The sequence below is a fragment of the Streptodolium elevatio genome, assembly GCF_040649515.1.
GTDB lineage: Bacteria > Actinomycetota > Actinomycetes > Streptomycetales > Streptomycetaceae > Yinghuangia > Yinghuangia elevatio.
In genome coordinates, this window is sequence record NZ_JBEZFP010000013.1 from 57,672 (window position 1) to 108,672 (window position 51,001).

Annotated in this window: 43 protein-coding genes, 1 pseudogene and 2 riboswitches (1 of these 46 running past the window's edge); of the genes and pseudogenes, 20 read left to right on the top strand and 24 right to left on the bottom strand. The window is 71.7% G+C overall.

Features of this window, described 5'->3' with window-relative positions:
• Together AB0C36_RS07640 and pknB are read left to right on the top strand one after the other, a co-directional pair.
• Nucleotides 1-351, top strand: the 3' portion of a protein-coding gene (locus AB0C36_RS07640; RefSeq protein WP_435839001.1) for a thiazole synthase. 450 nt of this gene lie to the left of the window's left edge; 351 of the gene's 801 nt are visible here — the last part of the coding sequence; the start codon falls outside the window, past its left edge; it ends in the stop codon at nt 349-351.
• Between the two features lie 165 nt (nt 352-516).
• Nucleotides 517-2,565, top strand: coding sequence for a Stk1 family PASTA domain-containing Ser/Thr kinase (gene pknB / locus AB0C36_RS07645; RefSeq protein ID WP_358350823.1), 2,049 nt, complete (start codon nt 517-519; stop codon nt 2,563-2,565).
• A 60-nt stretch (nt 2,566-2,625) separates the two neighbouring features.
• Here pknB and AB0C36_RS07650 read toward each other — a convergent pair whose 3' ends face one another.
• Complete coding sequence (locus tag AB0C36_RS07650) at nt 2,626-3,321, bottom strand: sulfite oxidase-like oxidoreductase (protein ID WP_358350721.1); 696 nt, start codon at nt 3,319-3,321, stop codon at nt 2,626-2,628.
• 243 nt (nt 3,322-3,564) lie between these two features.
• On the opposite strand from AB0C36_RS07650, the gene bfr reads away from it, so the two are divergent.
• Nucleotides 3,565-4,044, top strand: coding sequence for a bacterioferritin (gene bfr / locus AB0C36_RS07655; protein ID WP_358350723.1), 480 nt, complete (start codon nt 3,565-3,567; stop codon nt 4,042-4,044).
• 220 nt (nt 4,045-4,264) lie between these two features.
• Nucleotides 4,265-4,630 (top strand): (2Fe-2S)-binding protein, encoded by a 366-nt coding sequence (locus AB0C36_RS07660; RefSeq protein WP_435839002.1) that lies wholly within the window; start codon nt 4,265-4,267, stop codon nt 4,628-4,630.
• Between the two features lie 65 nt (nt 4,631-4,695).
• Here AB0C36_RS07660 and AB0C36_RS07665 read toward each other — a convergent pair whose 3' ends face one another.
• A complete protein-coding gene (locus AB0C36_RS07665; protein WP_358350726.1) occupies nt 4,696-5,715 on the bottom strand; it encodes a threonine aldolase family protein in 1,020 nt (339 codons plus the stop codon).
• Nucleotides 5,716-5,830: 115 nt separating this feature from the next.
• A complete protein-coding gene (locus AB0C36_RS07670) occupies nt 5,831-7,165 on the bottom strand; it encodes a class II 3-deoxy-7-phosphoheptulonate synthase (RefSeq protein WP_358350728.1) in 1,335 nt (444 codons plus the stop codon).
• Nucleotides 7,166-7,622: 457 nt separating this feature from the next.
• Between AB0C36_RS07670 and AB0C36_RS07675 the strand changes: the two genes are divergently transcribed.
• From AB0C36_RS07675 to AB0C36_RS07685, 3 genes are all read left to right on the top strand, one after another.
• Nucleotides 7,623-9,554, top strand: coding sequence for an anthranilate synthase family protein (locus AB0C36_RS07675; RefSeq protein ID WP_435839003.1), 1,932 nt, complete (start codon nt 7,623-7,625; stop codon nt 9,552-9,554).
• Between the two features lie 254 nt (nt 9,555-9,808).
• Nucleotides 9,809-10,546 (top strand): hypothetical protein, encoded by a 738-nt coding sequence (locus tag AB0C36_RS07680; RefSeq protein WP_358350734.1) that lies wholly within the window; start codon nt 9,809-9,811, stop codon nt 10,544-10,546.
• A gap of 179 nt (nt 10,547-10,725) precedes the next feature.
• Nucleotides 10,726-11,169: an SRPBCC family protein gene (locus AB0C36_RS07685; RefSeq protein WP_358350735.1), complete on the top strand. Its 444-nt coding sequence runs from the start codon at nt 10,726-10,728 to the stop codon at nt 11,167-11,169.
• 207 nt (nt 11,170-11,376) lie between these two features.
• Here the strand turns inward: AB0C36_RS07685 and AB0C36_RS07690 are convergent, their stop codons facing one another.
• Nucleotides 11,377-12,402, bottom strand: a complete 1,026-nt coding sequence (locus AB0C36_RS07690) for a 6-phosphofructokinase (protein WP_358350737.1) — start codon at nt 12,400-12,402, stop codon at nt 11,377-11,379.
• 389 nt (nt 12,403-12,791) lie between these two features.
• Here AB0C36_RS07690 and AB0C36_RS07695 point away from each other — a divergent pair, with 389 nt between their 5' ends.
• Together AB0C36_RS07695 and glpK are read left to right on the top strand one after the other, a co-directional pair.
• Complete coding sequence (locus AB0C36_RS07695; protein ID WP_358350740.1) at nt 12,792-14,282, top strand: hypothetical protein; 1,491 nt, start codon at nt 12,792-12,794, stop codon at nt 14,280-14,282.
• A 135-nt stretch (nt 14,283-14,417) separates the two neighbouring features.
• The gene (gene glpK / locus AB0C36_RS07700; RefSeq protein ID WP_358350742.1) at nt 14,418-15,899 is read left to right on the top strand and encodes a glycerol kinase GlpK; all 1,482 of its coding nucleotides are present in this window, start codon (nt 14,418-14,420) and stop codon (nt 15,897-15,899) included.
• A 10-nt stretch (nt 15,900-15,909) separates the two neighbouring features.
• Here glpK and AB0C36_RS07705 read toward each other — a convergent pair whose 3' ends face one another.
• From AB0C36_RS07705 to AB0C36_RS07715, 3 genes are all read right to left on the bottom strand, one after another.
• The gene (locus AB0C36_RS07705; protein ID WP_358350744.1) at nt 15,910-16,590 is read right to left on the bottom strand and encodes a response regulator; all 681 of its coding nucleotides are present in this window, start codon (nt 16,588-16,590) and stop codon (nt 15,910-15,912) included.
• A gap of 141 nt (nt 16,591-16,731) precedes the next feature.
• The gene (gene macS / locus AB0C36_RS07710) at nt 16,732-17,895 is read right to left on the bottom strand and encodes a MacS family sensor histidine kinase (protein ID WP_358350746.1); all 1,164 of its coding nucleotides are present in this window, start codon (nt 17,893-17,895) and stop codon (nt 16,732-16,734) included.
• A 111-nt stretch (nt 17,896-18,006) separates the two neighbouring features.
• A complete protein-coding gene (locus AB0C36_RS07715) occupies nt 18,007-18,831 on the bottom strand; it encodes a lysophospholipid acyltransferase family protein (protein ID WP_358350749.1) in 825 nt (274 codons plus the stop codon).
• A gap of 205 nt (nt 18,832-19,036) precedes the next feature.
• On the opposite strand from AB0C36_RS07715, the gene AB0C36_RS07720 reads away from it, so the two are divergent.
• Nucleotides 19,037-19,822 carry an alpha/beta hydrolase gene (locus tag AB0C36_RS07720; RefSeq protein ID WP_358350752.1) on the top strand — a complete coding sequence of 262 codons (786 nt, stop codon included), beginning with the start codon at nt 19,037-19,039 and terminating at the stop codon, nt 19,820-19,822.
• A 2-nt stretch (nt 19,823-19,824) separates the two neighbouring features.
• Nucleotides 19,825-20,757, top strand: coding sequence for a hypothetical protein (locus AB0C36_RS07725; RefSeq protein ID WP_358350755.1), 933 nt, complete (start codon nt 19,825-19,827; stop codon nt 20,755-20,757).
• 43 nt (nt 20,758-20,800) lie between these two features.
• Here AB0C36_RS07725 and AB0C36_RS07730 read toward each other — a convergent pair whose 3' ends face one another.
• The 7 genes from AB0C36_RS07730 to AB0C36_RS07760 form a co-directional block, all read right to left on the bottom strand.
• On the bottom strand, nt 20,801-21,790 hold the full coding sequence (locus AB0C36_RS07730; RefSeq protein ID WP_358350757.1) for a 2-hydroxyacid dehydrogenase: 990 nt from the start codon (nt 21,788-21,790) through the stop codon (nt 20,801-20,803).
• Nucleotides 21,791-21,919: 129 nt separating this feature from the next.
• Nucleotides 21,920-22,672, bottom strand: coding sequence for an endonuclease/exonuclease/phosphatase family protein (locus AB0C36_RS07735; protein ID WP_358350759.1), 753 nt, complete (start codon nt 22,670-22,672; stop codon nt 21,920-21,922).
• Nucleotides 22,673-22,808: 136 nt separating this feature from the next.
• Entirely contained in the window at nt 22,809-23,747 is a 939-nt protein-coding gene (locus AB0C36_RS07740) for an ROK family glucokinase (RefSeq protein WP_358350762.1), read from the bottom strand.
• Nucleotides 23,748-23,845: 98 nt separating this feature from the next.
• Nucleotides 23,846-24,388 carry a DUF5304 family protein gene (locus AB0C36_RS07745; protein WP_358350764.1) on the bottom strand — a complete coding sequence of 181 codons (543 nt, stop codon included), beginning with the start codon at nt 24,386-24,388 and terminating at the stop codon, nt 23,846-23,848.
• A 111-nt stretch (nt 24,389-24,499) separates the two neighbouring features.
• Nucleotides 24,500-25,810 (bottom strand): ArsA family ATPase, encoded by a 1,311-nt coding sequence (locus tag AB0C36_RS07750; RefSeq protein ID WP_358350767.1) that lies wholly within the window; start codon nt 25,808-25,810, stop codon nt 24,500-24,502.
• 63 nt (nt 25,811-25,873) lie between these two features.
• Nucleotides 25,874-26,335 (bottom strand): SRPBCC family protein, encoded by a 462-nt coding sequence (locus tag AB0C36_RS07755; protein ID WP_358350769.1) that lies wholly within the window; start codon nt 26,333-26,335, stop codon nt 25,874-25,876.
• Between the two features lie 187 nt (nt 26,336-26,522).
• Complete coding sequence (locus tag AB0C36_RS07760; RefSeq protein ID WP_358350772.1) at nt 26,523-27,290, bottom strand: metallophosphoesterase family protein; 768 nt, start codon at nt 27,288-27,290, stop codon at nt 26,523-26,525.
• 199 nt (nt 27,291-27,489) lie between these two features.
• Between AB0C36_RS07760 and AB0C36_RS07765 the strand changes: the two genes are divergently transcribed.
• A complete protein-coding gene (locus tag AB0C36_RS07765; protein WP_358350774.1) occupies nt 27,490-29,319 on the top strand; it encodes an AMP-dependent synthetase/ligase in 1,830 nt (609 codons plus the stop codon).
• 72 nt (nt 29,320-29,391) lie between these two features.
• Here the strand turns inward: AB0C36_RS07765 and AB0C36_RS07770 are convergent, their stop codons facing one another.
• Nucleotides 29,392-30,540, bottom strand: a complete 1,149-nt coding sequence (locus AB0C36_RS07770) for a glycosyltransferase family 4 protein (protein ID WP_358350777.1) — start codon at nt 30,538-30,540, stop codon at nt 29,392-29,394.
• Nucleotides 30,541-30,599: 59 nt separating this feature from the next.
• Here AB0C36_RS07770 and AB0C36_RS43205 point away from each other — a divergent pair, with 59 nt between their 5' ends.
• Nucleotides 30,600-31,883, top strand: coding sequence for a glycosyltransferase 87 family protein (locus tag AB0C36_RS43205; RefSeq protein WP_435839004.1), 1,284 nt, complete (start codon nt 30,600-30,602; stop codon nt 31,881-31,883).
• On the opposite strand, the pseudogene AB0C36_RS07780 reads toward AB0C36_RS43205, so the two are convergent.
• From AB0C36_RS07780 to AB0C36_RS07800, 5 genes and pseudogenes are all read right to left on the bottom strand, one after another.
• A pseudogene (locus tag AB0C36_RS07780) lies at nt 31,864-33,048 on the bottom strand (M48 family metallopeptidase); the annotation flags it as partial. The gene AB0C36_RS43205 and the pseudogene AB0C36_RS07780 overlap by 20 nt on opposite strands.
• Nucleotides 33,049-33,107: 59 nt before the next feature.
• Nucleotides 33,108-34,499, bottom strand: a complete 1,392-nt coding sequence (locus AB0C36_RS07785) for a gluzincin family metallopeptidase (RefSeq protein ID WP_358350782.1) — start codon at nt 34,497-34,499, stop codon at nt 33,108-33,110.
• A 134-nt stretch (nt 34,500-34,633) separates the two neighbouring features.
• Nucleotides 34,634-35,749 carry a C40 family peptidase gene (locus tag AB0C36_RS07790; RefSeq protein WP_358350785.1) on the bottom strand — a complete coding sequence of 372 codons (1,116 nt, stop codon included), beginning with the start codon at nt 35,747-35,749 and terminating at the stop codon, nt 34,634-34,636.
• Nucleotides 35,750-35,759: 10 nt separating this feature from the next.
• Nucleotides 35,760-35,914, bottom strand: a riboswitch (cyclic di-AMP (ydaO/yuaA leader).
• A gap of 713 nt (nt 35,915-36,627) precedes the next feature.
• Complete coding sequence (locus tag AB0C36_RS07795) at nt 36,628-38,061, bottom strand: NYN domain-containing protein (RefSeq protein ID WP_435839005.1); 1,434 nt, start codon at nt 38,059-38,061, stop codon at nt 36,628-36,630.
• A gap of 1,759 nt (nt 38,062-39,820) precedes the next feature.
• A complete protein-coding gene (locus tag AB0C36_RS07800; protein WP_358350788.1) occupies nt 39,821-40,078 on the bottom strand; it encodes a hypothetical protein in 258 nt (85 codons plus the stop codon).
• A 240-nt stretch (nt 40,079-40,318) separates the two neighbouring features.
• Between AB0C36_RS07800 and AB0C36_RS07805 the strand changes: the two genes are divergently transcribed.
• The 3 genes from AB0C36_RS07805 to AB0C36_RS07815 are packed head-to-tail and all read left to right on the top strand — an operon-like array spanning nt 40,319 to nt 42,235.
• The gene (locus tag AB0C36_RS07805; protein ID WP_358350791.1) at nt 40,319-40,945 is read left to right on the top strand and encodes an exonuclease domain-containing protein; all 627 of its coding nucleotides are present in this window, start codon (nt 40,319-40,321) and stop codon (nt 40,943-40,945) included.
• Nucleotides 40,946-40,994: 49 nt separating this feature from the next.
• Nucleotides 40,995-41,894, top strand: coding sequence for a rhomboid family intramembrane serine protease (locus AB0C36_RS07810; RefSeq protein ID WP_358350794.1), 900 nt, complete (start codon nt 40,995-40,997; stop codon nt 41,892-41,894).
• A gap of 53 nt (nt 41,895-41,947) precedes the next feature.
• A complete protein-coding gene (locus tag AB0C36_RS07815) occupies nt 41,948-42,235 on the top strand; it encodes an Lrp/AsnC family transcriptional regulator (RefSeq protein WP_358350797.1) in 288 nt (95 codons plus the stop codon).
• Nucleotides 42,236-42,305: 70 nt separating this feature from the next.
• On the opposite strand, the gene AB0C36_RS07820 is transcribed toward AB0C36_RS07815, so the two are convergent.
• The 4 genes from AB0C36_RS07820 to AB0C36_RS07835 all read right to left on the bottom strand — a co-directional run bounded on the left by AB0C36_RS07820 (nt 42,306) and on the right by AB0C36_RS07835 (nt 46,494).
• Nucleotides 42,306-43,706: an aminotransferase class V-fold PLP-dependent enzyme gene (locus AB0C36_RS07820; RefSeq protein ID WP_358350798.1), complete on the bottom strand. Its 1,401-nt coding sequence runs from the start codon at nt 43,704-43,706 to the stop codon at nt 42,306-42,308.
• Between the two features lie 46 nt (nt 43,707-43,752).
• Nucleotides 43,753-43,867, bottom strand: a riboswitch (SAM riboswitch).
• A gap of 300 nt (nt 43,868-44,167) precedes the next feature.
• The gene (gene trpD, locus AB0C36_RS07825; RefSeq protein ID WP_358350800.1) at nt 44,168-45,247 is read right to left on the bottom strand and encodes an anthranilate phosphoribosyltransferase; all 1,080 of its coding nucleotides are present in this window, start codon (nt 45,245-45,247) and stop codon (nt 44,168-44,170) included.
• 230 nt (nt 45,248-45,477) lie between these two features.
• Complete coding sequence (locus AB0C36_RS07830) at nt 45,478-45,873, bottom strand: response regulator (RefSeq protein ID WP_358350803.1); 396 nt, start codon at nt 45,871-45,873, stop codon at nt 45,478-45,480.
• A 213-nt stretch (nt 45,874-46,086) separates the two neighbouring features.
• Complete coding sequence (locus AB0C36_RS07835; protein ID WP_358350806.1) at nt 46,087-46,494, bottom strand: hypothetical protein; 408 nt, start codon at nt 46,492-46,494, stop codon at nt 46,087-46,089.
• A 235-nt stretch (nt 46,495-46,729) separates the two neighbouring features.
• Between AB0C36_RS07835 and ctaE the strand changes: the two genes are divergently transcribed.
• The 4 genes from ctaE to qcrB are packed head-to-tail and all read left to right on the top strand — an operon-like array spanning nt 46,730 to nt 50,940.
• On the top strand, nt 46,730-47,347 hold the full coding sequence (ctaE, locus tag AB0C36_RS07840) for an aa3-type cytochrome oxidase subunit III (protein ID WP_358350831.1): 618 nt from the start codon (nt 46,730-46,732) through the stop codon (nt 47,345-47,347).
• Between the two features lie 55 nt (nt 47,348-47,402).
• On the top strand, nt 47,403-48,209 hold the full coding sequence (gene qcrC, locus AB0C36_RS07845; RefSeq protein ID WP_358350809.1) for a cytochrome bc1 complex diheme cytochrome c subunit: 807 nt from the start codon (nt 47,403-47,405) through the stop codon (nt 48,207-48,209).
• Between the two features lie 14 nt (nt 48,210-48,223).
• A complete protein-coding gene (gene qcrA / locus AB0C36_RS07850) occupies nt 48,224-49,300 on the top strand; it encodes a cytochrome bc1 complex Rieske iron-sulfur subunit (RefSeq protein WP_358350812.1) in 1,077 nt (358 codons plus the stop codon).
• Complete coding sequence (gene qcrB, locus AB0C36_RS07855) at nt 49,300-50,940, top strand: cytochrome bc1 complex cytochrome b subunit (protein WP_358350814.1); 1,641 nt, start codon at nt 49,300-49,302, stop codon at nt 50,938-50,940. Before qcrA ends, qcrB begins: the two co-directional genes overlap by 1 nt.
• Nucleotides 50,941-51,001 lie beyond the last annotated feature (61 nt).

The window sequence follows — 51,001 nt, forward strand, 5'->3', positions numbered from 1 at the left end:
CAGGTCGGCTGCGCCGCGGTGATGCCGCTGGGCTCGCCGATCGGCTCGGGCCTGGGCATCCGCAACCCGCACAACATCCGGCTGATCACCGAGCAGGCCGGAGTCCCGGTGATCCTGGACGCGGGCCTCGGCACCGCGTCGGACGCCGCGCTCGCGATGGAGCTGGGGTGCGCGGCGGTCATGCTGGCGTCCGCGGTGACACGGGCCCAGGAGCCCGCGCTCATGGCGGCTGCGATGCGGCACGCGGTGGACGCGGGGCGCCTGGCGTACCGGGCCGGCCGCATCCCGCGGCGGCACTATGCGGAGGCGTCCTCACCCGCCGACGGACTCGCCGAGATCCCCGCCTTCTGAGGTCTTCCGGGCGATTGTCACGGAACCCCTGGAGAACCACGCGTAGCTTTCCCACCAGCGGGAACCAGGGGAGAAGGTATATGACTGACAGGTCATCAGTTGCCGGAACCGACCGATGGTGTGACCCGTCCCTGACAGGGTGACCGTAAAATCCCAACCGTGGACATGACTATGGACGACCCCCTCGTCGGGCGACTGCTCGACGGCCGTTACCGGGTGGAGTCCCGGATCGCGGCGGGCGGCATGGCCACCGTCTACCGGGCCCTGGACACCCGTCTGGACCGCACGGTCGCGGTCAAGGTGATGCACCCGGCGATGGCCGCGGACGCCTCCTTCACCGACCGCTTCATCCGTGAGGCCAAGTCGGCGGCACGGCTCTCGCACCCGAACGTCGTCGGCGTCTTCGACCAGGGGCACGACGGCGACGTGGTGTTCCTGGCGATGGAGTACGTCGAGGGCCGCACGCTGCGCGAACTGCTGCAGGACCTCGGCACCCTGACGCCGCGTGAGGCGTTCGGCGTGCTGGAGCCGACACTCGCCGCCCTCGGCGCCGCGCACCGCGCCGGCTTCGTGCACCGCGACGTGAAGCCGGAGAACGTCCTGATCTCGGACGACGGCGGCATCAAGGTCGCCGACTTCGGCCTCGCCCGGGCGACCGCCACGGCGGCCTCCGCGGCCACCGGCAAGGTGCTCGTCGGCACGGTGGCGTATCTGTCGCCCGAGCAGATCGAGCGCGGCGCGGCCTCGCCGATCTCGGACGTGTACGCGGCCGGGATCCTGCTGTACGAGATGCTGACCGGCCGTCAGCCCTACCAGGGCCGCTCCGCCGTCGAGATCATCTACAAGCACGTGCACGAGGATGTGCCGCCGCCGTCGCGCGTCGTGCCGGGGCTGTCCCCCGCGCTCGACCGCCTCGTCGCCCAGGCGACCACGCGCGACCCGGAGCAGCGGCCGGCCGACGCCGAGCAGCTGCTGTCGCTGGTGCGGCAGACCCGGCAGCACGAGATGTCGGACGCGGAGCTGGACTTCGGCGCGGCCGAGCGCGTATTGCCGCCGCCGGCCCCGGCGTACGAGGAGTTCCCGGAGTACGCCTCCGAGTACGCCTCGGAGTATGCGGGCGCCTCCGCGTACCCGCCGCCCCCCTACGGCAGTTACCCCGAGGACGGCGCGAACCTCACCCGCCAGGTCGAAGTTCCCCTCGACCTCGGCCCGTTGGGGCTCGGCACCGAATCGATCCTGGACGAGCACCCGCACGGCGCGTACGCGCACCAGCACCTCGGCCCCGACGACCCGGACGACCCGTACCCCGGCAAGGGTGCGGCCCGCCGGCGCCGCGGCCCGTCGCGCGGCATGCTCGCGTTCATCGCGGTCGTCGTGGCGGCCGCGGTGATCGGCGTGGTGGCGTGGCGGCTGGGCGCCAACAGCTCGGCGAAGGTCCCGGCCGTGCTGAACCTGGCGAAGGTCGACGCGGAGAAGCGGGTCAAGGACACCGGCCTGGAGGTGCGGATCACCGAGGCGTTCAGCGAGACGGTCCCGCGCGACCTGGTCATCGGGACCGACCCGATCCCGGGGCGCAACGTCGACAAGGGCACGGTCGTCACGCTCACGGTCTCGCTGGGGCCGGAGCGGCTCGCGGTGCCCGATCTCACCGGTCAGACGACCGACCAGGCCAAGCTGGCGCTGGAGGGGGCCGGCCTGGTGCTGGGCGACACGCGGCAGGAGGACAGCACGCTGGAGCCCGGCCAGATCGTCCGCACCGACCCGGCGACGGGCACCCTGCTGTCCCGCGACACGACGGTCGACATCGTGGTGAGCAAGGGCCGGCCGGTGGAGGTGCCGAGTCTGATCGGCCTGACCGAGGGCGCGGCGCGCGACGCGCTGGAGGACCGCAAGCTCAACCTCGTCGTCGACCCGACGCCGGTCTTCTCCAACGACGCCCCCGCGGGGATGGTCGCCGCTCAGTCGCCGACGGGCGGCACGCTCTACCCGGGGTCGACGGTGTTCGTGGCGATCTCGAAGGGCCCGGACTTGGTCGAGGTGCCGAAGGTCGACGGCAAGAGCGAGGGCGAGGCCAAGAGCATCCTCGAGGCCGCGGGCTTCAAGGTCGACGTGCAGAAGCTGTTCCCGATCGGACCGGGCAACGTGACCAGCATGAACCCGGGTGGCGGCAACATGGCGCCGCGCGGGTCGAAGGTGACCATCAACGTGTTCTGACCGGGGCTCCGGACGACGGGGGCCGGGGCTACCGGAGGTCCCGGCTACCGGAGGTCCGGGCTACTGGAGGTCCGGGCCCTCCCCCTCGCGCTCCTGATACGAGTAGCGCTGCTCCTGCCAGGGGTCGCCGATGTTGTGGTAGCCGCGCTCCTCCCAGAACCCGCGCTTGTCGGCGACCATGTACTCGATGCCGCGGACCCACTTGGGGCCCTTCCAGGCGTACAGGTGCGGCACGATCAGCCGGACCGGGAACCCGTGTTCCGCGGTGAGCGGCTCGCCGTCGTGGTGGGCCGCGAAGAGCGTGCGCTCGGTGGCGAAGTCCAGGATCCGCAGGTTGGAGCTGAAGCCGTACTCGGCCCACACCATCACGTGGGTGACTTCGGGGGCCGGCGGCGCTATCGCGAGGATGGTCTCGGCCGACACGCCGCCCCACTCGTTGTTCAGCATGCTGAACTTCGTGACGCAGTGGAAGTCGGCGACGACCGTGGTCCGCGGCAGCGCCGAGAACTCCTCGTGGTTCCACGCGTGCTTGTCGCCCGACGCGGTGGCGCCGAAGACCCGGAAGTCCCAGGTGTCGGGCTTGAAGCGCGGCACCGGACCGTAGTGCAGGACCGGCCAACCGCGCTGCAGACGCTGCCCCGGGGGCAGTCGGGGGTCGGGACCACCGGTGGCCGCCGCACCGGCAGACCCACCCGCCGTGGCGGCCCTGCCGCCCGCCGGATCGCTGCCCCCCTGCCCCGCTCCGGTATGACCCATGTCCTCTATGGTCCCAGACCCCCGGGGCAGGTCACGACCGCCCCCGGCGCCGCCCGAGGCCTCCGAATACCTCGTCGGGTATACGGCATTTACGGCAAATCCCAATTAATAACCCTTGCTAGGCAAGGCTTCCCTTCGTGGAACTTAAGGCGCATGAGGTGACAGCATTCACATAACCGTGATCACGTACGTCCCTGGTACCTCACGGATCCCGCCGCCCACCGAGTCGGAAGGTGCATCGCGATGCACGGCGACCCCCAGATCCTCGAGCTCCTGAACGAACAGCTGACCGCCGAGCTCACGGCAATCAACCAGTACTTCCTGCACGCCAAGCTGCAGGAGCACTGGGGGTACACGAAGCTCGCACATTGGACTCGCCACGAGTCCATCGACGAGATGAAGCACGCGGAGAAGCTGACCGACCGCATTCTCTTCCTGGAGGGCCTGCCCAACTACCAGCGCCTCAACGCGCTGCGCATCGGGCAGACGCTGGAGGAGATGTTCCGCGCCGACCTCGCCGTCGAGATGGAGGCGATCGAGCGCCTGCGTGGCGGAATCCTGCTCATGCGCGAAAAGGGCGACGCGACGTCGGCCAACATCTTCGAGGACATCCTCGCGGACGAGGAAGGGCACGTCGACTACCTGGAGACCCAGCTCGACCTGCTGAAGAAGCTGGGCGAGCCGCTGTACGTCGCCCAGCTCATCGAGCAGCCGGACAGCTGACCCGGGCGCCCCGGATCCGGAGCCGGGCGCGCCACCCGGTACTGCCGGGGCCCGCGGGGCCCTGGCGGTCGGCACGGGTGTCCGCCCGACTTCTTCGAGGGATGTCTTCCGGCCACGTGACGGAGGCCTCTCTTCACTTCCCACCAGGGGTGAGGTTACCCTTACCTTAGTGACTTCACCCTTGGGGGGACGTTCCGTGTACGTGTGCATCTGCTTTGGCGTGACCGACACACAGGTCACCGCTCAGATAGACGGCGGCGCGCGCAGCATGCGCGAGATCGCCGCCTCGTGCCGCGCCGGAACCGACTGCGGTCGTTGCGTCAAGACGATCTCCGCGATGATCCCCCGCGACGACACCCGCGCATGCGACGGCTGCACGAAGCGCTGCGGCCGGATATGCCGAGCCGACCGCGCCTCCGCCGCCGAGCCGGTCACCGAAACGGCCGCCGTCTGCGGCGACCTGCTCGACCTGCACGGCGTCGTCGACCCGGCCGACCGCACCGCGGCGCCGCAGCCCTCCCCGGTCACGCTGGTCGCGGTACCCCTCGCCATCGTGCGGGCGGACGCCGGCTCCCAGGTCGCCTGACCGCACCCGCCCGTCAGGTCCCGTCGGCCCTCACCCCGTGCGGCGCCCCGCGCCGCACTCTTGCGTCACACCGCGGAAACCGCGACGACCTCGGCCGCCTTCGCACACGCCGACGCATCGACGTCCATGTGTGTGACCAAACGGATCAGGCGCGGCCCGAACGCCGACACCAGCACCCCGGACTCGCGGCAGCGCGCCGCCACCTCCGCTGCTTCCGGACGCGGCTCCGGCAGCAGCACCAACACCACGTTCGTCTCCGGCGCCGCCACGTCGAGCCCGGCCTCGGTCAGGCGGTCGGCGACCAGTGCCGCGTGCGCGTGGTCCTCGGCCAGGCGGTCGATGTGCCGGTCGAGCGCGTACAGTCCGCCTGCCGCGAGGATCCCGGCCTGCCGCATCGCGCCGCCCATGCGGTGCCGCATGCGCCGCGCCTCGGGCATCCGGTCGCCCGGCAGCAGCACCACCGAACCGGCAGGCGCGCCAAGGCCCTTCGAGAGGCACACGGACAGCGTGTCGAAGAGTTCGCCGTACGCCGCCAACGGCGTCCCGGTCGCGACGTGCGCATGCCAGATCCGCGCCCCGTCGCAGTGCAGCACCACATCGGCCGCCGACGTCAACTCCCGGATCGCGGCGAGCTGTTCCAGCGGATATACGGACCCGCCGCCGCGGTTGTGGGTCTGCTCGACGGCCACCGCACGCGTCCCGACCGTGTACGGGTCCCCGCGCCGCAGCAACCGCGCCACGTCCGCGGGCTCCAGAAGCCCGCGCGGGCTCAGCGCCGTCCGGGTCTGCACACCGCCGTGCCACGCCGCCGCGCCGTCCTCGTGGGCCACGATGTGCGCGTCCGCGTCGAGCACCAGTTCCTCGCCGGGGCCGACCGACATCCGCACCGCGATCTGGTTCGCCATGACGCCCGTGGGCGTGAAGAGGCCGACGTGCCGCCCGCCGAACAGTTCCGCGACGCGCTCCTCGAGGGCGCGTACGGTCGGGTCCTCGGCGTAGACGTCGTCACCGACCTCGGCGTCGGCCATCGCGGCCCGCATCGCGGGGGTGGGACGGGTGACGGTGTCGCTGCGGAGATCAATCACGGTTCCAGCCTGCCATCCGGACATGGCGAAGGGGCGTACACATTGCCGCGTACGCCCCTTCGCCGCCGATTCATCGCATTGCCGCCCGCTTGGGCGGGTCCGCGGACCTTGCGGATCAGTGCCCCCGGTACATCTCCGCGACCAGGAACGCGAGGTCGAGCGACTGGCTGCGGTTGAGCCGCGGGTCGCACGCCGTCTCGTAGCGCTGGTGCAGGTCGTCGACGAAGATCTCGTCGCCGCCGCCGACGCACTCGGTCACGTCGTCGCCGGTCAGTTCGACGTGGATGCCGCCCGGGTGGGTGCCCAGCGCGCGGTGCACCTCGAAGAAGCCCTTGACCTCGTCGAGGACGTCGTCGAAGCGACGGGTCTTGTGCCCGCTGGACGCCTCGAACGTGTTGCCGTGCATCGGGTCGCACACCCACGCGACCTGCGCACCGGACGCGGTGACCTTCTCCACCAGGGTCGGCAGCGCGTCGCGCACCTTGCCCGCACCCATGCGGATGATGAAGGTCAGGCGGCCGGCCTCGCGGTTCGGGTCGAGCTTGTCGATCAGCGCGAGCGCGTCCTCGGGGGTCGTGGTCGGGCCGAGCTTGACGCCGATCGGGTTGCGGATGCGGGACGCGAACTCGACGTGCGCGCCGTCCAGCTGACGGGTGCGCTCGCCGATCCAGACCATGTGTCCCGACACGTCGTACAGCTCGCCGGTCCGCGAGTCGACGCGGGTCAGCGCCGATTCGTAGTCCAGGATCAGCGCCTCGTGCGAGGCGAAGAACTCGACCGTGCGGAACTCCTCCGGGTCGACGCCGCACGCGTGCATGAAGCGCAGCGCGCCGTCGATCTCGGAGGCCAGGCGCTCGTAGCGCTCGCCCGAGGGTGAGAGGGCGACGAAGTCCTGGTTCCAGGCGTGCACCTGGCGCAGGTCCGCGTAGCCGCCCGTGGTGAACGCGCGGACCAGGTTGAGCGTCGCGGACGACGAGTGGTACATCCGCTTCAGGCGCTCGGGGTCCGGGATGCGCGCCTCGGGGGTGAACGCGAGGTCGTTGACCGCGTCGCCGCGGTACGTCGGCAGGGTGACGCCGTCGCGCGTCTCGATGCCCGAGGAGCGCGGCTTGGAGTACTGCCCCGCCATGCGGCCGACCTTGACGACCGGTACGGAGGCCGCGTACGTCAGCACCACGGCCATCTGCAGCAGCGTCTTGAGCTTGTTCTTGATCGCGTCGGCGGTGTTGCCTACGAAGGTCTCCGCGCAGTCGCCACCCTGGAGCAGGAACGCCTCGCCCCGGGCCACCGAGGCCAGGCGGCCCCGGAGCTGATCGCACTCGCCGGCGAAGACCAGCGGCGGATAGGACGCGAGGTCCGCGAGCACGTCGCGCAGGGCCTCGGAGTCCGGCCACTCGGGCTGCTGCGCCGCCGGGAGGGATCGCCAGGTGTCGATGTCGTTCGCTGTCACCCCCCAAGGTTAAACAATGCGGCAAGGCATTAAGAGCGGTGACCGAAGAACGAGACGAGGGTCTCCTGCCCGGGAGATCGCGCCTCCGGTTCCGGCCAGTTCGCGCGGCCGTCGCCGAGACGTTCTGGGGGACATCCGGAGCACGGTCGGGCGGCGATCGGAGGGGGACGGTCGGCGAGGGGCGGCGGCCGGCGCCGCGGAGTAAGGAACCGACCGGTCCCGGACCGTCGCGCCGCTGTCGTCCGGCGGCCGGCACCGGCTAGAGTGGCCCGCATGATCGCGCGTTCCTGCACTGCGTACTCCTGGTGGTGGCCCCGCTCCGCGGCGGCCCCGCTTCTTCGCGATCTCTAGACCTCTCCAGGACTCCTGATCCCGACGGCCGCCCGATGGGCGGCCGTTTCGCGTCGGGGTCGAGGACGCGGGACCGGGGCCCGTCGGACGGTACGTCCCGACCCGAATGGGACACCCCGTGACGACCGCGCTGACCACGGCCGAACTACTCGCTCCCCTCTTCTCCGCCGCCCCGCCGCCCTTCGCGCTGATCCGCCGCGAGGGCGCCGACCACCTCGACCTGCTCTTCGGCGAGGTCGTCGAGGTGCCGACGCTCGACGCGGTGCCGCTGCCGGACCTGGACGGGCCCGGTTCCGGAGCCGGCTCCGGAACCGGCGAGGACGCGCGGCACGACGTGTTGGCCCTGATCCCGTTCCGGCAGATCCGCGAGCGCGGGTTCGAGGCGTTCGACGACGGCACGCCGCTGCTGTGCCTGCGCGTCGCCTCGCAGGCGTCGCTGCCCTTCGCCGAGGTGCTCGCCGCGCTGCCGGACACGGCCGTCACCCTGGCCGGCGGCGGCTTCGACGTCGACGACGAGACGTACGCCGGGATCGTCGAGCGCGTGATCGCCGACGAGATCGGGCGCGGCGAGGGCGCGAACTTCGTCGTCCGCAGGGACTACCGGGACCGGCTCGTCGACTACGCGCCGGCCACCGCGGGGACGCTGCTGCGGCGGCTGCTGACCCGCGAGAGCGGGGCGTACTGGACCTATCTGATCCACACCGGCGACCTGACGCTCGTCGGCGCGAGCCCCGAGCGGCATGTGAGCGCGATCGGCGGTGAGGTGGTGATGAACCCGATCAGCGGGACGTACCGCTATCCGGCGGGCGGGCCGGACCGTGCGGGGCTGCTGCGGTTCCTGCGCGACGGCAAGGAGGTCGACGAGCTGTTCATGGTCGTCGACGAGGAGTTGAAGATGATGAGCGAGGTGTGCGACCTGGGCGGGCGGGTGCTCGGGCCGTACCTCAAGGAGATGGGGCACCTCGCGCACACCGAGTACGTGCTGCGCGGCGAGAGTTCGCTCGACGTGCGGGCGATCCTGCGCGGCACCATGTTCGCCCCGACCGTGACGGGGTCCCCGCTGGAGAACGCCTGCCGCGTCATCCGCCGCCACGAGCCGACCGGGCGCGGCTACTACTCGGGTGTCCTGGCGCTGATCGGCCGGGACACGGAGAACCGACGGACCCTCGACGCACCGATCCTGATCCGCACCGCCTACATCGAGCCGGACGGCGCACTGCGCGTCCCGGCGGGCGCGACGCTGGTCCGGCACTCCGACCCCGCGAGCGAGGTCGCCGAGACCCACGCCAAGGCGGCCGGGGTGCTGGCCGCGCTCGGCGTCGTGCCGGCCTCGGCACGGTCCGGCGGCGACTCCCCCGTGCGGCTCGCCGACGACCTGGAGGTGGGTGCCGTACTCGGCGCCCGCAATGCGGGCCTGGCCCCGTTCTGGATGACCGCGCGCGACGACCAAGCCCTGCGTGCACCGGAGTTGGCGGGGCGTCAGGTCCTGGTCGTGGACGGCGAGGACACCTTCACCGCGATGCTTGCCCACCTGCTGCGCACGCTCGGGCTGCGCGTCACGGTCACGCCGTACGACGAGGTCTCCGCGCGCCGGGTCACCGAGGCCGAACTGCTGCTCGTCGGGCCCGGGCCCGGTGACCCCAGGCATGTCCTGGACCGCAAGATCCGCACAATGGGCGCCGCGGTACGCCGCCGCCTGGACTCCGGCGGACCCATGCTCGGCGTCTGCCTCGGGCACCAGCTGATCGCCGCCGAGCTGGGCCTGCGGCTGGCCCGCAAGGACACTCCGTACCAGGGCAAGCAGGTCGACATCGACTTCTTCGGCCGCCCCGAGAAGGTCGGCTTCTACAACACCTTCACCGCCCTGACCCCCGAACGCCCGTTGCACGGCCTGGAGTTCAGCACCGACGAGGACGGCGGCCAGGTCCACGCCCTGCGCGCCAAGGGCAGCCGTCTGGCGGGCCTCCAGTTCCACCCGGAGTCCGTCCTCACCAGGAACGGCCTCGACATCGTGCGGGAGACCCTCGCGGCGCTCTGACCGCGAGCACGTGCGCCGAGCCCCGCGCCAGGTGCGGCCGGCCCGGGATCTGGCGCGGAACGCGATGTGCAGACCGCGCGGTTCGGCTAGATCGGGGATCTCCGGGTGCGGAAGCATCGCGCCTGTCGTGGGGTACGCGGCGGCAGGCCGTCCGGCCGGACCGCACGACCGTCGGGCACCGGCACCATGCCCGCGGTGGGGCGGCGGCACTGGGGGCCGGTGTGAGACGTCGTGGCGACGGGACCCTGAGCGGGGTGGCGATCCCGCTCGTGGTGGTGGCGGTGGTCTGCCTGTTGGTGACGTCGTGGGCCTGGATCTTCGACGGCGGTGACGGCAGAGCCTCGTCGACCGCCCCGGTCTCCGCGGAGTCGGCCGTCCCGGCGGGACCGCCCGGCGCGGAGTCGACCGTGTCGGCCGCATCGGGGCCGTCCGCCCCGCCGGCCGCGGCGCTTCCGACGCGGAGCGACACGCCCGCGGACCCGTCCGCCTCCGGCTCCCCCGCCCCGCCCACGGACACCGCACCGCCGTCATCCACCGCCCCTGCCCCGGGTCCGGGCTCGCCGGCCCAGCCGGCAGGCTCGGCCCCGGCGCCCGGCGGCGCGGGCACTCCTGCGGTGCCGCAGGCAGGCACCCCATCCGCGGCCACACCCCCCGCCGCGTCGTCTCCGGCGAGCACCTCCGCGGGTACGCAGCCGCGCGACATCCTGGTCATCGTCGACCGGTACGCGACCTCCGGCTACATCGACATCGTGAACCCCACCGACCGCCCGCTCGCCTCGTGGAAGCTCACCGTGACCGTCACCGGCTCCGCGTTCCTGGTTTGGCGTACGCACGGCAACGACGGCTTCGTCGCCAACCACACGAGCACCACCGCCACGGCCACCTCCGACCGGCCCCTGCTCGCCCACGAGGAACTGACGGTCTACTTCGAGCTCAAGGACCCCGTCAAAAGCTCGGCGTGCAATCTGAGCGGCGTCCCCTGCCAGTTCTGATCCGGACTGCGACAGGACTCCGCCGCACCTCGACGAGACCAACAGCCATGATTCGGACGGCCCGCTGGGCATGCTCAGTCCATGGCCCGCCCGTGGCGGTCGCGTTGCCGCGGAATCGGGCCCGGGACACGTGACGTGCACACCCGTCTCGACCGCCTGACACTGTTGGAGGCTCGGCGATGCGCTTTGAGACCCGGATCGATGTGGCCGCGACGCCCGAGGAGGTATGGGCGCAACTCGCCGACGTGGCGGCCTGGCCGGAGTTCATCCCCACGATGAGCACCGTGACGCTTCTGGAGGACGGCCCGATCGGCGTCGGCAGCACCGCGCGGATCAAGCAGCCCGGTATGCCGGCTTTCGTGTGGCGCGTGACCGAGTGGACCCCCGGCGCGTCGTTCACCTGGCAGACCGTCAGCCCGGGCGTCACGACGGTCGCGACGCACTCGATCCACCCTGAAGACGGCGATGGTGACGGTACGTCAGTTCTGCTCGGGGTCGTCCAGACGGGTTGGCTGGCGCCGCTGATCGCCTTGACCACCGGCTCGCGCACGCGCCGGTACGTCACCACCGAGGCGGCGAGCCTCAAGGAACGCTGCGAAAAGGGCCGCCCGGGCACGGCGTGACCGCCGACCGGCGCGTTCGGGTGCGGCCCGCGTTCAGGGGAACTCCGCGCGCGGTCCCGCTTGGCGCCGCCCGGCCGTCCCACACCGCGCACACGCCAGGGCCCGGAGGGTCCACCCGGTCGGAACGCCGGGTGGACTCCTCGGTGACCAGCGTCATGGCGGTCAAGTGGGCCGCTGATGCCCGGTGTTCGCAGGCGCGGCGGAGACTCAGCCGAACAGCGTCTTCGCCTCGTCGTACAACGACTCCGGCACGGTCTTCAGCTCGCGCGTCGCGTCCTGGAGCGGCACCGTGACGACGTCCGTCCCGCGCAGGGCGACCATCTTGCCCCAGTCGCCGTCGTGCACCGCGTCGATCGCGTGGAAGCCGAACCGCGTGGCGAGCCAGCGGTCGAACGCCGTCGGCGTACCGCCGCGCTGCACGTGGCCGAGCACCGTGGTGCGCGCCTCGTGTCCGGTGCGCCGCTCGATCTCCGCCGCGAGCCAGTCGCCGATGCCGGACAGCTTCACGTGCCCGAACGCGTCCAGCGTCTGGTCCTTGGTGACCATCTGGCCCTCCTGCGGGATCGCGCCTTCCGCGACCACGACGATGGGGGCGTAGTTGGTCCGGAAACGGCTCTCGACCCAGGCGCACACCTGCTCGATGTCGAACTGCTGCTCCGGGATCAGGATGACGTTCGCCCCGCCGGCCATGCCGGAGTGGATCGCGATCCAGCCCGCGTGGCGGCCCATGACCTCCACGATCAGGACGCGGCGGTGCGACTCGGCGGTGGTGTGCAGGCGGTCGATCGCCTCGGTCGCGATGTTGACCGCGGTGTCGAAGCCGAACGTGTAGTCGGTCGCGCCGAGGTCGTTGTCGATCGTCTTGGGTACGCCGACGACCTGCACGCCGTGCTCGTGCAGGCGGGTCGCGACGCCGAGGGTGTCCTCGCCGCCGATCGCCACCAGCGCGTCGACCTCGAGCTTGGCGAGGTTCTCGCGGATGCGCTCCACACCGCCGTCGATCTTCATCGGGTTGGTCCGGGACGACCCGAGGATGGTGCCGCCGCGCGGCAGGATCCCGCGTACCGCCGGGACGTCGAGGGTCTGGGTGTCGGCTTCGAGGGGCCCTCGCCACCCGTCGCGGAACCCGACGAAGTCGTACCCGTACTCCGTGACGCCCTTGCGGACCACGGCCCGGATCACCGCGTTGAGGCCGGGGCAGTCGCCCCCACCGGTCAGGACTCCGACGCGCATCGAGCTTCCCCTTCGCCTGCCGTGGACGGGATCAGTACGTATGGATCTTTGTCCGGTACGCCCACCCGCCACGCTACCGCGTGGCGCGCACCACACCGGGTGTCCGCGCAACCCGTTCGGGCGACCCCGAAAGAGTGGTCGGCAAGCGGCGAACGGCCGGCGACCTCAGCCGGTTCCCGTTGCGCGCAACGGCCTGCGCCTGCGCGCATCGGATATCCCGCAGCGCACCTGCCGCGATTGTCTGGCCAGATCACGCCGGTGTCTCGTCCTGCGCCCCGACCGCTGGGACCGTGGCACTTTGCCCGCCCTTCCGATCCGGTACCGCGGGCGCACAGCAGGAACTCCCGTCCGCCGGAAGGACGAAGATGCCACCAGGTACAAGACTGCCCTTGCGGGGGCGAAAGCTCGGGGTCGCGGCAATATCGGGCCTCCTTGTGCTCGGCTCGACCGGGATCGCCGACGCCGCGCCCGCCACGCTCGGCTCCGGCGCTTCGGCGGACCTGCCCCGGGCCGCCGCGGAGACCAACGCGGACAGCGCCCTCACCATCGGGGCGGGGAAGCCGAAGACCAAGAAGGGCAAGGTCTACGCGACGCTGACGTACAAGTTCAGCAACAAGGGGCCGACCGCGACGGCCACCGGCGACCTCAAGACCTCCGCGCTGGAAGGCGTCGCCTTCGACAAGGTCCCGAAGGGCTGCAGCAAGGAATCGAACTCGGCGATCTGCCCCCTCAAGCCGCTGAAGAAGGGCGCCACGAAGAAGTTGGAGTTCACGGTGGTGCTCACCGGCACACACCACAAGGTCGACGCCATCGCCCTCGGCGGCCAGGACCCCGATATCCGGAACAAAACGGTCGCTTTCGCATGGGACACCCCGAAGCCGGCGCCCAAGCCGAAGCCCAGCTCGAAGCCGTCGGGTTCGTCCTCCTCGAAGCCGTCCAAGCCCGCCAAGTGCCCCGCCACCAGGATCGAGTGGTCTTCGGACGGCGGACGCACGTGGAAGCGCTCAGGGCTCCTCAACGGGTTCCACCCGAAGCTGAACGTACGGCTGGCGGACAAGGTCGAGGACAGGTGCAAGTACACGGTGTCGTACGCCTCGTACAGCGCCGAGGGCCCGACCTGGAAGACCTCCGGCAAGCAGAGCTACCTCGGCAAGCACACGGTGACCCTCACCGGGAAGAAGCCGACCGCCGTCCTGGACATCTCCAAGTTCCTGCCGCGCTGCTACGGACAGGTCGACCTCTACGGCAGCGGGGAGAAGTTCGACGGCAAACGGCTGCCGCACTACCCGGACAAGAAGTACCCGACCCGGATGATCGCCGGATGGAACGGCGGCAAGGCGTGCACGACACCGCCTTCGTCGAGCCCTCCCCCGTCCAGCCAGTCGGCGTCGCCATCGCCGTCCAAGTCGCCCTCCAAGTCGCCGTCCCCGTCCGCGAGTACGCCGACACAGCCGTCGACGCGGCCGCCGAGCACCACTCCCGGCACCACGGCTCCGGTGACCACGCCGCCGCCCACCTCGACCACCCCGACACCCACGCCCACACCCACCGAGACCCCGACCACGACGCCGCCTCCGCCCGTGGACACGCCGGAACCGCCTGACGACCAGGCCCCGGTGCCGGACACGCCGGAGAACCCGCCGAGCGCGGACGACCAACGGGACGTCACCGAGCCCCCGTACGTCGAGGGCAGCCTCCCGCGCACCGGCGCCAGCCGCGTCCCGTACATGATCGCGTTCGCGGTGTTCTCCCTCCTGCTGGGCATCCTGGCGGTCGCCTGGTCGCGCTGGGGCCCGCGCGGCGCGTTCTCCTCCCAGCCGCGCCCCGCTCCGGCGGGCGGTCCATGGGGCCACTCGCGACGCGACCCCCGGGGCTACTGAGCGGACACCCACGCAGAACCGGCCGAAAGGAAACGGCCGAAGTGAACCGCACGGCGCGGCCGCCCCTTTCCCGGGGGCGGCCGCGCCTGCTTCGTATGGACACGCACCGGCGACGAGCCCATATCGTTTCGTCGCATGAGTGTGCTTGCGATCGATGCCGGTACGACCGGAGTCACCGCCCTGCTGGTGGCCCGCGACGGGAGCGTCCTGGCGCGCGGCTACCAGGAGTTCCAGCAGCACTTCCCGGAGCCGGGACGCGTGGAGCACCAGCCGGAGGAGATCTGGCAGGCCGCGCTCCAGGCGTGCCGGGAAGCCCTGGACCGCGCGGAGCACGCCGACGACGCGCCGACCGCGGTCGGCATCACCAACCAGCGCGAGACCGCGGTCCTGTGGAACCGCCGCACGCTCTCGTCACCGCGTCGCGCGATCGTGTGGCAGGACCGTCGCTCCGCGGACATCTGCACGCGCCTGGCCGACGACGGACACGAGCCGCGCATCGTGGAGTTGACCGGCCTCCGCCTCGACCCGTACTTCACCGCGACCAAGCTCGCCTGGCTGGCCGAGCACGACAAAAGCGTGTGGCGTGAGGTCGAGGCCGGACGCGTCGCGCTCGGCACCGTCGACTCCTACCTGGTCGCGCGCCTCACCGCGGGCCGCAGCCACGTCACCGACGCCTCCAACGCCTCGCGCACTCTCCTGTTCGACATCGTGCGCGGCGAGTGGTCGGCGGAGCTGTGCGACCTGTTCGGCGTACCGATGGACGCGCTGCCGCAGGTGGTCGCGTCGTACGGCACGGTCGCCCGCACCGACCCCGACGTGTTCCTCGGCCTCGACCTGCCCGTCGCCGGCATCGCGGGCGACCAGCAGGCGGCGTTGTTCGGCCAGGCGTGCCACGCTCCCGGCGACGTGAAGTGCACGTACGGAACCGGCTCGTTCGTGCTCATCAACACCGGTGCGGAGCCCGTGCGTTCGTCGGCCGGGCTGCTGACGACCGTGGCGTGGGGCGCACCCGACGGGACGCTCACGTACGCGCTCGAGGGCTCGATCTTCGTCACCGGCGCCGCCGTCCAGTGGCTGCGCGACGGCCTCGGCATCATCGGCGCCGCCGCCGAGACCGAGCCGATCGCACGCACGGTGCCGGACTCCGGCGGCGTCGTGTTCGTCCCGGCCCTCACCGGCCTCGGCGCCCCCGACTGGGACCCCACGGCGCGCGGCACGATCCTCGGCATCACCCGCGGCACCACACGCGCGCACCTGGTGCGCGCGACCCTGGAGGCGATCGCGTACGAGGTGCGGGACGTCGTCGACGTCATGACCACCGACGCCTCGCTGGGCCTGCCCGCCCTCAAGGTCGACGGCGGGGCCTCCGAGAACAACCTGCTGTGCGCCATGCAGGCGAACCAGCTCGGCGTCTCGGTCGAACGCCCCAAGGTCAGCGAAACCACGGCCCTGGGCGCGGCGTTCCTCGCCGGGCTGGGCACCGGCGTGTGGTCGGGCACCGCGGAAATCGCCGCCACCTGGCAGCTCGACGCCCGCTTCACCCCCGGCCGCCGTGACGACGAGGCCTACGCCCGCTGGCGCAAGGCCGTCGAACGCGCCAAGGGCTGGGCGGACTGAACCGGCCGCGTCAGTCGTCCAGGCCGCGTTCGATGGCGTAGCGGACCAGTTCGACGCGGTTGTGCAGCTGCAGTTTGTTGAGGGTGTTCTGCACGTGGTTCTGCACGGTGCGGTGCGACAGCACGAGCCGTTCGGCGATCTGCTTGTAGGACAGGCCCTTCGCGACCAGCCGGAGCACCTCGGTCTCCCGGTCGGTAAGCCGCGGTGCGGCCGGTTCGCGGGAGCCTGCCGCGGCCGGGTTGGTGGCGATGCGGCGGAACTCGCCCAGCACGAGGCCCGCGAGGCCCGGGGTGAAGACCGCGTCGCCCTTGGCGGTGCGCTCGACGGCCTCCAGCAGTTCGGCGGCGCTGGCGGACTTCACCAGGTAGCCGGTCGCACCGGCCTTGACGGCTTCGAGGACGTCCTCCTGCTCGCCGCTCGCGGACAGCACGAGGATGCGCACGGTCGGGTCGTTCTTGACCAGTTCGCGCGCCACCTCGTCACCGCTGAGCTTGGGCAGGTTGAGGTCCAGCACCACGACGTTGGGCGCGGTCGCCCGCGCGCGCCGGATGGCCTCGGAGCCGTCGCCCGCCGTCGCGACGACGTCGTAGCCGGCCGCTGCGAGGTCCCGTGCCACGGAGTCACGCCACATCGGGTGGTCGTCGACGACGAGCACACGGATGGGGGCGCTCGCCGGAGCCCTCTCGGTCATCGCTGCCCACCTCGCCTGCCACTCGTCCGACACACCGCACGGCGCCGCACGGGACGCCGAGTCAGAACCTACCGGAGGGACCGGACGAGGGTCGGCGCACCGCTGCCCGCCGTACCGCGGGCGTGACGGTGCCGCGAGGGGTCAGCCGCGGCCGTTGAGAGCCGGGGTCTGGCGCGGCAGGCGCAGTTCGACCTCGGTGCCCTGCCCCGGGATCGACGTGAGGAGTGCGGTGCCGCCGACGTCGCGGAGCCGCCCCTCGATGGACTGGGACACTCCCAACCGCCCTGCCGCGCGGGCCTCTTCGAGGCGTCCGGGCTCGATGCCGGGGCCGTCGTCGCGCACACTCACGATGATCTCGTCGGGCTCGTCCTCCAGCAGGATCCACGCGCGGGCGCCCTCGCCCGCGTGCCGCCAGACGTTGTCGAGCGCCGCCGAGGCCGCGGCGACGAGTTCGCGGGCCACGGGCGTGGGGAGCAGCACCGGGGTGCCGGGGGACGCGACGCTGACCCGGGCGCCGGCGAGCCGGCCCAGGAGCGCGCGTACGTCCTGTCGCGCCGGATCCTCGCCGATCCCCGAACCGGGCAGGTCGGCGGCCTCCAGGTCGACAGGTGCGTCCGACACCAACTGCCGGAGCGCGACCTCCTGTTCTCCCGCGAGCTGCCCGAGTTCGGCCGCCTCGCCGCCGATTTCCGCACCGCGGCGCTGCACGAGTGCGAGCACTTGCAGGACGCTGTCGTGGATGTCGCGTGCGAGGCGCTCGCGTTCGCGGGTGGCCGCCTCCAGTTGGAGGGCCCGGGCGAGGGCGCGTTCGCTGGACCGGGCCAACTCGACCACGTAGCCGATCGCGGTGGCGGCCAGCATCATCAGGACGATGTTGTGCAGGTTGCTCTGCGCGATCTCGCCGCGCTCCACGATGTTGGCCGTGCCGGTGACCAGGGCGGCGATGGCGCCGGTGAGCCACCCTCCCTTGATCGCCCAGGCCAGGACCGGGGCCGAGGACCACACCGTGGGGAGCGTGAGGCTGCCCTCGGCGACGCGCGCGGGGTCGTCGAGCCAGCGGGTCGCGAGCACGCTGAGCACCGCGAGGGCGAGGTCGACGCTCAGCACGGGCCAGCCGCGCAGTTCGGGCCTCTCGAAGGCGTACATGGTGAGGAGCGTCCACACCGTGAGCACGCCCATGACCGCCCAGCCGCCGAACGGGTAGCGGTACTCGTCGGCCGCACTCATGTACTGCATGATCGCGTAGCCGAGTGCGAGCAGCCGGAAGACCGCGAGCGCGCGCCACAGCGGTTGTTCGACGGACATCCGTTCCTCCCGGTACGGGCCCCGCGAACTCACGCGCCGCCCCGCGACGATGGTAGAGCCGGGCGGGCCGCCGGGACATGGCCGCCGAAGTGGGGGCCGGGCTGCGCCGCTCTACGCGGGCTTCTCAGGCTTCTCCGGGCTCTCCGGGCTCTCCGGGTTGTCGGCCTTCTCGGCCGCGGCCTTGTCCGCAGCAGCCTTGTCGGCTTCCGCCTTCTCGGCGGCCTTGGCCGCCTTCTCCGCGGCCGCGACCTGCTTGCGCGCCTCGACGATGGCCTTCTTTGCATCGGCCGCGTAGAGGTCGACGTACTCCTGCCCGGACAGCTCCATCAGCGCGTACATGATCTCGTCGGTGATCGAGCGCAGGATGAAGCGGTCGTCCTCCATACCCTCGTACCGCGAGAAGTCGAGGGGTTCGCCGATCTTGATGCCCACCCGCATGATCTTGGGGATCACCTTGCCCGGCGGCTGGATCTTCTCGGTGTCGATCATGACGACCGGGACCACCGGCGCCCCCGACTCCAGCGCCATGCGCGCGATGCCGGTCTTGCCGCGGTAGAGCCGCCCGTCCGGGGAGCGCGTGCCCTCGGGGTAGATGCCGAGGAGCTGGTCGTGGCCGAGCACCTTGAGGCCCGCCTGGAGCGCCGCCTCACTCGCGCTGCCGCCCGTGCGGTCCACCGGGAGCTGCCCAGCCCCCCGGAAGAACGCCGCGGTCAGCCGCCCCTTTATGCCGCGCCCGGTGAAGTAGTCCATCTTCGCCAGGAAGGTGACGCGCCGCGTGACCATCGCGGGCAGGAAGAAGGAGTCCGAGAAGGACAGGTGGTTGCTCGCCAGGATCGCCGGCCCGCGCTCCGGAATGTTCTCGCGCCCGACGACCTCGGGGCGGAAGAACAGCCGCAGGAGCGGGGCGATGACGAGCTTCATCAGCCGGTAGAACAACCCTGACCTCCTCGTGAACCGACTCGAACCTTAAGGCATGGCCAGACGCGGGTCGCCTGGGCGGGCGTACGCGGCTGTACGGCGTGTGCGCGCCCATGGGAGCATTCCCCTGGGCTTCCCCTGGTACCGAGCCCCGAGGAGCCTCCGGTGAGCCCGCGCAGGCCCGCGAGCACGTGATTCGCGAGGAAGTGAGAGGAGCCGCCCGGTGTCGATCCTGCCTGGTGCCGAGCCTTACCACCACGACGGAGGCCCCGTCGGCTTCCTGCTGAGCCACGGCTTCACGGGCACCCCGCAGTCGATGCGCCCCTGGGCCGAGCACCTGGCCGCGGGCGGTCTGACCGTGTCGCTGCCGCTGCTCCCGGGTCACGGTACGCGGTGGCAGGACATGCAGCTCACCACTTGGCAGGACTGGTACGCGGAGCTCGAGCGCGCCTTCGACGTGCTGCGCGGCCGCTGCGAGTTCGTGTTCGTGGGCGGGCTGTCCATGGGCGGCACCCTCGCCCTGCGCCTCGCCGAGCAGCGCGGCGACCAGGTGGCCGGCCTCGTGCTGGTCAACCCGTCGGTGCACGCGGACGATCCGCGGCTCAAGGCCCTGCCGGTCCTGAAGCGCCTCGTACGCTCGCTGCCGGGCATCGGCTCGGACATCCGCAAGGAAGGCGCGTCGGAGCTGGCGTACTCGCGCATGCCGCTCAAGCCGCTGCACTCGCTCGCGCGCCTGTGGCCGCTCGTGCAGAGCGACCTTCCGCAGGTCACGCAGCCCGTGCTGCTGTTCCGTTCGCCGCAGGACCATGTGGTCAATCCGGCGAACTCCGAGACGGTGCTCGCCCGGATATCGTCTACTGACGTGACCGCGGAACTGCTGCCCGACAGCTACCACGTGGCCACGCTGGACAACGATGCCGAGTATCTCTTCACGCAAAGCCTGGAATTCGTCCGCCGTCTCACCGCGTTTGACGGGCAAGACGACGGCAAGGACGACGCGAAGGACTGAGAGTGCCAGGACGTGGCAACGGGCTCGACGCGGAGTCGTACAAGCCCCTCACCGACCTCGACCCCGAGTTCGCCGACGACATGCTCGTCGTGCTGCGCGCCGAGGGAGTCGCGGCTTATGTGACCCCGCTCGACGAGGAACCGGACCTGCTGCGCCTGTGGGTGGACGCGGCGGCCACCTCGCGGGCCAGGGCCCTGCTGCGCCGCGAGCGCGAGGCAGCCGAGGAACGGGCCGAGGAAGGCACCGGGGCCGGGTCGGCCGAGGACACCGCGGACGACACCGGCGGCGCGGCTCCCGCGCAGGATGCCAAGGCCCCCGGGGACGGCCCCGCCGACGTGCCCGTGGAAGGTGCCGCCGATGCGGCCGAGGGCACCCGGACCGCGGCTCCCGACGCACCGTCGGGTACGTCCGCCGCCACGTCGGCCGGCACCGCGGCGCCGGACGAGGACGAGCTGTGGGCGCAGATCGTCGCGGGCTTCGACACCGAGGTGGCCGATCCCGTGCCGCGCTGGCCGGTCGCGGAGGACGTCGACAACAGCGGCGGCGCGGCGGGCGGGCGCAAGGGCGGCGTCACGCGTCCCGGCGACGGCTCGTTCCGCGTCGGCGTGGTGACGCCGGGTCCGCGCGACTGGTCGCCGTCCGACGAACGCCCGGAGGACGCCGAACCGGACGAGCTCGACGAGGACCCCGACGAGCACTTCGTGCCGCCGCCGCCTCCGCCGCTGCCGAAGACCGACCTGGCGACGAAGACCGCGTGGACCGCCCTGCTCGGCGGGCCGCTGTTCCTGCTGGCCGTGGTGCTGCTCGGCCGCCCGATCGGCGAGTGGACGACGTTCCTGGCGATCGCGGTGTGCGGCGGCGGCTTCGTCGCGCTGGTGTCGCGCCTGCGGCAGGACCACGACGAGGACGACCCCGACGACGGCGCGGTCGTCTGACCCCGCGCCGTTCGGCGAGGCCCGCTCGGGGGGCGCCCGGTGCTCACCGTGTGAGCGTGTTCTCCGTGGTGCGCCCGGCGAGGAAGTCGTCGACGTTGCGCAGCGTGGTACCGAGGATCGCGTCGATCGCCTCCTCGGTGAAGAACGCCTGGTGCGACGTCACCAGGACGTTCGGGTACGTCATCAGGCGGGCGAGCACATCGTCGGTGACCCTGCGGTTGGACAGGTCGCGGTAGAAGAAGTGCTCCTCTTCCTCGTACACGTCGAGCGCGACGCCGCCCAGCATGCCGCGGCGCAGCGCGGCGACCAGCGCGAACGTGTCGACGAGCCCGCCGCGGCTGGTGTTCACGAGGAGGGCGTCCTCGCGCATGGCGTCGAGTGCGGCCGCGTCGATGAGGTGGTGGGTGTCCGGTGTGAGCGGCACGTGCAGGCTGACCAGGTCGGAGCGGGAGAGCAGGTCCGGGAGCTCGGCGTACTCCATGCCCAGTTCCCGGCACGCGGGGTTCTCCACGAGGTCCCAGCCGATCAGCGGGCAGCCGTGCCCGTGGGCGATGCGGGCGAACGCCTCGCCGATCCGGCCGGTGCCGACGACTCCGACCGTGCGCCCGTGCATGTCCCGGCCCAGCAGGCCGTCGAGGCGGAAGTCGAAGTCGCGCGTACGCACGACCGCACGCGGCAGGTGCCGGTTCACCGCCTGCACAAGGGCCCACGCGAACTCCGCGACCGCGTAGGGCGAGTAGTGCGAAACGCGCATCACGGTGATGCCGTGGCGCGACGCCGCGTCGAGGTCGATGTTGTTGAACCCGGTGGAGCGCTGCGTCAGCAGCCGCGTGCCGCCGGCCGCGAGGCGCCGCAGCACCTCGGCGTCGGCCTTGGCGTTGACGTTGGTCAAGACGATCTCGTGCCCGTTCGCGAGGACGACGGTGTCCTCGTCGAGGTTGACGTCGAGGCAGCGCAGTTCGTACCGGCCGTCGAATGCCTTGCGCAGAAGCGGGCGCTCGTAGCTCTCGACGCCGTACGCCAGGATCTCCATGCGATGCCTCACCGGTTCCGTGCGGCTGTGCGGGGCAGCTGCAGGCAGCTATGTGACAACTGTGAACAACTACGACACTACGCACCGAGGGCCCGAACATGCCGAACGCCCGCCGAGACGCGCGCCGTGTCAGCCGATCGGAACGCGCAGCGTGGCGAGCACCGGGCGGTGGTCGGTCGCCGCCTCGTACTCGGCGTCGGTGAAGTCCTCGGGTACGCCACAGCGCACGAACTCCACGCCCTCCGAGGCGAACACGCCGTCGATGCGCCGCCAAGGCCTGCGGTGCGGCGAGGTGAACTCGCGGCCCCAGGGCGCGACCGCGTACCCGTCCTGGAGCTCGGCCGCGAGGTGGTCCCACCCGGGATGGCCCGGGAACTCGTTCATGTCCCCGGCCAGGATGCGGTACTTCTCGCCGAGGTCCGCCAGATGGGTCAGGACCAGGTCGGCCTGCCATCGGCGTTCCTCGGCGTCCAGACTCAGATGCGTGCTGCCCACCGCGAACCGCGCGCCGGCGATCGCCAGCCGGGCGAGCGCGATACCCCGCTGATGGAATCCGGGCGTACGCGGCAGCAGGACGTTCCGCGCCTCCAGCACCTCGATGCCCGGCGCGACCAACACCATCGGCCCGGTCGCCGCCGCTCCGCCCGCCGCGACCGCGAACCCGCACGACCTCGCGAGCCACTCGGCCTGCACGCCGGGCAGCAGAAAGCGCGGCGCCTCCTGGACGAGCGCGATGTCCGCCTCGAAATGCCGGATGATCCGCACCAGCAGCCGCCGGTCGTCCCGCAGCGACCGCACGTTGTACGAGAGCACCCGCAGTTCGACGACGCCGGACGCCCCCGCTCCGGTCCCGTCCACGGCATCAAGATCGGCAAGCCCCATCAGGCCATGCTGCCCCGGCCCCCGGTGATCCGCGCGCCGAGCCTGCGTAGGCCGAGCCTGCACTGACGAGACCGGCCTCGCCCGAGCGGGCGAAGTGCCACGACCGGACGCGGTGGAACCGCGCCGGCCGGCGGCGTCAGAGGCGGGCCAGGTCGGCCGCGCCGACGAGTCCGGCTTCGGGGCCGAGGGTGGCGACCACGACCTCCGCGGCGGGGCGGTGGCCGCGGGTGAGGACGCGGTGGTACGCGCTCAGCGTGGGTTCCAGCAGCAGTTCGCCGGCCTCGGAGACACCGCCGCCCAGCACGAACGCGCCCGGATCGAGAATCGCCGCGAGATCGGCCATGCCCTGGCCCAGCCACTCGCCGATGTCGCGGAAGGCCGCGAGGGCGATCGGGTCGTCGAGGCGCGCGGCCTGGGTGACATGCGGGCCGCGGATGCCGTCGGGGGTGCCGTCCCCGAAGGCGAGCAGCTTCTCGGCGGCCCGCGGTTCGCCCGCCGCGCGCTCGCGGGCGAAGCGGGTGAGGGCGTTGCCGCTCGCGTACTGCTCCCAGCAGCCGTAGTTGCCGCAGCCGCACAGCAGGCCGTCGGGGACGACACGCATGTGGCCGGGCTCGCCGGCGATGCCGTGGCGGCCCCGGACCAGGCGGCCTTCCTGCACGATCGCGCCGCCGATGCCGGTGCCGATCGTCAGGCAGACGACGTCGTCGTGGCCCGCTCCCGCACCGAACCGGACCTCCGCCCAGGCGGCGGCGTTGGCGTCGTTCTCGACCACGACCGGCAGGCCCACGAGGTTCTGGATGCGGTCGCGCAGCGGTTCGTCCACCCACGCGGAGACGTTCGCGGAGAACATGACGGTGGCCCGGTCCGCGGCGATGAACCCGGCGGCGCCGAGGCCGACGGCGTCGACCTCGCGGTCCCGCACGAGGTGGCGTACCGCGTCGCCGATCGCCTCCGCGACCGCCGCGGGATCGGTCGGGGTCGGCACCTTCACGCGGTCCAGGACCACGCCCGCGGCGTCGACGACGCCTGCCAGGATCTTGGTGCCGCCGATGTCGACGCCGATCGTCAGTCCCATGTCGTCTGTCGTCCTCGGTGTTTCGGGGGGCGGATGGTGCGGTGCGGCGGGTGCGGCCGGCGGTACGGGCCCGCGCGTGCCGGATGCCGGGTGCCGGGTCAGTCGCCTTGGGGCGGCTCTTGGCCCCGGCGGTCGTCCGGGAGGCGGTCGTCGAGCCGCTTTCCGTGGGAACCGTCGGCAGGGTTCTCGTCGAAGTCCGCATCGAGTTCGATGTCGATGTCGACGCGCTGGGCTGGGGCCGCGCGGGACGCCCAGCGGCGCTCCTTGTCGGCCACGAACGACCGGTACGCGGCGAGCAGTTCGGCGCCCGCCGCGCCCAGATGCGCGGCGGCCTCGGGGTGTCGGCGAATCAGCGGCTCGACCACCTTCTCGCGGACCTCTTCGCGTACGCCGCCCAGCTGCGCGGCAACCGCCTCGGCGAGCCGCCGGGCCTCCTCGGCGAGGCGGTCCGCGGACTCCGGCCGCGGGCGACCGCCGTCGTGTCCGCCGTCGTGTCCGCCGCCGGGACCATCGTCCCGGCTGGCGTCGCCACCGTCATCCTGCCGGTCGTCGGGCGCGTCGCCGGCCCGGCCCGAGCGGGCGCCCGGGACCGGGTCCGCGACACCGGCCCAGGGGTCGTCGGATCCGTCCGTGCTCTTCATCGAAGGCTCCACCCGCCGCATTCTCCCGTGTGCCCGGCTGCCGGGGCGAACTCCCAGGCTGTTCCGCGTGCCCTGCCCTGTGCCGCGTCATCCGCCACGCCGTCTGCCGCGTCATCGCCGCATCCACACTGCCGGATCCGGAACGAACCGAACCCGCAGCACACCACCCCGCAGCCCGGCTCCTTCAATAGTGCATCGCCGCAGTGCGGAGGGCAGGGGCAGCATGCGGCGGTGCGCACCGACCGTCACGATGAGTTCGTCGCCGCGCCGCAGCAGGTCCAGTTCTCCGCGCTCCGCGCCGGGCAGCGGGACGACCAGCACGAGGCGGTCGCCGTCGGCCTCGATGTCGAACCTGCCGTCGGCCCCCGGCGCGGCCGAGTCGGCGGGCGCATCGGCTCGGCCAGGTGCCGCTTCCGCGGCGTCGCCGGGCCGCCGGTCGGGGAGACGCGGCAAGGTCTCGGCGAACCCGGCGAGCGCGTCGGCACCGATCGGCTCGTCCTCGCCGCCGGCCACCGCGGCCATCTCGGCGCCGGGAAACAACCCGCGCAGCGCCGCGGTCCGGTCGCGGGCCAGGGCTCCGCCTTCGGCAAGGCCGTTGACCACGACGTCGCCGACGGTGCGGCCGTACAGCGCTAGGGCCGACGCGGCCCGGCGGTCGGCCGCCGCCGCGACCGTCCCCGGCCGGGTGACGAAGCGTACGGTCGTCTCCGGCCCGTCCAGCACCGCCCGGATCGCATCCAGTTCCGCGATGACCCGGCGGGCCGTCGCGTACAGCCACTCATCCGGCATCGGCACCCCGGCAGCGACCGCGAGAATCGGCGCCAGACCGCGGGCGGCCTGGCGCTCGACGGGCAGCAGACGGTCGAGGTAGCGGGACAGGGTCTCGGGGAGCGCGAGGGCGAGCACGGCCTGTTCGGCGGGCGGCAGGTCGACCACGACGAGGTCGAATGCGGCCGATCCGTCGTCACCCACAGGCTCGTCGCCGGCGGCAGGTTCGTCCTCGGGCCTGTCGGCCGCGGCCGATCCGTAGGCCGCGCCGCGCCGCTCCCCGGGCACACGCACGTACCTGGCCAGCACGCGCAGCGTGAGCGCGTCCACCGCGCCCGGCACCGCGGTGATCTCCTCGGGGTCCAGCGAATCCACCCCGAACAACGCGAGTATGCCGCCCAGTTGCTCTTGGACCGCCAGGAACTCGCGCTCGAACTCCTCGCGCACCGCGACGCGCGCCGCGTACAGCCCCGGCTCGACCTCGACCGGATCGGGGCCGAGCGCCAGGCCGAGCACGGTGTCCGCGTCCGCGGTGCCGTCCGCCGCGAGGAAGAGGGTGCGACGCCCGGTGCGTGCCGCGGCCACCGCGGTAGCCGCGGCGACCGTCGTACGCCCGGCTCCGCCCAGGCCGGTCACCAGCAGGACCCGGGTCACCGTGCGCCCCCCGCGGGCCGACCGCCGCCGGACCCGCTCGCGGGCCTGCGAACCGCCAATCTCTCAGCCGCTCTTCGAGACGCTGTCCGGACGCTGCTCGACGCGCTTCTTGAGCCCCGAGAGCGCGCGGTCGATGATGACCTTCTCGGCCTTGCGCTTGATCATGCCGAGCATCGGGATCTTGACGTCGACGCGCAGCTCGTAGGTGACTTCGGTGCCCGACGCCAGCGGCTGGAGGGCGTAGGTCCCGTCGAGCGACTTGAGCATCTGGCTGCTGACGAGCGTCCAGCGCACCTCGCGGTCGCCGTCCCAGGTGTATGCGAGGACGTGCTCGTCCTTGATCGCCGCGGCGTCCAGCACGAACCGCACGCGGGTGCCCCGGCCGATCTGCTCGTCCTTCTCCAGGACCTCGGCCTCCTTGACCTCGCCGGTCCAGTCCGGGTACTCGGAGAAACCGGCGATCACCGCCATGACCTCGGCCGGCGTGGCGTCGATCGTGATGCTCGATCTGGTCCGTTCCGCCATCGTCAGCAGCCCTCCGGGAAGCCTTCACCCCTGCGCGCCGCCCGGGCGGGGACGCTGCGGTTCCGTCGAAGGCTATCGCGCCGGGCGGGGCCTGTGGCGGTGGCCACCGGACAGCGGGCGGCGCGCCACATTGTCGGGCGGGAACAGTCCCAGGCCCGGACGGTTGCCGTCGCGTCGGCGGCGGGGCTCACCAGCTGAGCACGTACGGCCGTCCGGTCGCCTGGAAGTGCCCGACGTTGACGCACTCGGTCCGCCCGATGCGCATGCGTCGGGCCAGCGGCTGGTGCACGTGCCCGAACAGCGCGTACGCGGGCTGCGTCGCCCGAATGGCCTCCAACACGGCCTCGCTCCCGCGCTCGAAGCGGCGGGCGACCACGTCGTACGTCAGTTCGGGGACGGCAGGCGGGATGTGGCAGCACAGCACGTCGACCTTGCCGAGTGCCGCCACCTTCGCGGCGTACTCCTCGTCGGAGATCTCGTACGGCGTATGCATCGGCGTCTTGAGGCCGCCTCCGACGAACCCGAACGTACGTCCGCCTATCTCGACCGTCGCGCCGTCCAGCACGGTGACCCCGTCCCGCGTGTAGTCCTTCCACAGCGCCGGGATGTCGACGTTGCCGTAGGTCAGGTAGGTGGGGTCGGGGAAAGCCGCGAACAGGGCGGCGTACTGCCGCCGCACGGCCTTCTCGATCGCCTCCTGCGGCGGCTCGGCGAGCGACGCCCACAGGGAGCGCGAGAAGTCGCGGGCCTCGTCGAACCGCCGCGCGGTCCGCAGGGCCACCAGCTGCACGGCATTGTCGAGGCCGAACAACTCGGGGAAGATCCCCTGCGTGAGGTCGTGGTAGTCGATGAACAGGATCAGGTCGCCCAGGCACACGAGCGCGTCGGCGCCGTCACCCGCCCGGGCGAGGGCCTGTGCCTCGCCGTGTACGTCGCTCACCACGTGGACCCGCATTCCCGCAGCGTACCGGCGCCGCCACAGATGGGGCCGAGTCGCATACCCTCGGGGGTAGGACAGGCGAAACGAAACAGCAGCCGGGCCGCCGCGCCCGGGGGTGACGAGAGGCACAGGATTGTCACGACCCCTGTCACTCGGACCTTACTTGCCAGTAACGTCTGCCCGACCACCGGCAACCGCCATCAAGGAGCAGTCCGTGCGCGAGTTCAGCGTCCCGGCCGTGGCCGAAGTGCCCGTCAAAGGCAACCTGACCGACATCATCAGGACGAACGCCGCCGAGGCACCGGACACTGCCGTCCTGTCCCGCAAGACCGGCGGGCGCTGGACCGACGTGACGTCCCGGCAGTTCAAGGCCGAGGTCTACACCGCCGCGAAGGGCCTGATCGCGTCCGGCGTCAACCCCGGCGACCGCGTCGGCCTCATGTCGCGCACCCGCTACGAGTGGTGCCTGATGGACTTCGCCATCTGGTCGGCGGGCGCGGTCACCGTGCCCATCTACGAGACGTCGTCCGCCGAGCAGGTCGAGTGGATCCTGTCCGACTCCGGTGCGACGGCATGCATCGTGGAGACGGCCGCGCACGAACAGATGATCGGCGAGATCCGCGGCGGCCTGCCCGACCTGGCCCACGTGTGGCGCATGGACGAGGGCGACACCCCCGCGGTCGAGGCCGCGCTCGCCGCGGCGGGCGCGGAGCTGGACGACTCCGCGGTCGACGAGCGCTGCGCGGGCCTGACCGGCGACTCGACCGCGACCCTCATCTACACCTCCGGCACGACCGGCCGCCCCAAGGGCTGCGTGCTCACGCACCGCAACTTCTACGGCGCCTCGACCAACCTGATCGAGCAGCTCCACGAGCTGTTCGAGGTCGAGGACCCGTCCTGCCTGCTCTTCCTGCCGCTCGCCCACGTGCTCGGGCGCGAGCTGCACGTGATCTGCATGCAGGCGCGCGTACGCACCGGGCACTGCCCGGACATCCGCCAGCTCACCACCGAGCTCGCCGAGTTCAAGCCGACCTTCGTGCTGGCCGTGCCGCGCGTGTTCGAGAAGGTCTACAACACCGCCACCGCAAAGGCCGAGGCGGACGGCAAGGGCAAGATCTTCCGCAAGGCCGTCGACACCGCGATCGCCTACAGCGAGGCACTCGACGCCAAGGGCCCCGGCTTCGGACTGCGCGTCAAGCACGCCACGTTCGACAAGCTGGTGTACGCCAAGCTCCGTGCCGCCCTCGGCGGCCGCTGCAAGTTCTCCGTCTCCGGCGGCGCCCCGCTCGGCACCCGGCTCGGCCACTTCTACCGCGGCATCGGCCTGACCATCCTGGAGGGCTACGGCCTCACCGAGTCGACCGCGGCCACCACGCTGAACCCGCCGAACGCGGTCCGGGTCGGCACCGTCGGCCGCCCGATCCCCGACTCGGCGGTGCGCATCGCCGAGGACGGCGAGATCCTCCTCAAGGGCGTCAACATCTTCCAGGGCTACTGGCACAACGACGCCGCCACCGAGGACGCCTTCGAGGACGGCTGGTTCCGCACCGGCGACCTGGGTGAACTGAGCGACGAGGGCTACCTTTCGGTCACCGGCCGCAAGAAGGAGATCCTGGTGACCGCGGGCGGCAAGAACGTCGCCCCGGCCGTCATAGAGGACCGGATCCGGGCGCACCCGCTTATCAGCGAGTGCATGGTGGTCGGCGACGCCCGCCCGTTCGTGGCCGCGCTCGTGACGATCGACCCGGAGACCTTCCCGCGCTGGAAGGAGACGCACGGCAAGCCGGTCGACGCGACCGTGGCCGAGCTGGTCGACGACGCCGACCTGATCGCCGCGGTGCAGGAGGCGGTCGACGACGGCAACAAGGCCGTCTCGCGCGCCGAGGGCGTCAAGAAGTTCCGCATCCTCACCATCAACTTCACCGAGGAGAGCGGCCACCTGACCCCGTCGATGAAGCTCAAGCGCGGCATGGTGATGAAGGACTTCGCCGCCGACGTGGAGAACATCTACGCCCCCGCGCAGGCCAAGGCTGCCACCACCTGACCCCCGCCGCGCCCGCGGGACGCGCGGCGGGCGCCCGCCGGCGACACAGCTCCCGAGGGGGCTGCCGGGCTGCTACTCGTAGCCCAGCAGCCCCCTCAGCCGTCCCGCGAGCAGGTCCCAGCGCCACGCCTCCTCGACCCACTGTCGGCCGCGCTCCCCCATCGCCTTGGCCCGTACCGGATCCAGCAGCAGTTCGGCCACCCGTGACGCCGTCTGGCCGGTCGACCGGCCGTCGACGACGTAGCCCGTCTCGCCGTCGACGACCGCGTCGGGCGCGCCGCCGGAGTTGCCCGCGACGACAGGGCGGCCGACCGCCGACGCCTCCAGGTAGACGATGCCCAGGCCCTCCACGTCGAGCCCGCGGCGCCGGGTGCGGCACGGCATCGCGAACACGTCGCCCGCCTCGTGATGGGCGGGCAGCTCGGCCCACGGCACCGGCCCGGTGAACGTCACGGACGCGCGTACGCCCACCTCGTCGACCAGCTTCTCCAGGTCGCCGCGGTACGGGCCGCCGCCGACCACCAGAAGCGCGGCGTCCGGCACCCGACGCAGGATCTCCGGCATGGCCCGGATCAGCGTGTCCTGGCCCTTCCGCTTGACCAGGCGCGACACGCACACCACGACAGGGCGGTCCGTGAGGCCGTGGCGGGCGCGCACTTCGGCGCCGCCCACGCCCGGCCGGAAGACGGTCTCGTCCACGCCGGGAGGCAACTGCACCATGCGCGCGGCCGCTTCGGGACTGAGCTGCGGCGCGATCTTCGAGCGCGTGTACTCGCCCAGGTAGGTGACGGTGTCCACGCTGTCACCGATTCGGCGCAGCAGCCGCCTGGAGACCGGCAGTTGCGCCCAGCCCGCCTCGTGGCCGTGTGTCGTGGCGACGAGCCGCGACACGCCCGCCTCGCGCAGCCCGACGCCCATCAGGCCGAGCGGCGCGGCGGCCCCGAACCACACCGCGTCGCACTTCTCGGCGCGCGCAATGTCCTTCGCCAGGCGGGAGACCCACGGATTGGGGATCATCATCTTGGTGGCGTCGCGGACCACGGGGAACGGCTGTTCGCGGTCGAACGCGCGTACCTCGGTGTTGTCCTTCCAGGACGACGTGTAGACGACGACGCTGTCCGGCGGCAGCCGCAATGCCATCGAATGGACGAACGATTGGATGCCGCCCGGCCGCGGCGGGAAGTCGTTGGTGACGATCAGGGTCTTGCGCACGCTTGTCATCGGGTCGAGATGATTTCAGACGGTACGGTGACGCGCACGCCCCGACCGCGAGGGAGAGCATGAGCCGGGAAGCCCGCTGGAGCGCCACCGCCGCCTGGGTCCTGACGCGGACGTGGCTGCTGCTGGTCACGCTGAACGTGCTCTACAACCCGTACCCGATCGTCACCAGCGACGTGTCGGACATCTACGCGCCCTGGGCCGAGACGCTGCGCTCGGGCACGTTCCCGGTGGACGACGTGATGTGGCAGTACCCGCCCGGTGCCGCCGGGGTCCTGCTGCTGCCGATGCTGCTGGTCCCGCTGTCGTACTCGCACGCCTTCTTCGTGCTGATGGTGGTCGCGGACGGCGTCGCGTTCGCCTGCCTGCTGCGCGGGCGTTCGGTGCTGGGCCCGGCGATGTGGGTGGCCGCGGTGCCGATGCTGGGGCCGATGATCCTGTCGCGGTACGACCTGTTCGTCACCGCGCTCGCCGTCGTCGCACTCATGACCGCCGCGCGCAGCCCGAAGACGAGCGGACTGCTCACCGGTGTCGCGACGGCGGTCAAGGTGTGGCCGGTGCTGCTGCTGATCGGCGCGCCGCGCGGGCGGCGGTCCGTCGAGGTGCTGCTGTGGACGGTGATCGGCGCGGGGGCGGTGGCGCTCGGCTTCGCCGCCGCGCTGCCGGGGGCGTTCGACTTCCTGACCGCGCAGCGGGACCGGGGCATCGAGATCGAGTCGGTGTTCGCCACGCCGTTCCACCTGGCCCGAGCGCACGGCTGGTCGGGAGAGGTGAAGTTCAACTACGGCTCGATCGAATTCCTCGGCCCGCACGTCGACCTGGTGGGGCGCATCAGCCTCGCGGCCAGTGCGCTCGCGATGGTGTGGCTGCTCGTCTGGCGCGTGCGGGCCCGGCGGTGGACGCCGGCGACGCCCTTCGACGCGGCGCTCACCGCCGTGCTGCTCTTCGTGGTCACCAGCCGCGTGCTGAGCCCGCAGTACATGGTGTGGCTGATCGGGCTCGCGGCCGTCTGCCTCACCCGCCGCGACACCACGCAGCGCCCGGCCGCGGCCCTGATCCTGGTCGCCGTGCCGCTGACGACATGGGAGTTCCCGGTGTGGTTCGGCTGGCTGATGGCCGGCGAGCCGGAGGCGGTCGCGGTCCTGCTGGCCCGCAACGCCCTGCTGGTGGCGGCCGCGGCCGTGTCGGCCGTACGCCTGTGGCAGGCCGCTCGGCCGCCCTTCAAGGCCGAGGACTGGCCGGCTCCGGAACCCCGTGCAACTTCGCCCAGTCCCGAGCCAGCGCGATCCGCTCCGCAGTCGATGGATGCGACCCGAACAGCACATGGAGCACCGGGTTCGGGGTGAGGTTGGAGCGGTTCGCGAGGGCGAGCCGCCGCTGCATCGCCACGAACGCGTCCGGGTCGCGCGTCAGATCGAGCGCGTGGACGTCGGCGCGGGCCTCCAGACGGCGGCTGATCAGCATCTGCGCGGGGCCGGACACCGTGGTCACGACCGCGACGACCGCAAGCAGCAGCGCGAGGGCGCGCGGGTCGCCCGCGCCGTCCGCACCCGCCCGGTTCAGCAGCGGCCGCCAGGTCGTCAGCAGGCCGATCACGCAGACCCCGGCCGCCATCCCCGCGGCACCGATCAGCGTGCCGTGCAGGACGTCGTTGCGCTTGGCGTGGCCGAGTTCGTGGGCGGTGATCAGCTCGATCTCGCGCGGCGACGCGCTGCGCAGGGTGGTGTCGTAGACCACGATGCGGCGCGTCGCACCGAAGCCGGAGACGTAGGCGTTGAGTGCGGTGGTACGCCGGGACGCGTCGGCGACGAGCACGTCCTCGACGGGCACGCCGTCCTTCTCCGCCAATTCCAGCAGCGACGTGCGCAGCGGGCCTTCCGGCATCGAATGGAACTTGTTGAAGGCCGGCTCCACCAACAGCGGGTAGAGGAAGGAGATCGCGACGACGAGGAGCGCACCCGCCCCGGCGGCGATCGGCCAGGCGGCGCGCGGCCAGTGGCGTACCAGCGCGAACAGCGCCAGCGCGACGCCGAGCGCCGGCCCCGCGGACATCGCGAAGCCCTTGGCGGCGTCGAGCCACCAGCCGGACCAGGTCTGCACGGACAGGCCGTACCTGCGGCGCACCACCTCCAGGCGCGCGTCGAACGGCAGTGCCACCGCGCGGCCGATCAGCAGCAGCACCAGCCCGCCGAGCAGGATCTGCCACACCCAGCCGCCGCCGAGCGGACGGGCGACCGCGGCGATCAGCCGCGCGCCGAGCGTGGTCAGGCCGAGCAGCAGGGCGACCACCAGGCTCAGCGCCATGGACAGGTACGCGGGCGGCCGGGCGTGGTCCGCGAGTTCCCGCCCCCGGGCGATCTCCGCGGCGGTGAAGTCGCGGGCCGCGTCGGGGGCCGTCGCGCCGCCGGGGATGTCGGGCAGCGGCCGCCACGGCGTGGTGAGCGCGACCGCGACCAACAGCACGGCGGCGGTCACCACGAGGCAGACCACCAGCACCTTCTGACCGGACATCGGCCGGCTTCCCTCCCCGTCTGTTCCCCACCGCACGGCCGCGCCGCGGCCGGTGGCCGCTACTTGACCTGCGCCTGCACGTACGCCGCCCACTGCGTCGTGAAGTCCGCCGGCGAGATCCGGAGGACCGACACGAACGCGCTCGTGAGGCGGCTCTTCTGGTCCGGCTGTCCCACACCGGGCGGCGGCGCCTCGCCGACCGCGCGGTAGAACTCGACCAGTTTCTCCTGTCCCCAGCGCTCGGCGATCATCCGGCAGGCAAGCCAGCCCATCTCGTACGCCTGCGGCAGCGCCTCCTGCGTGGTCTCGAACTGCTCGTCCGCGGGCAGCGTGCGGGGCACCCGCCCCTCGCGGACGTCGCGGCGGAGCTCGGGGGCGGCACTGCGGATGGTCTGGCCGGAGTTGAGGTACCCCACGTAGTCCGCGAAGCCCTCGGACAGCCAGGTGGGGGTCCAGTTGCGGGTGAACGCCCGGCTCGCGACGTGGGTGATCTCGTGGGTCATGACGACGCGCCGCTCGACCGCGCCGAGTTCGCGGAACGCGTCCGGGTTGACGATGACCCGGTCGGCGGCGGCCGCGTCGACGTCGGCGCCGCGCTCGCCGGTGGTCACCGCGGCGATGCGCGCGTACTGCTGCGGCTCGGCACCGAGCAGGCGGGCCATCTGCTCCTGGTTGGCCGGGACGATCACAACGGCCTTCCCGGCCCACACGCCGCCCCACACCTTGTGGACGTCGGGCACCGCGGTGTCCATGTCCTTCTGGTACGACCGCAGGTCTGTCCCGTCGCCGACCCCGAGCACGATGCCCGAGTCCCCGCGCAGCACCGCGACCGGTCCCAGGTCCCACACCTGCACCGCGCCGCGCATGCCGCTGTCGGTGCCGTCGGTGTCGGCGGCGATCAACCAGGCACCGTCGCGGAGCACAAAGGTCAGGTACTGCGGGCTACGCACGGGCGCGCTGTCGAAGCCGTCGATGCGGTACGTCAGGTCGACCTGCGCGGCGAACACCGTGGCGCCCGCGAAAGTCGCGAGGCGCTGCTCCGGAAGGGTGAACGCGTCAGCGGCGACCAGTTCGTAGTCCCACGACGCGAAGGGAATCTGCGCCGCGTTGTCGAACGCCGCGGCCTGCGCGTCGTGGAAGGCCTTCGCCGCCGGGTCGATCGTCGCGAGGTACGCGGCGCGGTCGTGGGTCCGCACCGCCGTCGCCCGGCGCTCCAGCAGCCGGGCGATCGCCTCGTTGCGCGGATCGGTGTGCTTCTCCTGGCCGGCGGGCAGGTCGGCGGCCTGTACCGGCGGAGAGGGGCTCGCGCCGGGAGCGGACCCGCGGCTCGAACCGTCCGAGCCCAGGCCGATGACTCCCAGGGCGATTCCGGTGGATATCGCGGCGCAGATTGCCGCGAATACCAGGAGCCACCGCGGGATCCGTCGCGCCCTAGGGCTCCGGTCGTCCACGGACTGATCGTACGAGACCGCGAACGGGGCCACCCGCCGAGTTCCGCGCACCGGGAACCTCCCGGCGTGGGGACCGGGAGGTTCGGCCTCCGGTGGCGCGGTGCGGCATCAGGGGCGGTGGATCGGCGGACGCGTCAGGAGGGACGGACGACCTTGACGACCTTCATCGAGTGCAGCGGCGCGTAGCGCACGTTGGTGCCGGGCTTGGGGGCGTGGATGATCTGCCCGCCGCCCGCGTAGATCCCGACGTGCGACATGCCGCTGTAGTAGATGACCAGGTCGCCGGGCTGGATCTGGTCGACCGGGACGCTGCGCCCGGCACCGGCCTGCGCCTGCGAGGTACGCGGCAGCGAGACGCCCGCCTGCTTCCACGCCCAGCCGGTGAGGCCGGAGCAGTCGAAGGAGTTGGGGCCTGTCGCGCCGTACACGTACGGCTTGCCGACCTTCGACGCGGCGGCCGCGACGGCCGCACCGGCCCGCCCGCTGACCGGGACGGTGACCTTGGGGGTCTCGGTCTCCGGCTTGGTGGTGGTCGGCGAAGGCTTGGTGGTGGTCGGCGCGGTGGACGACGGGGTACGCGCCTCGTCGCGCGACGCGCGGTCGTCCGCCTCGATCGTGTCGCCGTGGCCTTCCTCGGCGAGGATCGCGGCGCGCTCGGCCTCGGTCAGCGTGTTCAGCAGGGCCTGGGCCTGCTGGAGCTTCTTCTCGACCTCGGCCTTCTTGGCCGAGAGGTTCTTGCGGGTGTCCTCGAGCTCGCCGAGCTTCGCGGAGGCCTCGGTGCGCTCCTGGTCGAGCGTGCGCTTCTTGGCCTGGATCTGCTCGATCGAGGCGGCCTGCTGCGCGGTGATCTGGTCGAGCGCGGCCGCCTTGCTCAGGTACTCGTCGGGCTTCTCCGACAGCATGAGCTGGAGCGTGGGGTCGACGCCGGCGTTGCGGTACTGCGCACTGGCGATCACCCCCATGGTGCTCTGCAGCGAGATGAGGTCGGACTGCTCCTGGGCGATCCGCTCCTGGATCTGCGAGACCTGGCCCTGCAGCAGCTCGGTCTTCTCCTGGAAGCCGTTGAGCTCCTCGGTCGCGACCTCGGCCTGGTGGGTCAGCTCGTTGATCTGGGCCTTGACCTGGTCCTTGGAAGGGGCCGGGTCGGCCTGGGACATGCCGGGCGAGAGCGCCACCGCGGTGGCCGCGGCGGCGGTGAGCACGCCGACGCGCGCCTTGCTCGGTTTCTTCGGCCGTCGGTGGGACGCCACGTAGGCGAACTCCTTCTTCCTACGCCCGCCTACCGGGTGAGCTGACGGGTTCGGGCCGGAAGAGACGCCCTACGACACAGACTTCGTGTCGATTCACCCCACGGGGAATGGTTCCCCGGCTCCGGCTCGGCCTCGCGGCCTCGTCGGACTCGGCGGGAGTCCCCGCCGCCGCCCTGGCTGGACGATCGACATTGCGGGCACTCAGCCCGAGACATTAGTGACCCGGGCTTGATCCGTTCAAATCAATCGCCGAAGTTTTACAAGAGATCTCGTGATTAATGCTTCCGGGTCCACCGAGCGTGATCAGAGAGCGACCATCTGTTCATACTTTCGTGGCGGTTTACGGCGTTGTGCGGGCGGCTCGGCGGCCGCTTGGCGCGGCTCCCGAGGAGTCGGTTTCGACGGATCTTCGCGCAGGTCGGGGACGTACCGGAGGGGGCGGGACAGGCCCGCCTCGGCGAGCAGGGCTATGCGGTCGACGGTTTCCGGCGAGAGGTCGAGACACCCGGTAATTCCCGAATTCCGCCCTACGGGCGAATCACCCGTATCGGTGTCGTTACGGCGCCTTGTGGGATATCCCACATCGACCACGGCGTGTCGGCACACCGGAACCGACTCGTTGGATTTCGACGCATCGGGCGAAAAGTCCGATTTATCGTCGAGAATTTGAGGGACCACACAATCAGCACACGCCGGACCTCGGGCACGGCACGTACGGCAGCAGACCCGCATGGTCGTCCACCTCTTCCGTTGCGTTCCGATGGAGCTGCGATGGAGCGGTTGCTCCTGGAACACACGGTAGGGACGGGCACTGACACAACGTCACATGTCAACCACGGCGGTCGAGATGGGACGCATCGCACGGGGCGGCGCGGCGGTCAGCCGCGGGCGAGCCGGCGAAGCAGCATCGTCGACGGCACCGGGCGCGCCCCCGCCCGCCTTACACCGTCGGCGACTTCGCGGTCCGACGAGACCACGATCACGGGACGGCCCGGCGGTTCGGCGCGCACCAGGCGGCGGATGAGCTCGTCCGCGGTCTCCCCCGCCTTGCTGAAGCGCACCCGCACCCCGCGGGGCGGGGCGAGCAGCACGGGAGCGTCCAATTGCGCGCCGTCGAACACACAGGTGACCTCGGCACCGCTCTGCGCGGCGATGACGGCAAGTCCCCCGAGTAGGCGTACGCGCTGCTCCGAAAGGGCGAGCGACGGGTAGCCCGTCTTGGTGACGTTGTAGCCGTCGATCACCAGGTGCGCCTGCGGCAGGCTCAGCAACTGGTCCAGGAGCGCGGGGTCGTCGCCTTCGAGCGCGCGCTTGGCGATGTCCTTGGGGCTCGCCCCCTCGGGCGCCACGGCGTCGACGGTGTCCGCGGGGCGGATGCCGACCGGCGGCAGGGCCAGTTCGCGGCGCAGCCCCTGGGCGGCTTCGAGGACCGTGTCGAGGAGCAGGCGTACGCGCGTGTCCTCCATGCTGCGGCCCTCGCGCGCGGCCCGGCGGCTGGCTTCGAGGGCGGACTCCACCTCGGAAACCCTGCTGCGCAGGCGGCGCGTCTCCTTGTCCGCGGCGGCGATCGCCGTCTGCGCCTCGGCGCGTACGGTCGCCAACTCCGCCTGGGCGCGCTTCGCCTCCTTCTCGGCGTGCTTCGCGCCGCCCTGGAGGCCGCGGACCTGGCGGCGCAACTGCTCGGCCTCCTTGCGGGCCTCCTCCAGGTCGGCCCGCAACTTCTCCTGCTCGGTACGGGCGGCGGCACGCAGCGCGCCAAGCTCCGACTCCAGCCGGTCCACCACGGCGGCGGCCTCGGCGCCCGCACGGTCCTGGGCCGCGCGCTCGGCGGCCTGCCCCGCGGTGTCGAGCAGCGCGACCCACCCGGGCGGCCGCAGGAGGTACGCGGCGGCGGCGACGTCCAGCGGGTCGGCCGCGGCGGGCGGGCGTCCCGCGTCCAAAGCCGCCGCGAGGTCCGGGAGTCCGCGGCGCAGGCGCTCCGCTATCCGCTGCCGGAACACCGGGTCGTTCTCCAGCACCCCGGCCAGCGGCGTGGCCGCAAGCTTGGCCCGTCGCGACGGGGTGAACCGGGCGAACTGCCGCAGCGGGACCGGGATCTCGTCGGACGTCATGGCGCCGAGGCCGTCCGCCGCGAGGGCGATCACCCGCTGGCGCACACCGTCGGGCAGCGGCCCGCGGGGCGCGGCGTCACGGTCGGCGGGGTCGTCGTGAGCGCCGTCCTGACCGTCGGCGTGGGCGTCCGCGCCGGATTCCGGCGCCGACTCGGCCTCGAACGCAGCGCCGGTGTCGGACTCGGATCCCGCCTCGGCCACGCCGTCCGCGTCCGCGTCGGCCGGGCCGTCGTCATCCGACGAGGCCGCGGTATCGCCCTCGTCCCGCACCGGGGCGGCGCGTCCGTCGGAATTCTCCCCGCCGCCAACGCCGTCCGCGCCGGCCCCGGGCAACTGCGCTGCGCGGGTGTCCGCCGTTTCGGCGCCGTTCGCCGGCGCATGGCGCCTGCCGCCGGACAGAGCCGCCCGCAGCAGGGGATCGTCGCCGTACACGGAACCGCCGCTCCGCGAGTCGTCCGCCGGCGGCTGGGCACCCGCGCCGCCGCTCCGGGCAGCGTGTGCCGCGCCGGGCGACGCCTCGCCGCCGACCGCGGGGCCCGCGTAGCCGTTGCCGCCCGAGGCATGCGTGTCGGCCGAACGGTCGCGGCCCGAAGTCGTCTCACCGGGCATGCGGCTGCGGCCCGCGTCGGCCGCCGCGCCGGCGCCCGCCCCCGCCGCGCCTTCAGCACGCCCGTTCCCGTCGCTCGGCGACGCGTCACCGTGGCGCGAGGGAACCGCGAAAGCGCTCCACGTGCGCTCGGATCCGGCTCCCCGCGTGCCCTGACGGCCGGGGAACGGGTGGTCGTGCAGGGCACCGACGTGACCGGCGACGACCAGTTCGTCGCCGCCGTCGGCCACGACCGGGCCGGCGAGCCGGTCCGCTCCCGCGAGTTGGTCGGCGCGCTCGCCGCTCAGCGGCCTCGGAATCTCGACCGTCGCCGCGGGCGCCACCGCGGCCTGAGGGCGTTCCAGGCCGTCACTCGAAGGGGTGGCGGCAGCGTGGTCCGCGGAAGCGGGGGTGCTCCCCGCCGGGCCGAGGAGAAGGTTCGCACTCGGCGGGACGGGCCCGTCCGCGTGCTCCCACGTCGGCTTCGCGGAACTCGGCTTCCCGGGACGCTCCTCGACAGCCCGCACCCAGGAGTCGGAGGACTCGGGCGCGGAGGACTCGGGCGCGGACGTGCCGGAGCTGCGGGCAGCGTGCCCCGGCTCCGCGCGTGTGTCCGACTCGCCCACAGGTCCTCCGGTTCCGTATCGGCCCGGTCTCCCCGCCCCAGGCTGCTCGATTGTGCTCCTGATCATGGCCTGCCCACCCGGACAGCCGGACACGCCTCCCCGCGCCGATGCCGAACCGATGCACAATCCGCGCGTGACGGTGTCCCGGTACTGGCCCGGCCCGCAAGCGTGCCGTGCGCCGGACAAGCCCCGCCACCCCAAACTGCCACATCCGGAGATGACACCGGCGCCGACGCGCAGTCAAGCGGCCCAGTCCGACATGCCAACCCGGAGGTTGCACCCGGCGGGCGGCGGTCCGAACCGCGACCGGGTCCGGGGCCGGGGCTGCGTCGTGCCCGCTCGGCCTGCCGCGGGGCGGAAGCCGTCGGGCCTGCGGTGTCACGTACGGCCGAGCGGCTCCGGCGCGGTGCCGGACGGGCGGTCGTGCCGCGTACACCCGTACGGCGGCACGCGCCTGCGCCGACGTTCGCACCTGCTGTGGAACGTCGGGGCGCCACCGGCGTGTCGGCAGAGTGCCGACGATGGAGCAGTCGAGTGCCGCGAGGCGGTGGGGTGCTTGTTCGCCTGGGCCCGCCGCGCCGCCCGCGACGACCTCATCTCCGGGACGACGGCTAGGGGTTCGGCGGTGTCACCGCGTGCGGTCAGCGCGCGGCATCAGGGCGTGGATGCCGGTGCTCCGGCATCGCCGCGGCGTCTCGGCGGCAGCGCGGCGCCGCGCTGATGCCGAGTCGCTGTGCCCGCGCCCGGGTCAGCCCTCCGGCGTCTCGCCGTCTTCCGCGCCCGGGCGGGCCACGAGCTGGACCGAGTCGGTCGCGTTGCACCAGCGGCAGCGGACGGACTCGATGGTGTCCTCGAGGATCTCGCGCTCGTCGACACGCGGTTCGCCGGCGAGGTCGAGGTGGACGAACTCGACCGCCCGAGTCGTCCGGGTCACGTCGAACCGCGTCAGGTTGCCGCACAGCGAGCAGCGCCAACGGGTCGTCTCGCCGGGGGCCGGGACCGACATACGTGTTCCTCTCTCAGGCTGTTCAGGGACCCGCACCACGCGCCCGGAGCCCGTGCGGCGTACGGCCGTTCGGGAGGGGCGCCTGTGCCGGTGTCAGGGCGGATCCGTACCGTCCGTGGCATGAGCAGCCAGGTACCCGGCCCGTCAGCGCCACTCTCCGTGCCACACACCGGGGCATGCGATGCGGCACCGCCGTGGTCCGGCGTGCCCGCGCGGGACAGTACCGAACCGGCGAGCGCGGTGCGAAACGCGTCCGGCCGCTGGGACCGCGGCACGCCGCTGGACCGGCAGGTTTTCGTGGTCGTCGACCTCGAGACGACCGGCCTCGACGCGGAGCGCGACCGCATCACCGAGATCGCCGCGGTGCGCCTGCGCGGCGGCGACGTGCTCGGCGAGTTCGCGACGCTGGTGGCGCCGGGCGTGCCCGTCCCGGCGTTCATCACCGGGTTGACCGGGATATCGGACGCGATGCTCGCGGACGCCCCGCCGCTGCGCGCGGTCCTGCCTGCCTTCCACGACTTCGCCCGGGACGCGGTGCTGGTCGCCCACAACGCGCCGTTCGACATCGGGTTCCTGCGCGCGGCGTGTGCGGCGTGCGGCGAGTCGTGGCCGCATCTGGTCGTGGTCGACACGCTGGAACTCGCCCGCGCCCTGGTTTCCCGGGGGGAGGTGGCCAACTACAAACTGGGCACGCTCGCGGGGCTGTTTGAGTCCCCCGCGCCTTCGACCCACCGGGCCACCGCGGACGCCCGGGCGACCGCGCACATCCTGCGGGCGCTCATCGCACGCCTGCGGCGCGCCGGAGTGCACGACCTGTCCGGTCTGCTTCGGTGCACCGGCCATCCGAGTGAACCTCAGGCGGTTTGAACCCCTAGCCTGCCAGGCCGAGAAGCGGACATCACGTGACGATAAGGACATGCTGCTCCCCGTTCACGACGCCAACCCGGTGCGCCGCACCCCCGTGGTCACCTATGCGTTGATCGTCCTCAACGTGGTGATCTTCCTCGTGAGCCCGCTCTCCGGGTTCGGGAGCGGCGACGTGGATCCCGAGGCACGCGTGTGCGCCGAGAACGGCTACTACTACGAGTACGGGGCCATTCCCAAGGAACTCGTGGGCGGCGGCGGGATCGTCGACCCGCCCGACATCGTGGCCACCGAGCGCGGCCCGGTGCGCTGCGCGACCGCCCCAGATCCCGACAAGATCCCCGAGCTGTCCGTGCTGTTCGCGATGTTCATGCACGGCGGCTGGGTGCACCTCATCGGCAACATGCTCTACCTGTACGTCTTCGGCAACAACGTCGAGGACCGCATGGGCCGGGGCCACTTCACGCTGTTCTACCTGGCCGCCGGGTACCTGGCGACGTACGGCTTCGCGCTGCTCAACCCCGGATCGGCGCAGCCCCTGGTGGGCGCGTCGGGGGCGATCGCGGCGGTGCTCGGCGCGTACCTCTACCTGTATCCAAAGGCACGCGTCACCAGCCTCGTGCCGCTGCTGCTGTTCCTGCCACTGCGCTTTCCCGCGTGGGCGGTACTGGGCTTCTACTTCGTGCTGCAGTGGCTGTACTTCCAGGGCCTCGGCGTCAACGGCGATGCCGATGTCGCCTATTCGGCCCATCTGGTGGGCTTCGCGGCGGGGTTCGTGTACGCGTGGGCGCTCTACCACCGTCGACGCGCCCCGCGTACGCCTGTCGACGCCCCCGCGCCCGGCGCTTCCGGCGCGCCCGAACCGCTTGTGCACGCCTTCCCCGCCGCACCGGTCATCCCGCCCCCGCCGACCTACCCGCCGCCGGGAACGCCGTCGGGGCCGAACGGATGACCGGGGCCGGATAGGCTCGTACCCCCCGCACCGACCGAGGAGAGGCCGCCGCTGTGATCACCGCGATCGTGCACGTCAAGGCAGCCGTCGACCGCATCCCCGAGATCGCCGAGGCGATCACCGCGATCGACGCGGTGAGCGAGGTGTACTCGGTGACGGGCGAGTTCGACCTGGTCGCCATGGTCCGGGTCCGCGAGCACGACGAGTTGGCGGACGTGATCCCCGGGCGCCTCAACAAGGTGCCGGGTGTCCTGCACACCGCGACGCACATCGCGTTCCGGACCTACTCGAAGCACGACCTCGAGGCCGCCTTCGCGATCGGGCTCGACGACGGCTTCTAGCCGTGCCCGGCTGAGGCGATCGGGTCGGCGCTCAGGTCGGCACACTCGGACCGGCGCCCGGACCGGCTGATCAGATGACCGCCGGGCCGCGCGGGTCCGACTCGGGCACGCAGCGTCCGCCGTCGGTGCGGTACGTCCACTTGGCCCCGCGCCGCACCAACTCCCGTGCGGCGTCCACGAAGCGGTCCACGTGCTCGTCCGGCGTACCGGCCCCGAAGCTGACCCGGATCGCATTGAGGTTCTGCTCCCCCGCCGGCGCGTCGGGCGCACCGCACTCGGTCGGCGCGTCGGCGCGCCCCCCGAGCAGGCGACGTACGAGCGGGTGCGCGCAGAACAGGCCGTCGCGCACACCGATGCCGTACTCCGCCGACAGCGCCGCCGCGAACCGCGAGCTGTTCCAGCCCTCGACAACGAACGAGAGCACCGAGACCCGGGCGGAGTCGGGGCCGAAGAGGTCCAGCGTGCGCACCTCGGGGATCTCCGCGAGTCCCGCCCGAAGCCGGGCGAGCAGCGCTTCCTCGCGGGCCGCGAGCGTGTCGAGGCCGGCTTCGGCCAGCGCCCGGCACGCGGAGGCGATGGCGTACGCGCCGATCACGTTGGGCGAACCGGCCTCGTGCCGGGCCGGGCCGGAGTTCCACTCGACGGCGTCCGCGGTGACCGAGCGGCTGGCGCCGCCGCCCGCGAGGTAGGGCTCGGCGTCCGCGAGCCAGTCGCCGCGCCCGGCGAGCACGCCCGCGCCGAACGGTGCGTACAGCTTGTGCCCGGAGAAGGCGACCCAGTCCACGCCGAGCCCGGCGAGCGAGACGGGGCGGTGCGGCGCGAGTTGCGCGGCGTCCAGCACGATGCGCGCGCCGTGCCGGTGGGCGACCTCGGCCAGTTCACGAACCGGGAAGAGCTCCCCGGTGACGTTGGACGCGCCGGTCACGCACACCAGACGCGGCCCGTCGCATTCGTCGGCGGCGAGCGCGGCGTCGAGGGTCGCGACCGCTTCGGCGTGGCTCGACGGGGCGTCCAGATGGGTGACGTCGGCCGTGCACCGCCACGGCAGCAGCGCCGCGTGGTGCTCGGTCTCGAACACGAACACCCGGGTGCCGGACGGCAGTACGGATGCCAGCAGGTTCAGCGAGTCGGTCGTGCCGCGGGTGAACAGGACCACGTCGTCGGCCCGGGCGCCGACGTACTCGGCGACCGTCGCGCGGCTGCGCTCGTAAAGGTCGGTCGACAGCTGCGACAGGTAGCCGGCGCCGCGGTGCACGCTGCCGTAGTAGGGCAGGTAGGCGCTGACGTCGTCCCACACGCGCTGAAGGCAGGGGGCGCTCGCGGCGTAGTCGAGTGCGGCGTACTCCGCTTGGCCGCCTGTCACCAGCGGCACCCGCACGTCGCGGCCCACGACCGGGAGCGGGGGACAGGCCGAAGCCGCGATCGCATCGGACGAAAGCGGCGAAACAGGGGCGAATGCGACGGCAGTCATGGCTGACCCTCCAGGGCTGGGGACCCCGGATGCCGTGGCTCGTGGAGGTCCGCGCTTGCCGGAGCACCCTTGTGTCCGGCCTGGTCATCACCCGGGGCACCCCACCGCGGAGGAGGGTTGCCGGACAGCAAGCCGGGGCCAAAACGCTGTCACTCGTGACCTGGAAGGAATTATTACCGCAGGATCGCCGGTCTCTCAACACGGATATTCGCCGTCTTGGCATACGAGACGACCATCGGTCGAACATGAGACGCCGGGTGTCCCGTGGGTGGGACAGGACGTCCGACACCTGGAACGTCACCCGGACGGCACCAGAACGCCAGACGGGCGCGCCGCAGTTGCCGCGCGCCCGTCCGAGCCATCGCGCAGACCGTCCGATCCGGCCGAGCCGACGGCGTCCGAGGCTTCTTGCGACTCCCCGACCGGCCTCGGTCGTCGGCCAAGTCGGCCGGTCAGCCGGGTCAGCCGAACGAGCGGGTCGTCTCCACCCACCGGTCGAGTACCGCCTGCGCCTTGCCGGAGTCGATCGCGTCCGCCGCCCGCTCGATGCCCGACGCGAGCTGTTCGCTCAGCGGACCGTGCCCCGGGCCGAGCGCCGCGAGCGCCGCCGCCGAGTTGAGCAGCACCGCGTCCCGCACCGGCCCGCGCTCCCCCGCCAGCAGCCGGCGCGCGACGTCCGCGTTGAACGCCGCGTCGCCGCCGCGCAGCGCCTCGATCGGCTCCAGCTTGACGCCGAAGTCGCGCGGATCGACGGCGTCTTCGTGCACCTCGCCGTCGCGCACGACCCACACCTGGGAGGTGGTGGTGATGGTCAGCTCGTCGAGACCGTCGTCGCCCCGGAACACCAGCGCCGAAGTCCCGCGCCGGGCCAGCACACCCGCCATAAGAGGCGCCATGCGCGCGTCCGCGACACCGATGGCGGTGTACGGGGCGCGCGCCGGATTCGTCAGCGGGCCAAGGATGTTGAAGGTCGTCTGCACACCCAGCTCACGCCGCGCCTGGGCGGCGTGCCGCAGCGCCGGGTGGAAGCGCTGCGCGAAGCACAGCGTCACCCCGGCCTCGACCGCCGTCCGCGCCACCTGCTCCGGGGTCAGGTCCAGCGACACCCCGAGGGCCTCCAGGACGTCGGCCGCACCGCTCTGCGACGACGCCGAGCGGTTGCCGTGCTTGACGACCGTCGCCCCCGTCCCCGCGACCACGATCGCCGACATCGTGGAGATGTTGACGGTACGGGCGCGGTCGCCACCGGTGCCGACGACGTCGACGATGGGGCCGGGCACCTCGATGGTCACCGCGTGCGCGTACATGGAGTCGACCAGGCCCGTCACCTCGTCGACGGTCTCGCCCTTGGCGCGCAGCGCGACCACGAAGGCGGCGATCTGCACGGGCGTGGCGTCGCCGGTCATGATCTGGTCCATCGCCCAGGCGGTGGTGCCCGCGTCCAGGTCCTCGCCGCGCATCAGGGCGGTCAGGACGTCCGGCCAGGAACGGGCCTGCCCGGGGTTGGTGCTGTTCACCGCTACCGAGGCCGAGGCGCCCATGGTCCGCTCCCGCTGAGGTGTCCGATCAGGTCGGACTCAGCGTAGCCGCGGGCGGCAAGGGAATTCCGTCGTGTCCGCATGACGACATCCGGCCACCGGACCGCCGGTCGGAACCGACCGCCGCAGGCCGTTCACGGCGACAGTCGTACGACTCCGAAAGCCGCCCATGCAGGAGGACACCCCCACAACGCCCGCGGGGCCGGTGCCGGCGAGACCGCGGTCGGACGCGGTCAGACCGCGGTACGCGCGGCAGCTCGCTTGCGCAGCTGCTCGGCCGCCGCAGCCGCCAGCGTCACCGGGTCGAGCGGGTGCGACACGACCGCGTCGGCTCGGCACCACGTGGCCAGCCACGCATCCTGCGGACGGCCGACCAGGACGAGCACGGGCGGGCAGCGATAAATCTCGTCCTTGAGCTGGCGGCAAATGCCCATGCCGCCGGCCGGGGTCGCCTCGCCGTCCAGGATCACCAGGTCGACGCCGCCCTTGTCCATCTTGGCGATGACGGCCGGTTCGGTGGCGCACTCGAAGTACTCCACCCGGGGTGCGCCCGCGGCGGGCCGGCGTCCGAGCGCGAGCATGACCTTCTGACGGGTGTTGCGGTCATCGCTGTATACAAGGACGGTCATGGTGTCGCCGCTGTGCGCCATTGCCACCTGCCCTGGTCTCAAGAGGGCCGATCACCCGGGTGTGATCCGCGTTACAACACCGCGGATGCTACTCCTCTTGATTCACCGGCTCCAAGCTCTTGATCAATCTGATAGGTGATCCCCCGGCCGATCCGTACCCGGATCCGCACCGCGATCCGGCCGGCGACCCGAACGCGAACCAGTCGGGCCGGCTCACGGACGCCCCAGCAGGATCCAGCCCTCCGCGTCGCCGCCCAGCCGCTGCGCCAGACCCGCCATGCGGGTGCGCTCCCGCGCGAGTTCGAGCGCCGTCACGAGTTGCGGACGGTCGGCGTACGTGGCCCCGTCCGGCCCCGCCGTCACGACCCACCCGTCCGGCGCGAGGATCCGCGCCGCCTCGGCGACCGCCGCGGCGTCCGGCAGTCGCAGGACATGACGCAGCATCAGTTGCCGCCCCTCGACGATCACCCCGGCCTCGGCGAGATCGGCGAGCACCGCGGAATCGGCGCGCGCCGGGTCGAAGCTCTCCCCGACGACGACAAGGGTGCCGTCGTCGACGAGCGGCGGCTCCGGCTCCTCGCGCCTGCGCCGGAACAGCCTTCCGATACCTGCCTTGACCATGTCGCGAACGCTACCCGTATCGCCCGGTGTCGCTCGTTCGGCTTACTCGGCGCGCCCGACCGAGAGATTCACCCTCGCCCTGATAGCGCGTCAGAATCGGCCCCGTTCAGCTCCCGCACAGCTCCTTACTAGGCGCGATTGGCCGAATGGCGGCCCTCCGGGAACACCGCCCCGGGTTAGACACGTTCACCGAAGGATGCCCCCCGAAGCGCGGCCCGATCCGGCGACCGCAATAATGGCGGCCGTGGCGACAGCAACAGCAGTAGAAACCGGGCACGCACATGGGGCGGTCGACCGTCCCAACTTGGTCAGCATCGGCACGATCGTCTGGTTGGCGTCGGAGCTGATGTTCTTCGCGGCCCTCTTCGCGATGTACTTCACGATCCGGTCGGTCCAGGGACCCGAGATCTGGGAACAGGGCACGGAGATGCTCAACATCCCGTTCTCGTCGGTGAACACCACGATCCTGGTGCTCTCCTCGCTGACCTGCCAGCTCGGCGTATTCGCCGCGGAACGCGGCGACGTCAAGAAGCTGCGCATGTGGTTCGTGATCACATTCGTGATGGGCGCGATCTTCATCGGCGGGCAGGTGATGGAGTACACCGAGCTGGTCAAGGAGAACCTGACGCTCTCCTCGTCGGCCTACGGCTCGGTCTTCTACCTGACCACGGGCTTCCACGGCATGCACGTGACGGGCGGTCTGATCGCCTTCCTGTTTGTCCTCGGCCGCACGTACGCGGCCAAGCGGTTCACCCACGAGCAGGCCACCAGCGCGATCGTCGTCTCGTACTACTGGCACTTCGTCGACGTGGTGTGGATCGGGCTTTTCGCCACGATCTACCTCATCAAGTAGAGACGCCGCACCCGGTCCCACTCGACAAAAACGACGAAACCAACCGAGGTTTTTGGTGAAGAAGCTCTCCGCACGACGGCGCCATCCCCTGGCGGCGCTTGTCGTCCTACTCTTCGCGCTCGCGGCGACCGGGGGGCTGTACGCCGCTTTCGCGCCCGCCAAGAAGGCCCAGGCCGAGGATGCGCCGACCGCACTGGCCAAGATCGAAGAGGGCAAGAAGCTCTACCTGAGCGGCTGTTCGAGCTGCCACGGCCTCAACGGCCAGGGCACGAGCGACGGCCCGTCCCTCGTCGGCGTGGGTCCGGCCGCGGTCGACTTCCAGGTCATGACCGGCCGCATGCCCCTGCAGCAGCAGGGTCCGCAGGCGCCGCGCAAGCCGGTCGTCTACACCCAGGCGCAGGCCGACCTGCTCGGCCTGTTCATCGGGTCGCTCGGTGCGGGTCCGGCGGTGCCGCGCGAGGAGGAGTACGCCCTCGACGGCGACATCCAGGAGGGCGGTGAGCTCTTCCGTACGAACTGCTCGCAGTGCCACAACTTCTCCGGTGAGGGCGGCGCGCTCCCCGAGGGCCGCTTCGCCCCCTCGCTGAAGGACGTCGACCCGAAGCACATCTACGAGGCCATGCTGACCGGCCCGCAGAACATGCCGTCGTTCCCCGACACGATCATGCCGCCGGAGCAGAAGAAGGCCATCGTCACCTACATCACCGGTGTGACGAAGGACGAGCCCAACCCGGGTGGCCTCGGTCTGGGCCGCCTCGGCCCGGTCTCCGAGGGCCTGTTCGTGTGGATCTTCGGGCTCGGCTTCCTGATCGCCGCCGCCATCTGGATCGCCGCTCGTACCCCCAAGGCCAGGACCAAGTGAGTAGCCACGAGGACATGTCAGAAGAGAAGCTGCCGGCGGCGCACGCCCCGGTCGGGGCTCTCGACCCGTTCGCCGACCCGGGTCTCCCGGAACACGAGCCGCGCCGCACCGACATCGACGAGAAGGCCGCCAAGCGGGCCGAACGCCAGGTGTCGCTACTGTTCGTGATCTCGATGCTGGCGACGGTCGGCTTCATCGCCTCGTACGTCACCATCGACAAAGACAAGATCGTCGACATCTTCTTCTTCGGGAAGATCGGCGCGCTGAACATGGCGCTGGGCTGCACGCTCGGTGTCGCGCTGTTCTGCATCGGCGCGGGCGCGGTCCACTGGGCGCGCACGCTGATGACCGACGAGGAGATCGTCCAGGAGCGCCACGAGCTGGTCTCCGACCCGGACGTCCGCGAAGCGGCCATCCGGGAGTTCCAGCAGGGCGCCGCGGACTCCGGCATCGGCCGCCGTCCGCTGATCCGCCGCACGATGATCGGCGCCATGGCGCTCGTCCCGCTGTCCGGCGTCGTGCTGCTGCGCGACCTGGGCCCGCTGCCCGGCACCAAGCTCCGCGAGACCTTCTGGGGCGAGAACAAGCGGCACGGCCTCAACGGCGGCAACACGCTGATCATCAACGAGAACACGCACGAGCCGCTGCGTCCCGAGCACATCATCAAGGGCTCGCTGACCATGGGTAAGCCGAAGGGTCTCGACCAGGAGATCGAGATCGACGGCCGGACCGTGATCAACGAGGAATACCTGACGGAGATGGGCAAGGCGGCGATCCTGCTGGTGCGCCTGGAGCCGGACGAGATCAAGTCCAAGAAGCAGCTGGACTGGTCGCACGAGGGCATCGTGGCGTACTCGAAGATCTGCACCCACGTGGGCTGCCCGATCGGCCTGTACGAGCAGCAGACGCACCACCTGCTCTGCCCGTGCCACCAGTCGACGTTCGACCTGGCGGACGACGGCGCCGTCGTCTTCGGCCCGGCCGCCCGCTCGCTGCCGCAGCTGCAGATCAGGGTCAACGAAGAGGGCTTCCTCGAGGCCGTCGGCGACTTCCACGAGCCGGTCGGCCCGAGTTTCTGGGAGCGTGGCTGATGGCATCGACGACGCACGGCAACAAGGCGGCCGCGGGTCCGGTCCCGGACAACGCCGCCACCAAGACCGCGGACTACTTCGACGAGCGCCTGGGCATCTACGGCGCCGCCAAGAAGAACCTGCGCAAGGTCTTCCCGGACCACTGGTCCTTCATGCTGGGTGAGATCGCGCTCTACAGCTTCATCATCATCCTGCTGACCGGTGTCTGGCTGACGCTGTTCTTCAAGCCCAGCATGACCGAGGTCGTCTACGACGGCTCGTACGTCCCGCTGCAGGGCATCCACATGTCCGAGGCGTACGCGTCGACGCTGGACATCAGCTTCGACATCCGCGGTGGTCTGGCGATAAGGCAGATCCACCACTGGGCGGCGCTGATCTTCGTCGCCTCGCTGTTCGTGCACATGTTCCGCATCTTCTTCACCGGTGCGTTCCGCAAGCCGCGTGAGATGAACTGGCTCTTCGGGTTCATCCTGCTGGTGCTCGCGATGGTGAACGGCTTCACCGGCTACTCGCTGCCGGACGACCTGCTGTCCGGTACGGGTCTGCGCATCGCGGAAGGCGTGGTCCTGGCGATCCCGCTGGTCGGAACGTACCTGCAGTTCTTCCTGTTCGGCGGGCAGTTCCCGGGCCACGACATCGTGCCGCGGCTGTTCACGATCCACGTGCTGCTGGTCCCGGCGATCATGGTCGGCCTGCTGACCGTCCACCTGATCCTGGTCTTCTACCACAAGCACACGCAGTTCCCGGGTGCCGGGAAGACCGAGAAGAACGTGGTCGGCCTGCCGCTGCTGCCGGTCTACACCGCGAAGGCGGGCGGGTTCTTCTTCATCGTCTTCGGCATCACGGCGCTGCTGGGCGGCCTGGTGCAGATCAACCCGATCTGGTCGTACGGTCCGTACAACCCAGGGCAGATCACCGCCGGTTCCCAACCCGACTGGTACATCGGCTTCCTCGAAGGCTCCCTGCGCATCATGCCGAACTGGGAGACCAACCTCTGGGGCCACACGATCAGCTGGAACGTGCTGATCCCGTCGCTGGTCGTACCGGGTGTGATGTTCACCTTCATCGCGGCGTACCCGTGGCTGGAGGCGTGGGTCACCGGTGACAAGCGCGAGCACCACCTGCTCGACCGCCCGCGCAACGTGCCGGTCCGCACCGGCCTCGGTGCCGCGTGGATCGCGATGTACCTGGTGCTGTGGATCGGTGGCGGCAACGACATCATCGCCACGCACTTCCATCTGTCGATCAACGCGATCACGTGGACCATGCGCGTGCTGTTCTTCGTCGCCCCGGTGCTCGCCTTCGTGGTGGCCCGCCGGGTCGCGATGGCGCTGCAGCGCCGGGACCGCGACAAGGTCCTGCACGGCCGCGAGACCGGCATCATCAAGAAGCTCCCGCACGGCGAGTTCATCGAGGTGCACGAGCCCCTCGACGCCGAGAAGCGCTTCTTCCTGACCGCGCACGAGCAGCCGGCCGCGGCCGAACTGCCGCCCGCGGTCGACGAGAACGGCGTGGCGCGCAAGCTCAAGCCCGGCGAGAAGCTGCGGGTGCGCCTGTCGCGCTGGTACTTCGCCGAGCCGATCGAGAAGCCGACCGCCGCGGAGTACGAGGAGATCACGAGCGGCCACGGCCACCACTGATCCGACTGCTGACGCCACATCAGCGGGCCGAGGGCCCCACCGGAGTTCCGGTGGGGCCCTC

Coding starts and splice junctions, on each gene's coding strand:
- AB0C36_RS07735 (WP_358350759.1), bottom strand. CDS start 22,672: ATGGGGCTTGCCGATCTTGATGCCGTGGACGGGACCGGAGCGGGGGCG.
- AB0C36_RS07820 (WP_358350798.1), bottom strand. CDS start 43,706: ATGACTGCCGTCGCATTCGCCCCTGTTTCGCCGCTTTCGTCCGATGCG.
- qcrB (WP_358350814.1), top strand. CDS start 49,300: ATGGCATCGACGACGCACGGCAACAAGGCGGCCGCGGGTCCGGTCCCG.
- ctaE (WP_358350831.1), top strand. CDS start 46,730: ATGGCGGCCGTGGCGACAGCAACAGCAGTAGAAACCGGGCACGCACAT.
- AB0C36_RS07760 (WP_358350772.1), bottom strand. CDS start 27,290: ATGCGGGTCCACGTGGTGAGCGACGTACACGGCGAGGCACAGGCCCTC.
- AB0C36_RS07690 (WP_358350737.1), bottom strand. CDS start 12,402: ATGCGCGTCGGAGTCCTGACCGGTGGGGGCGACTGCCCCGGCCTCAAC.
- AB0C36_RS07830 (WP_358350803.1), bottom strand. CDS start 45,873: ATGACCGTCCTTGTATACAGCGATGACCGCAACACCCGTCAGAAGGTC.
- glpK (WP_358350742.1), top strand. CDS start 14,418: ATGAGTGTGCTTGCGATCGATGCCGGTACGACCGGAGTCACCGCCCTG.
- AB0C36_RS07730 (WP_358350757.1), bottom strand. CDS start 21,790: ATGGAGATCCTGGCGTACGGCGTCGAGAGCTACGAGCGCCCGCTTCTG.
- AB0C36_RS07835 (WP_358350806.1), bottom strand. CDS start 46,494: ATGGTCAAGGCAGGTATCGGAAGGCTGTTCCGGCGCAGGCGCGAGGAG.
- pknB (WP_358350823.1), top strand. CDS start 517: ATGACTATGGACGACCCCCTCGTCGGGCGACTGCTCGACGGCCGTTAC.
- AB0C36_RS43205 (WP_435839004.1), top strand. CDS start 30,600: ATGAGCCGGGAAGCCCGCTGGAGCGCCACCGCCGCCTGGGTCCTGACG.
- bfr (WP_358350723.1), top strand. CDS start 3,565: ATGCACGGCGACCCCCAGATCCTCGAGCTCCTGAACGAACAGCTGACC.
- AB0C36_RS07800 (WP_358350788.1), bottom strand. CDS start 40,078: ATGTCGGTCCCGGCCCCCGGCGAGACGACCCGTTGGCGCTGCTCGCTG.
- AB0C36_RS07675 (WP_435839003.1), top strand. CDS start 7,623: ATGGGACACCCCGTGACGACCGCGCTGACCACGGCCGAACTACTCGCT.
- AB0C36_RS07650 (WP_358350721.1), bottom strand. CDS start 3,321: ATGGGTCATACCGGAGCGGGGCAGGGGGGCAGCGATCCGGCGGGCGGC.
- qcrA (WP_358350812.1), top strand. CDS start 48,224: ATGTCAGAAGAGAAGCTGCCGGCGGCGCACGCCCCGGTCGGGGCTCTC.
- AB0C36_RS07770 (WP_358350777.1), bottom strand. CDS start 30,540: ATGACAAGCGTGCGCAAGACCCTGATCGTCACCAACGACTTCCCGCCG.
- AB0C36_RS07705 (WP_358350744.1), bottom strand. CDS start 16,590: ATGACCGAGAGGGCTCCGGCGAGCGCCCCCATCCGTGTGCTCGTCGTC.
- AB0C36_RS07745 (WP_358350764.1), bottom strand. CDS start 24,388: ATGAAGAGCACGGACGGATCCGACGACCCCTGGGCCGGTGTCGCGGAC.
- macS (WP_358350746.1), bottom strand. CDS start 17,895: ATGTCCGTCGAACAACCGCTGTGGCGCGCGCTCGCGGTCTTCCGGCTG.
- AB0C36_RS07740 (WP_358350762.1), bottom strand. CDS start 23,747: ATGGGACTGACGATCGGCGTCGACATCGGCGGCACCAAGATCCTGGCA.
- trpD (WP_358350800.1), bottom strand. CDS start 45,247: ATGGGCGCCTCGGCCTCGGTAGCGGTGAACAGCACCAACCCCGGGCAG.
- AB0C36_RS07685 (WP_358350735.1), top strand. CDS start 10,726: ATGCGCTTTGAGACCCGGATCGATGTGGCCGCGACGCCCGAGGAGGTA.
- AB0C36_RS07755 (WP_358350769.1), bottom strand. CDS start 26,335: ATGGCGGAACGGACCAGATCGAGCATCACGATCGACGCCACGCCGGCC.
- AB0C36_RS07810 (WP_358350794.1), top strand. CDS start 40,995: ATGCTGCTCCCCGTTCACGACGCCAACCCGGTGCGCCGCACCCCCGTG.